This window comes from Streptomyces sp. NPDC021019, assembly GCF_044333295.1.
Classification (GTDB): Bacteria; Actinomycetota; Actinomycetes; order Streptomycetales; family Streptomycetaceae; genus Streptomyces.
In genome coordinates this window covers 340,154-396,904 of record NZ_JBIRQR010000007.1, presented here as the reverse complement: position 1 = coordinate 396,904, position 56,751 = coordinate 340,154, and the positions used below count along the sequence as shown (strand labels likewise).

The 56,751-nt window shown below is 72.4% G+C and carries 48 protein-coding genes and 1 pseudogene (1 of these 49 running past the window's edge); 31 read left to right on the top strand and 18 right to left on the bottom strand.

Annotated elements, in window-relative coordinates:
* The 4 genes from ACH4RG_RS31000 to ACH4RG_RS30985 form a co-directional block, all read left to right on the top strand.
* A protein-coding gene (locus ACH4RG_RS31000) for a glycosyltransferase family 4 protein (protein ID WP_398540557.1) crosses the window boundary here: on the top strand, window positions 1–1,254 show its 3' portion. It extends 30 nt beyond the left edge of the window; 1,254 of the gene's 1,284 nt are visible here — the last part of the coding sequence; its start codon lies beyond the left edge, outside the window; its stop codon occupies window positions 1,252–1,254.
* Complete coding sequence (locus tag ACH4RG_RS30995; protein WP_397922566.1) at window positions 1,251–2,087, top strand: transferase; 837 nt, start codon at window positions 1,251–1,253, stop codon at window positions 2,085–2,087. Before ACH4RG_RS31000 ends, ACH4RG_RS30995 begins: the two co-directional genes overlap by 4 nt.
* Before the next feature lie 98 nt (window positions 2,088–2,185).
* Window positions 2,186–3,217, top strand: a complete 1,032-nt coding sequence (locus tag ACH4RG_RS30990) for a helix-turn-helix transcriptional regulator (RefSeq protein WP_397922567.1) — start codon at window positions 2,186–2,188, stop codon at window positions 3,215–3,217.
* Window positions 3,218–3,527: 310 nt separating this feature from the next.
* The gene (locus ACH4RG_RS30985) at window positions 3,528–3,743 is read left to right on the top strand and encodes an I78 family peptidase inhibitor (RefSeq protein ID WP_097869981.1); all 216 of its coding nucleotides are present in this window, start codon (window positions 3,528–3,530) and stop codon (window positions 3,741–3,743) included.
* A 111-nt stretch (window positions 3,744–3,854) separates the two neighbouring features.
* Here the strand turns inward: ACH4RG_RS30985 and ACH4RG_RS30980 are convergent, their stop codons facing one another.
* Window positions 3,855–4,883 (bottom strand): phosphatase PAP2 family protein, encoded by a 1,029-nt coding sequence (locus ACH4RG_RS30980; RefSeq protein WP_397922569.1) that lies wholly within the window; start codon window positions 4,881–4,883, stop codon window positions 3,855–3,857.
* Window positions 4,884–5,381: 498 nt separating this feature from the next.
* On the opposite strand from ACH4RG_RS30980, the gene ACH4RG_RS30975 reads away from it, so the two are divergent.
* Window positions 5,382–7,139 (top strand): MFS transporter, encoded by a 1,758-nt coding sequence (locus ACH4RG_RS30975; protein ID WP_398540556.1) that lies wholly within the window; start codon window positions 5,382–5,384, stop codon window positions 7,137–7,139.
* A gap of 102 nt (window positions 7,140–7,241) precedes the next feature.
* Window positions 7,242–8,462, top strand: coding sequence for an acyl-CoA dehydrogenase family protein (locus ACH4RG_RS30970; protein ID WP_398163541.1), 1,221 nt, complete (start codon window positions 7,242–7,244; stop codon window positions 8,460–8,462).
* 67 nt (window positions 8,463–8,529) lie between these two features.
* On the opposite strand, the gene ACH4RG_RS30965 is transcribed toward ACH4RG_RS30970, so the two are convergent.
* On the bottom strand, window positions 8,530–8,973 hold the full coding sequence (locus ACH4RG_RS30965) for a cell division protein SepF (RefSeq protein WP_018959635.1): 444 nt from the start codon (window positions 8,971–8,973) through the stop codon (window positions 8,530–8,532).
* Between the two features lie 308 nt (window positions 8,974–9,281).
* On the opposite strand from ACH4RG_RS30965, the gene ACH4RG_RS30960 reads away from it, so the two are divergent.
* From ACH4RG_RS30960 to ACH4RG_RS30940, 5 genes and pseudogenes are all read left to right on the top strand, one after another.
* Window positions 9,282–10,523, top strand: a complete 1,242-nt coding sequence (locus tag ACH4RG_RS30960) for a DUF5685 family protein (protein ID WP_398163542.1) — start codon at window positions 9,282–9,284, stop codon at window positions 10,521–10,523.
* Between the two features lie 76 nt (window positions 10,524–10,599).
* Window positions 10,600–10,772: pseudogene (locus tag ACH4RG_RS30955) on the top strand (F420-dependent methylene-tetrahydromethanopterin reductase); the annotation flags it as partial.
* 4 nt (window positions 10,773–10,776) lie between these two features.
* Window positions 10,777–11,598: a DUF1684 domain-containing protein gene (locus ACH4RG_RS30950; protein WP_398540555.1), complete on the top strand. Its 822-nt coding sequence runs from the start codon at window positions 10,777–10,779 to the stop codon at window positions 11,596–11,598.
* A 230-nt stretch (window positions 11,599–11,828) separates the two neighbouring features.
* The gene (locus ACH4RG_RS30945; protein ID WP_397922581.1) at window positions 11,829–12,728 is read left to right on the top strand and encodes a S1 family peptidase; all 900 of its coding nucleotides are present in this window, start codon (window positions 11,829–11,831) and stop codon (window positions 12,726–12,728) included.
* 200 nt (window positions 12,729–12,928) lie between these two features.
* Entirely contained in the window at window positions 12,929–13,408 is a 480-nt protein-coding gene (locus ACH4RG_RS30940) for a hypothetical protein (protein ID WP_397922583.1), read from the top strand.
* A 36-nt stretch (window positions 13,409–13,444) separates the two neighbouring features.
* Here ACH4RG_RS30940 and ACH4RG_RS30935 read toward each other — a convergent pair whose 3' ends face one another.
* On the bottom strand, window positions 13,445–14,371 hold the full coding sequence (locus ACH4RG_RS30935; protein WP_398163543.1) for a DUF4231 domain-containing protein: 927 nt from the start codon (window positions 14,369–14,371) through the stop codon (window positions 13,445–13,447).
* 791 nt (window positions 14,372–15,162) lie between these two features.
* Here ACH4RG_RS30935 and fxsA point away from each other — a divergent pair.
* The 4 genes from fxsA to fxsT all read left to right on the top strand — a co-directional run bounded on the left by fxsA (window position 15,163) and on the right by fxsT (window position 23,047).
* The gene (gene fxsA, locus ACH4RG_RS30930; RefSeq protein WP_073805814.1) at window positions 15,163–15,327 is read left to right on the top strand and encodes an FxSxx-COOH cyclophane-containing RiPP peptide; all 165 of its coding nucleotides are present in this window, start codon (window positions 15,163–15,165) and stop codon (window positions 15,325–15,327) included.
* Between the two features lie 30 nt (window positions 15,328–15,357).
* The gene (fxsBH, locus tag ACH4RG_RS30925) at window positions 15,358–17,700 is read left to right on the top strand and encodes a radical SAM/SPASM protein FxsBH, inactivated beta-hydroxylase extension form (protein WP_398540554.1); all 2,343 of its coding nucleotides are present in this window, start codon (window positions 15,358–15,360) and stop codon (window positions 17,698–17,700) included.
* Between the two features lie 74 nt (window positions 17,701–17,774).
* Window positions 17,775–19,115 carry an FxsC protein gene (fsxC, locus tag ACH4RG_RS30920; RefSeq protein ID WP_397922589.1) on the top strand — a complete coding sequence of 447 codons (1,341 nt, stop codon included), beginning with the start codon at window positions 17,775–17,777 and terminating at the stop codon, window positions 19,113–19,115.
* A complete protein-coding gene (gene fxsT / locus ACH4RG_RS30915) occupies window positions 19,112–23,047 on the top strand; it encodes an FxSxx-COOH system tetratricopeptide repeat protein (protein ID WP_398540553.1) in 3,936 nt (1,311 codons plus the stop codon). Before fsxC ends, fxsT begins: the two co-directional genes overlap by 4 nt.
* A 19-nt stretch (window positions 23,048–23,066) precedes the next feature.
* On the opposite strand, the gene ACH4RG_RS30910 is transcribed toward fxsT, so the two are convergent.
* Complete coding sequence (locus ACH4RG_RS30910; RefSeq protein ID WP_398163545.1) at window positions 23,067–23,978, bottom strand: alpha/beta fold hydrolase; 912 nt, start codon at window positions 23,976–23,978, stop codon at window positions 23,067–23,069.
* 345 nt (window positions 23,979–24,323) lie between these two features.
* Here ACH4RG_RS30910 and ACH4RG_RS30905 point away from each other — a divergent pair, with 345 nt between their 5' ends.
* Entirely contained in the window at window positions 24,324–25,502 is a 1,179-nt protein-coding gene (locus ACH4RG_RS30905) for an alpha-lytic protease prodomain-containing protein (protein ID WP_398540552.1), read from the top strand.
* Between the two features lie 103 nt (window positions 25,503–25,605).
* On the opposite strand, the gene ACH4RG_RS30900 is transcribed toward ACH4RG_RS30905, so the two are convergent.
* Both ACH4RG_RS30900 and ACH4RG_RS30895 read right to left on the bottom strand, forming a co-directional pair.
* On the bottom strand, window positions 25,606–26,103 hold the full coding sequence (locus ACH4RG_RS30900) for a phospholipase (protein WP_397922597.1): 498 nt from the start codon (window positions 26,101–26,103) through the stop codon (window positions 25,606–25,608).
* A gap of 195 nt (window positions 26,104–26,298) precedes the next feature.
* Complete coding sequence (locus ACH4RG_RS30895) at window positions 26,299–27,348, bottom strand: DUF3533 domain-containing protein (protein WP_397922599.1); 1,050 nt, start codon at window positions 27,346–27,348, stop codon at window positions 26,299–26,301.
* Between the two features lie 123 nt (window positions 27,349–27,471).
* Between ACH4RG_RS30895 and ACH4RG_RS30890 the strand changes: the two genes are divergently transcribed.
* The 3 genes from ACH4RG_RS30890 (at window position 27,472) to ACH4RG_RS30880 (ending at window position 30,803) form a co-directional block, all read left to right on the top strand.
* Window positions 27,472–27,867 (top strand): winged helix-turn-helix transcriptional regulator, encoded by a 396-nt coding sequence (locus ACH4RG_RS30890; RefSeq protein ID WP_397922601.1) that lies wholly within the window; start codon window positions 27,472–27,474, stop codon window positions 27,865–27,867.
* A 207-nt stretch (window positions 27,868–28,074) separates the two neighbouring features.
* Window positions 28,075–29,673 carry an MFS transporter gene (locus tag ACH4RG_RS30885; RefSeq protein ID WP_398163547.1) on the top strand — a complete coding sequence of 533 codons (1,599 nt, stop codon included), beginning with the start codon at window positions 28,075–28,077 and terminating at the stop codon, window positions 29,671–29,673.
* 236 nt (window positions 29,674–29,909) lie between these two features.
* Window positions 29,910–30,803 (top strand): esterase/lipase family protein, encoded by an 894-nt coding sequence (locus ACH4RG_RS30880; RefSeq protein ID WP_397922605.1) that lies wholly within the window; start codon window positions 29,910–29,912, stop codon window positions 30,801–30,803.
* A gap of 131 nt (window positions 30,804–30,934) precedes the next feature.
* Here the strand turns inward: ACH4RG_RS30880 and ACH4RG_RS30875 are convergent, their stop codons facing one another.
* Both ACH4RG_RS30875 and ACH4RG_RS30870 read right to left on the bottom strand, forming a co-directional pair.
* Complete coding sequence (locus tag ACH4RG_RS30875) at window positions 30,935–31,972, bottom strand: lytic polysaccharide monooxygenase (RefSeq protein WP_397932028.1); 1,038 nt, start codon at window positions 31,970–31,972, stop codon at window positions 30,935–30,937.
* A 160-nt stretch (window positions 31,973–32,132) separates the two neighbouring features.
* Complete coding sequence (locus ACH4RG_RS30870) at window positions 32,133–32,819, bottom strand: response regulator (RefSeq protein WP_397922609.1); 687 nt, start codon at window positions 32,817–32,819, stop codon at window positions 32,133–32,135.
* Window positions 32,820–32,935: 116 nt separating this feature from the next.
* Here ACH4RG_RS30870 and ACH4RG_RS30865 point away from each other — a divergent pair, with 116 nt between their 5' ends.
* From ACH4RG_RS30865 to ACH4RG_RS30850, 4 genes are all read left to right on the top strand, one after another.
* Complete coding sequence (locus tag ACH4RG_RS30865; protein ID WP_397922611.1) at window positions 32,936–33,919, top strand: Bug family tripartite tricarboxylate transporter substrate binding protein; 984 nt, start codon at window positions 32,936–32,938, stop codon at window positions 33,917–33,919.
* A gap of 155 nt (window positions 33,920–34,074) precedes the next feature.
* Window positions 34,075–34,629, top strand: coding sequence for a tripartite tricarboxylate transporter TctB family protein (locus tag ACH4RG_RS30860; protein WP_398540565.1), 555 nt, complete (start codon window positions 34,075–34,077; stop codon window positions 34,627–34,629).
* Between the two features lie 3 nt (window positions 34,630–34,632).
* A complete protein-coding gene (locus ACH4RG_RS30855) occupies window positions 34,633–36,162 on the top strand; it encodes a tripartite tricarboxylate transporter permease (protein WP_397932031.1) in 1,530 nt (509 codons plus the stop codon).
* A 13-nt stretch (window positions 36,163–36,175) separates the two neighbouring features.
* Complete coding sequence (locus ACH4RG_RS30850; RefSeq protein ID WP_397922616.1) at window positions 36,176–37,669, top strand: trifunctional class I SAM-dependent methyltransferase/NUDIX hydrolase/VOC family protein; 1,494 nt, start codon at window positions 36,176–36,178, stop codon at window positions 37,667–37,669.
* A gap of 77 nt (window positions 37,670–37,746) precedes the next feature.
* Here ACH4RG_RS30850 and ACH4RG_RS30845 read toward each other — a convergent pair whose 3' ends face one another.
* Both ACH4RG_RS30845 and ACH4RG_RS30840 read right to left on the bottom strand, forming a co-directional pair.
* Window positions 37,747–38,256, bottom strand: a complete 510-nt coding sequence (locus ACH4RG_RS30845; RefSeq protein ID WP_398540551.1) for a DUF402 domain-containing protein — start codon at window positions 38,254–38,256, stop codon at window positions 37,747–37,749.
* On the bottom strand, window positions 38,240–39,157 hold the full coding sequence (locus ACH4RG_RS30840) for a GNAT family N-acetyltransferase (RefSeq protein WP_397922620.1): 918 nt from the start codon (window positions 39,155–39,157) through the stop codon (window positions 38,240–38,242). The genes ACH4RG_RS30845 and ACH4RG_RS30840 overlap by 17 nt, the downstream gene beginning before the upstream one ends.
* 70 nt (window positions 39,158–39,227) lie before the next feature.
* On the opposite strand from ACH4RG_RS30840, the gene ACH4RG_RS30835 reads away from it, so the two are divergent.
* On the top strand, window positions 39,228–39,602 hold the full coding sequence (locus ACH4RG_RS30835) for a GntR family transcriptional regulator (RefSeq protein WP_397922622.1): 375 nt from the start codon (window positions 39,228–39,230) through the stop codon (window positions 39,600–39,602).
* 41 nt (window positions 39,603–39,643) lie between these two features.
* On the opposite strand, the gene ACH4RG_RS30830 is transcribed toward ACH4RG_RS30835, so the two are convergent.
* Complete coding sequence (locus ACH4RG_RS30830; RefSeq protein WP_397932039.1) at window positions 39,644–40,738, bottom strand: DUF5925 domain-containing protein; 1,095 nt, start codon at window positions 40,736–40,738, stop codon at window positions 39,644–39,646.
* 399 nt (window positions 40,739–41,137) lie between these two features.
* On the opposite strand from ACH4RG_RS30830, the gene ACH4RG_RS30825 reads away from it, so the two are divergent.
* Together ACH4RG_RS30825 and ACH4RG_RS30820 are read left to right on the top strand one after the other, a co-directional pair.
* Entirely contained in the window at window positions 41,138–41,941 is an 804-nt protein-coding gene (locus tag ACH4RG_RS30825; protein WP_397932042.1) for an SGNH/GDSL hydrolase family protein, read from the top strand.
* A gap of 265 nt (window positions 41,942–42,206) precedes the next feature.
* Complete coding sequence (locus ACH4RG_RS30820; protein ID WP_003970092.1) at window positions 42,207–42,470, top strand: hypothetical protein; 264 nt, start codon at window positions 42,207–42,209, stop codon at window positions 42,468–42,470.
* A gap of 44 nt (window positions 42,471–42,514) precedes the next feature.
* Here the strand turns inward: ACH4RG_RS30820 and ACH4RG_RS30815 are convergent, their stop codons facing one another.
* From ACH4RG_RS30815 to hmgA, 4 genes are all read right to left on the bottom strand, one after another.
* The gene (locus ACH4RG_RS30815; RefSeq protein WP_397922628.1) at window positions 42,515–43,711 is read right to left on the bottom strand and encodes a CaiB/BaiF CoA transferase family protein; all 1,197 of its coding nucleotides are present in this window, start codon (window positions 43,709–43,711) and stop codon (window positions 42,515–42,517) included.
* Window positions 43,712–43,802: 91 nt separating this feature from the next.
* The gene (locus ACH4RG_RS30810; RefSeq protein WP_398540550.1) at window positions 43,803–45,158 is read right to left on the bottom strand and encodes a type ISP restriction/modification enzyme; all 1,356 of its coding nucleotides are present in this window, start codon (window positions 45,156–45,158) and stop codon (window positions 43,803–43,805) included.
* A 70-nt stretch (window positions 45,159–45,228) separates the two neighbouring features.
* A complete protein-coding gene (locus ACH4RG_RS30805) occupies window positions 45,229–46,155 on the bottom strand; it encodes a GntR family transcriptional regulator (protein WP_397932049.1) in 927 nt (308 codons plus the stop codon).
* A 35-nt stretch (window positions 46,156–46,190) separates the two neighbouring features.
* Window positions 46,191–47,510 carry a homogentisate 1,2-dioxygenase gene (gene hmgA, locus ACH4RG_RS30800; protein ID WP_397922634.1) on the bottom strand — a complete coding sequence of 440 codons (1,320 nt, stop codon included), beginning with the start codon at window positions 47,508–47,510 and terminating at the stop codon, window positions 46,191–46,193.
* A gap of 221 nt (window positions 47,511–47,731) precedes the next feature.
* Between hmgA and ACH4RG_RS30795 the strand changes: the two genes are divergently transcribed.
* From ACH4RG_RS30795 to ACH4RG_RS30785, 3 genes are all read left to right on the top strand, one after another.
* Window positions 47,732–48,352: a TetR/AcrR family transcriptional regulator gene (locus ACH4RG_RS30795; RefSeq protein WP_397932051.1), complete on the top strand. Its 621-nt coding sequence runs from the start codon at window positions 47,732–47,734 to the stop codon at window positions 48,350–48,352.
* 292 nt (window positions 48,353–48,644) lie between these two features.
* On the top strand, window positions 48,645–50,084 hold the full coding sequence (locus tag ACH4RG_RS30790) for a CitMHS family transporter (RefSeq protein ID WP_397932054.1): 1,440 nt from the start codon (window positions 48,645–48,647) through the stop codon (window positions 50,082–50,084).
* Window positions 50,084–51,415, top strand: a complete 1,332-nt coding sequence (locus tag ACH4RG_RS30785; RefSeq protein ID WP_398540549.1) for an MFS transporter — start codon at window positions 50,084–50,086, stop codon at window positions 51,413–51,415. Before ACH4RG_RS30790 ends, ACH4RG_RS30785 begins: the two co-directional genes overlap by 1 nt.
* A gap of 54 nt (window positions 51,416–51,469) precedes the next feature.
* Here ACH4RG_RS30785 and ACH4RG_RS30780 read toward each other — a convergent pair whose 3' ends face one another.
* Window positions 51,470–51,970, bottom strand: coding sequence for a DinB family protein (locus ACH4RG_RS30780; protein ID WP_397922640.1), 501 nt, complete (start codon window positions 51,968–51,970; stop codon window positions 51,470–51,472).
* 278 nt (window positions 51,971–52,248) lie between these two features.
* On the opposite strand from ACH4RG_RS30780, the gene ACH4RG_RS30775 reads away from it, so the two are divergent.
* Both ACH4RG_RS30775 and ACH4RG_RS30770 read left to right on the top strand, forming a co-directional pair.
* The gene (locus ACH4RG_RS30775) at window positions 52,249–53,643 is read left to right on the top strand and encodes an aldehyde dehydrogenase family protein (protein WP_398540548.1); all 1,395 of its coding nucleotides are present in this window, start codon (window positions 52,249–52,251) and stop codon (window positions 53,641–53,643) included.
* Window positions 53,644–53,677: 34 nt separating this feature from the next.
* Window positions 53,678–54,760, top strand: coding sequence for a zinc-binding dehydrogenase (locus ACH4RG_RS30770; protein WP_397922644.1), 1,083 nt, complete (start codon window positions 53,678–53,680; stop codon window positions 54,758–54,760).
* Between the two features lie 111 nt (window positions 54,761–54,871).
* Here the strand turns inward: ACH4RG_RS30770 and ACH4RG_RS30765 are convergent, their stop codons facing one another.
* Complete coding sequence (locus ACH4RG_RS30765; RefSeq protein ID WP_397932063.1) at window positions 54,872–55,852, bottom strand: DMT family transporter; 981 nt, start codon at window positions 55,850–55,852, stop codon at window positions 54,872–54,874.
* A 145-nt stretch (window positions 55,853–55,997) separates the two neighbouring features.
* A complete protein-coding gene (locus ACH4RG_RS30760; RefSeq protein ID WP_397922648.1) occupies window positions 55,998–56,675 on the bottom strand; it encodes a TetR/AcrR family transcriptional regulator in 678 nt (225 codons plus the stop codon).
* Window positions 56,676–56,751: the final 76 nt, after the last annotated feature.

The window sequence follows — 56,751 nt, the reverse complement described above, 5'->3', positions numbered from 1 at the left end:
TTCGGAATCGGAGGGACCATCAGGACGACGTTCACGCTCGCCCGTACGCTCGCCGAGCAGCACGACGTCGAGATCGTGTCCGTCTTCCGGCACCGTGACGCCCCCGTCCTCGGCGCACCCGAGGGCGTGACGCTGCGGCACCTCGTGGACCTGCGGAAGAAGAGCGCGACGTACGACGGCGACGACGCCGAACACGCCCGGCCCGCAGCGGTGTTCCCGCGCGGGGACAGCAGGCACAAGCAGTACAGCAGGCTCACCGACGCGCGCATCGGCGCCCATCTCCGGGCGACCGAGGCGGACGTCGTCGTCGGCACCCGCCCCGGGCTCAACGTGCACCTCAGCCGGGAGACCCGCCGAGGACCGGTGCGCGTCGGGCAGGAGCATCTGACACTCGACAGCCACAACTACCGGCTGCGCCGCGAGATCGCGCACCGCTACACCCTGCTCGACGCGCTCACCACCGTCACCCGTGCCGACGCGGACGACTACCGAAGGCGGCTGAAGCTGCCGGGCGTGCGGATCGAGGCCATCCCCAACGCCGTTCCCGCCGCTGCCTGTCCGCCCGCGAGCGGGGACCTGAAGTGGGTCGTCGCGGCGGGCCGGCTGCACCGGGTCAAGCGCTACGACCTCTTGGTGCGGGCCTTCGCCCGGGTGTCCGCGGCCCGTCCGGACTGGCGGCTGCGCATCTACGGCGGCGGGGACGCCACCGGCGACGAACAGGCGTCGCTGCGCGCCCTCGTCGACGAACTCGGCCTGCACAACCACGTGTTCCTGATGGGCTCGGCCAACCCGATGGAGGCCGAGTGGCCCAAGGGATCGATCGCCGCCGTCACTTCGGACCGCGAGTCCTTCGGCATGACGATCGTCGAGGCGATGCGCGGCGGTCTGCCGGTCGTCGCCACCGACTGCCCGCACGGGCCGGCCGAGATCGTCGAGGACGGCGTCGACGGGCGACTGGTCCCGGTCGGCGACCCGGACGCGGTCGCCGCCGCCCTGCTCCAGCTGATCGAGGACGACGAACTGCGCCACCGGATGGGCGGGGCCGCGCTCACCGCCTCGGCCCGCTTCGACCCGGCGCGGATCGCCGAACGCCACGAGAGCCTGTTCGCCGAACTGGTCGCCCGCGGTGCCCAGGGGCACGGGCACGGTGCCCTGCGCACCGCGCTGCACCGCACCCGGGGCAGCCTCCTCGACGGGGCCTACGCCGTGCGCTACAAAGCCGCCGACGTGCTTCGCAAGGGAAGGGCCGCATGACCCCCGCCATAACCACCGTACGAGCCGACTGCGCCGCCGATCCGGCCGGGACGCTCACCTTCGAGCTGGCCGTCCCGGCCCCCGCCCCCGCGTCCGTGCTGCTCCTGCGGCGCCGGGGCGCCGCAGGCGGCAGGCCCGGCGGCACGGTGCGGATCCCGCTCAGCGGATCAGGCCGCCCGGGGCGCCTGCGGGCGGTGCTCCCGGCCTCCACCGAGTTGTCCGAGGGGCGCTGGGACGCCTATGTCGAGGAGCCGGGATCCGAGACCGCCCGGACCGTGGAGCCGGGGCTGCGGGACCTGCGGGCCCTCGTCGACCGCAGCCCGGACGCCGGGGCCGCGAGCGTCAGCGCCCGGATTCCCTACCCGACCGCCGACGGCCGGCTCGCCCTGCGCTGCTGGCTCCGCGCCCCGCACGCCGAGGCGGGAGCCGTCGTCGTCGGCCCGGCAGGCATGACGGTGGAGGGCGTGCTGTACGGCGTCGCCACGGGGGAGGGGGCCGCCGTGGAGGCCCGACTGCCGGCGGACCCGGGCCGGGCGCACCGCTTCCCGCTCACCTTCGCCGACGGGCCGTCAGGCGCCTTCGCTTTCACCCTGCCCTACGGCCCCCCGGCCGAGGGGCCGGTGGACGGGGCGCAGCTCTGGCAGCTGTGGCTGGTCCCGGCGGCGGGCGCCCCCGGGGTCCGGATCTCCCGCATCCTCGACGACGTCTGGTCCCGCAACAAGTCCTTCGTCTACCCGACCCGGGCGCCGGCCCCCGGAGTGCTCGCCACCCCCTGCTACACCGCCGACAACGACCTCTGCCTCCGGCTGGAACCCGGACCGGCGCCTCGCTGAGGCCGGCGCTCGCGGATGGAGGCATCGCGGGCGGAGCGGATCGAGGGCCGGGGGATTGCGGACCGGGGCTGTCCGCAATCCCTGGCAGACTCACCCGCATGTTGGAGACCTCGGCACGACTGCTGCGCCTGCTCTCACTGCTCCAGGCCCACCGGGACTGGTCCGGCGCCGATCTGGCCGACCGGCTCGGCGTCACCCCGCGCACCGTACGCCGGGACGTCGACAAGCTGCGCGACCTGGGCTATCCGGTGAACGCCAGCAGGGGCACGGGCGGCGGCTACCAACTCGGGGCCGGCGCCGAGCTGCCGCCGCTGCTGCTGGACGACGAGGAGGCCGTCGCGGTCGCCGTCGGCCTGGGTACGGCCGCCGGGCACGGCATCGAGGGCATCGGCGAGACCTCCGTACGCGCGCTGGCCAAGCTGGAACAGGTGCTGCCGAACCGGTTGCGCCGCCGGGTGAGCGCGCTCGGCGCGTTCACGGTGCCGATGCTTCGCGGGGCGGGCGACTCCGCCGTGGACCCCGCTGTGCTCACCGAGCTGGCGGCCGCCTGCCGGGACGCGGAGCGGCTCCGGTTCGCGTACCGGGCCCACGGCGGTGAGGTCTCGCGCCGGACCGTGGAGCCGCACCGACTCGTCTGCACCGAGCACCGCTGGTATCTGGTGGCCTGGGATCCGGACCGGGCGGACTGGCGCACCTTCCGGGTGGACCGGATCACCCCGACCCCGCCGCACGGCCCCCGTTTCGTCCCCCGCCCTCCGCCGGCGGACGATCTCGCGGCCTACGTCTCCCGGGGTGTCGCGGTCTCGGCGTACGCGGCGCGGGCCGTGGTCCTGCTGAAGGCACCGGCGGCGGAGGCCGCGCGGCGGGTGTCGCCGTCCGCCGGGGTGCTGGAGGCCGTGGACGCGGACACCTGCCGGCTGATCGCGGGCGCGCCGGACCTCACCGTGCTGGTGATCCACGTGCTGATGATGGGGATCGATTTCGAGGTGATCGAGCCGCCCGAGCTGATCGAGGTCATGCGGGAGGCGAGGGACCGGCTCACGCGCGCGCTCGACGGATCTGCGACTCCGGGTGTGGTAAGCGCCCGCCGTTCCGCGCCCGGCGGGCAGGTGGGAGAAGCGTGCGGTTAAGGGAATGCCGGTTTACGGGGACGGGAATTCGCGGTGTCCCGGCCATTCGGGCGACGCTCCCCGCCGAGCGGAAAAGAACCAGGTCATCCCATGATTCCGGAAGGCCTCCGGTACCCCCTCGCACCGTGGACGGAGTTTCCCGGTAATGCGCGCGGATGCTTCCGTTCGGACCGTTCGAGTGAATAGGTCCGCGTATACACGTGTGGGGATCCTGTGACACAAGCGTGACCGCCACGGCATGTGGAGATGCTGGGGAACGCCCTTCCTGCCCGGACTTCCGCCACGGTCCGGGGCCGCCTACGGTGAAGGCATGGCATCTCTACCGACCCCCCCAGCCCAGCCGGACGACGCCGCCGAGTCGTACGTCGGTCTTGCCGCCGACGCCGCCGAGCGACAGGCCAGGAGCCGCGGCTGGGACACGGTCCGGGCCGTCCCCCCGGGCGCGTTCCTCACCATGGAGTTCCGTCACGGCCGCATCAACTTCCAGGTCGAGGACGACACGGTGACGCGCTGCTGGGTGGGCTGACCCGCCGCCCGCGCCGGGCCCCCGACGGCCGAAGGCCCCGACCGCGGTCGGGGCCTTCGGTGTGTGCGGGTGAGGCGGTGCGCGCCCGTCCCCGCGTGCGCGGGAGCGGGGTCAGCCGCCGGTCATCGGACGCGCCGGGTTGCCGGTGCCGCGTGCGCCCCGTTCCGTGTGCGGCGGCGGACGGCGGACGCCCGCCGGGGCGACCGGCATGGAGCCCGGACGCACGTGCCCGCCGTGGGCCCGCGCCCTGGCGCCCGGGGCCGGATGCCCGGCGGGGAGTACCGGCTCGGCCGCGACGGCCACGGCCTCGGCGGCGAGGCCGTCGGCGGCCATCGACTGCGGGAGCAGCACCGGCCGCGGTTCCGACCCTGATCCGGTCCCGGCCACGGGCGCCGGGTGGGCGCCGTCGCGACGCTCGCGCCACTGCTCGCGCATCGCGAAGATCCAGGCCTCGGTCCGGGCGATCAGCGGCTCGAACCAGGGCAGCGCCAGAAGGATGAGCAGCCCGGCCGCCCAGCCCAGCACGACGTCGCTGAGCCAGTGCGTACCGATGTACACGGTGGTGAGGCCGACGCCCAGCGAGACCGTCGCGGACACGGCCGACAGATAGCGCCTGGCGCGTGGTGTGGTGGCCAGATACGCGAGGATTCCCCAGGTCACGACGGCGTTCGCGGTGTGCCCGGAGGGAAATATATCGCCGCCGGCGAACATCTCGGCCGAGCCGATCTGCGTCGCGTAGTGCGGGCCGAGCCGCCCGAGCCCCAGCTTGACCGCGCCCACCGTCACATTGAGCAGCAGCAGGGACGTGCCGAGGACCAGCAGCGGCCGGAGTGTGTGCTGACGCCAGGAGCGCCAGCCCAGCCAGCAGGCGACCATCACCGCTGTGGGGCCGCGCTGGCCGAGCACCACGTAGTAGTCCAGGAAGGCGTGCAGTTCGGGCCACTGCTGGTAGGGCCGGAACAGCATGACCTTCCAGTCCAGGGCCACCAGCCAGGACGTGATCAGCACCGCCCAGACGATGGCGAGATAGAACGCCAACGTCCCGCCGAAGAGGGCGATGCGGTGACGGCTCATCCGCGGTGCCACTATCTTCGGCGGTTCCGGCTCCCGGTCCAGCCGGGCAAAGATGTCGGTACGCACCCAATCGACGTTACAGCGAGTGAGTGTGCGAGCAGGCCAATCCGGGCTCTTTGTGATGACGATGTGATGTGGACTTTGTCTCGGAACGGCGTCTTTTCCGGGCAGGGAGAAGGGCCTCCGTGATCTTGTGGCCAATTGCCCGTCGGTTCCGTTCGTAAGCGTGTTTGATCTCTCGGAAAAAGAGGCGCACCGGAATCCGCGGCAATTGACCCGGCCATTCGGGGGAGGCGTGCGCCGTCGCGCCGCACCCCTCGACGCCCACCGGGGCCCCCGTCACGGCGGGGCGTCACGGCTCCTCGGACGGGAGCCCCCGGCCGGTTCCGGAAGGGCGTGCGCCAGACTGTGCGGCGGAACGCGGTATGACGTGGACCACAGGTGACCTCGCCGTACTCGCGTACGCTGACGGCTCGCTCGCCCGTCGATGCCGGGCCCGAGGGACACGCACCCCACGTCACCGTCGGTCCGCCGAGCGCGAGGGACTCATCGGGAGGTACGCAGATGTCCGGGACGACCACGGCCGGGGTCCGGCTGCGCGAGGCCGCCGACGACGCCAACCGCTGGGTCGTCCTCGTGGTCCTCTGTCTCAGTCTCCTGGTCGTCGCTCTCGACGCGACCGTGCTCCACGTCGCCGTTCCGGCGCTCACCGAGGACCTGCGTCCCAGCGGCACGGCCCTCCTGTGGATCGTCGACGCCTATCCCCTCGTCTGCGCCTCGCTGCTCATCCTCTTCGGCACGCTGGGTGACCGGATCGGCAGACGTCGCGTGCTGCTCCTCGGCTACGCGCTGTTCGGCGTCGCCTCGGCGCTCGCCACGACGGCCGACACCTCGGCCGTCCTGATAGCGGCCCGCGCCCTCCTCGGCGTCGGCGGCGCGATGATCATGCCCGCCACGCTGTCGATCCTGCGCCAGGTCTTCCCCGACCGCCGGGAGCGGGCGCTCGCCATCGGCGTGTGGACCGCGGTCGCCGCGGTCGGCGCCGCCACCGGACCGGTCGTCGGCGGCTTCCTGGTCGAGCACTTCTGGTGGGGCTCGGTCTTTCTGATCAACATCCCGCTGATGGCCGTGATCCTGCCGCTGGGCCGTTGGCTGCTGCCCGAGTCGCGCGGCGGCGACGACGGCCCGTGGGACGTGCTGGGCGCGTTGACCGCCGCGGTGGGTGTGCTCGGCGTCGTCCTCGGCGTGAAGCGTCTGGGCAGCGGCGGGGGGCTCCTGGATCCTCTCTCGCTGGGCCCGCTGGCCCTCGGGCTCGCGCTCCTGTTCCTCTTCGTACGCCGTCAGAAGCGCCGCAGGCATCCGCTGATCGACGTCTCGATGTTCGCCCGCCCGGCCTTCTCCACCGCCGTCGGCTGCATCGTGCTCGCCATGCTGGCGCTGGTCGGCCTTCAGCTGATCGCCGTCCAGTACCTCCAGTTGGTGCTCGGCCTCAGCCCGCTGGAGACCGGGCTGCGGCTGCTGCCGCTGACCTTCGCGGCGATGGCCGCGGGCGCCACCGGCTCGCACACCCTGCGCCGCGTCGGGCCGCGCCGGATGGTCGGCTGGGGCTTCGTCCTCACCGCGACCTCGGTGCTGCTGCTCACGTCGATGGGCCAGCACGACCGCCCCGCCCTGCTGACCTGCGCTTTCGTCCTGCTCGGCTTCGGCCTCCAGACCACGCTCTTCGGGGCGTACGAGTCGATGCTCAGCGACGCCCCGCCGGAGCGGGCGGGTGGCGCGGCGGCCATAGGGGAGACCTCCTACCAACTGGGCGCGGGCCTCGGCATCGCCCTGCTCGGCAGTGTCATGAACGCCGCCTACGCCCCCGGCCTCGCCGGTCTGCGCGAGAAGGGCGTCCCCGCCCGCGCCGGGGCGGAGGCCTCCCATTCGCTGGGCGAGGCCTATCAGGTGGCCGCGCAGCTGGGCGGCCCGATGGGCGACCTGCTGCGCTCCACGGCCCGGCACGCCTTCATCGGCGGACTCCACGTCACGCTGTTCGTCAGCGCGGGGCTGCTGCTGCTCGGGGCGCTGGCCGCCCTGCGGCTGCCGAAGGCCATGGAGTGTCCGCCGAAGGAGGCGTGCCACCGGCGCGAGGTGGACGACGCCGCGTTCACGGCCGCGTCCCCTGCTTCCGCGTCGACGGGTTCCGCGTACGGAGCGGACGAACACCGGGTCCCCGGCGCCGCCCGGCCGGCCGGGCCGGACCGCCCGGCCCCGCGCCCGATGGTGCCCGCGCGGCGCGAACCGGCGGAGGCGACCGGCTCTGGACGAGCGGCACGCTGAGCCGTAACGTCAGCACGACGCCCTGACTACCACTGCTAGTTTTCGGAGGGCGGGCGTCCCCCGGCCCCTCCGAGCACCGTGCGAGCCGCCGGAGGCGCCCTCATGTCCAGCACCCAGTCCCCGAAGCGGTCGAAGCTCCCGCCGTTCGACGCGTCGGATCCCCTCGGCATCGACGACCTGCTCGGTGCGGACGACCTCGCGATCCGCGACACCGTCCGCACCTGGGCCACCGACCGCGTCCTGCCGCACATCGCCGAGTGGTACGAGAAGGGCGAGCTGCCCGGAATCCGGGAGCTGGCCCGGGAGCTCGGCGCGCTGGGCGCGCTCGGCATGTCGCTGGACGGGTACGGCTGCGCCGGGGCGAGCGCCGTCCAGTACGGGCTCGCCTGCCTGGAACTGGAGGCCGCCGACTCCGGGATCCGCTCACTCGTCTCCGTACAGGGCTCGCTCGCCATGTACGCGATCCACCGTTTCGGATCCGAGGAGCAGAAGCAGCGGTGGCTGCCCGCCATGGCGTCCGGCGAGATCATCGGCTGCTTCGGACTGACGGAGCCCGACCACGGCTCCGACCCGGCCGGGATGCGGACGTACGCCAAACGCGACGGCGAGGACTGGATCCTGACCGGCCGCAAGATGTGGATCACCAACGGTTCGGTCGCCGGGGTCGCCGTCGTCTGGGCGCAGACCGGCGAGGGCGAGGACGGGCAGGGCATCCGGGGCTTCGTCGTGCCGACCGACGCCCCCGGCTTCTCGGCCCCGGAGATCCACCACAAGTGGTCGCTGCGCGCCTCGGTCACCAGCGAGCTGGTCATGGACGAGGTACGGCTGCCCGCCGACGCGGTGCTGCCGGACGCGAGCGGGCTGCGCGGTCCGCTCAGCTGTCTGAGCCACGCGCGCTACGGCATCGTCTGGGGCGCCATGGGGGCGGCGCGGGCCAGCTTCGAGTCGGCCCTCGACTACGCGAGGAGCCGGGAGCAGTTCGGCCGGCCGATCGGCGGCTTCCAGCTCACCCAGGCCAAGCTGGCGGACATGGCCCTGGAGCTGCACAAGGGCATCCTGCTCGCCCACCACCTGGGCCGCCGCATGGACGCGGGCCGGCTCCGGCCGGAGCAGGTCAGTTTCGGCAAGCTCAACAACGTGCGGGAGGCGATCGAGATCTGCCGCACCTCGCGCACGATCCTCGGGGCCAACGGGATCTCGCTGGAGTACCCGGTGATGCGGCACGCCACGAACCTGGAGTCGGTGCTCACCTACGAGGGAACGGTGGAGATGCACCAGCTGGTGCTGGGCAAGGCGCTCACCGGTCTCGACGCCTTCCGGTGAGCGGGACGCGCCGGTACGCGCGCGCCGACCGGTTGCGTTGACCGGATCCTTCCGGCGAGCGCCCTGCTCAGCTCTGGTTGAAGAAGCCGCCGGCCTTGCGGCCGGCGGCTTCGCCCGCCACCACCTGGGTGTCGGCGGGGGACAGCAGGAAGACGCGGGTGGCCACCCGGTCGATCGAACCGCGCAGGCCGAAGATCAGCCCGGCGGCGAAGTCCACCACGCGCTTGGCGTCGGCGGGGTCCATGGCCGTGAGGTTGACGATCACCGGCACGCCGTCCCGGAACAGCTCGCCGATGGCGCGTGCGTCCCGGAAGCTGTCCGGGGTCACCGTCGCGATCCGGCGGTCCCGCTCCTCGGCCGTCTCCGCGGCCACCTGCACCCGCGGGTCGGTGACCCAGGCCTGGTTGCCCGTACCGGTCTCCGCACCCTCGGCGTACTCGTCGTCGTAGTACCGCTCGTCGTTGTCCTCTACGAGGCCAAGCCAGGCACTCGCCTTGCGCACCGATCCCATGGACGCCTCCTCTCACCGCGGTTCCTTGGTGTTCCGCTTCTCTTTCGTATCCCTATGGTCGTCCATGATGCGGATACCGCGCCAAGTGGATAGTCGGCCCGCAGGCGATTCGTGACGTTACTGGTGCAGAAGATGTGGCGATTCGTCAGGGTTCCTCCTACGTAAGGGGGCTTGTAGAAGGAAAATATGATGCTCCGGCCGTACGGGTGATCCGGGGGACGTACGGGTGAACGGGGCGCTCGATACGATGCACGACGCTCCGGTGCGCGAGCGTCGCGCACCGGCTGAGCAGCTCACGGGGGATCGTCGTGTTCGGAATCGTCAGGCCCTGTACCCATCGGCTCTCCGAAGGTCTCAGAGTCGAGTGGATGGCCCATCTCTGCGGTCTCTGCCTGGCTCTGAGGGCGGATCACGGACAGTTCGCCCGTATCGTCACGAACTATGACGGGCTGATCGTCTCCGTCCTGACGGAGGCTCAGGCGGGCCGGGCGCCCGACGGCCGGCGCACTGCCGGTCCCTGCCCGCTGCGGGCCATGCGCACCGCGCCGGTCGCGACGGGAGAAGGGGCGCGGCTCGCCGCGGCCGTCTCCCTCGTGCTCGCCTCGGCCAAGGTCCGCGACCACGTCGCCGACGGGGACGGGTTGTTGGCCCGCCGCCCGGTCGCCGCCGCCGCGCGCCGGGTGGCCGCCGGGTGGGACCGGGCGGGCGCGCGGACCGGGGCGGCCCTCGGCTTCGACACCGCCCTCCTGGTCGACGCGGTCGACCGGCAGACCGGTATCGAGACGCTCGCCGGGCCCGGCACCCCGCTGCTGAGGGTCACCGAACCGACCGAGACCGCCACCGCGGCCGCTTTCGCGCACACCGCCCATCTCGCCGGGAGGCCGCGGAACGCCGCGCCGCTCGCGGAGGCCGGCCGGCTCTTCGGGCGGCTCGCCCATCTCCTGGACGCCGTCGAGGACCAGGAGGCCGACGCCGCGTCGGGCGCCTGGAACCCGCTCACCGCCACCGGCACCCCGCTGTCCGAGGCGCGTCGGCTCTGCGACGACGCGCTGCACGGCGTGCGGCTCGCGCTGCGGGAGGCGGAGTTCACCGACGGCAAGCTCGTCCACGTCCTCCTCGCCCATGAGCTGCGGCGCTCGGTCGACCGGGCGTTCGGCACCTCCTCCTGCTCCCACCAGGGGCAGCAGGGGCTTCAGCTGCCCGAGGGCGCCTTCGGGCCGCCGCCGGGGAACCCCTACGGCGCGCCGCCCGGTCAGCCGTACGGACCGACGCCGGGACATCCGTACGGTCCGCCGCCCGGCGGCCCGGGCTCGCCGCCTCCGCCGCGCCCGCCCCGAGACCGGCGGGGGCTGGTCGCCGGGTGCCTGGTCTGGGCCGGGCTCGCCTGCACCTGCCAGATGTGCTGCGGGAGCTTCGAGGACCCCTGGAGTCGGGAGCGGCGGCAGTCGCCGTGCCAGAGCTGCGGCGACTGCTGCGAGGCCTGCAGTTGCTGCGGCGACTGCGGTGAGGGCTGCTGCTGTTGCGGGGAGTCCTGCGGCTGCGACTGCTGAACGGGCTCCGCCCGCCGGTGCGGCGGGCGGAACCGGCGTCAGGTCACCTCCGGGGCGCCGACCTCCCCACTGGGGCGCCGACCCCGGTTTCGTCCTCGCCCCCTCTCTCTCCCCGAGGGGCCTGGACGACTTCGTCGACCGGGTCGTCCCGCTCCTCTCCTCCAGGAGGGCGGAGCGTTCCGCTCCGAACACACCGGCTCCACGCTGCGGTCGCGCCTCGGCCTCCCGGAGCCGGTATGGAAAGGTTGACCGCATGAGCACGGACGCACAGCAGCAGGAGCAGGGTGGCGGGCCGGACGCCGCACAGGACTGGCAGCGGTGGCACGAAGGGCGCGTCGTCGCCGTCGCCGCCCCGTACGGCCCGCTCTCCCTGACCGGAACCCACTGGCTCTCCGACTACCCGGAAGGGCGAATTCCGGCCGTCCCGGGGCAGTGGCGCGAGGACGGCGACGCGGTGATCCTCACGGCCGCCGCCCAGGAGGGCGTCGTCGTCGACGGCAAGCCGCTGACCGGCGAGGTCAGGCTGGGGGCGGACCGTGGGCCGATCGACGACTCACGGGTGGCGCGGGGGGAGCACCGGCTGGTGGTGCTCCGCCGCGAAGGGCTGTGGGCGGTACGGGACTTCGATCCGGGGGCACCGGCCCGGCACGCCTTCTCGACCATCGGGGCCACCCCGTACGACCCCCGCTGGGCGCTGCCGGGGACCTTCCGTCCCTACGGCGACGACCGGACCGTGCGGGTCGTCAACGCGGACGGGGTCGAGCGCGGCCTCGGGCTCGGCGGCGAGATCGCCTTCACGGTGGACGGCGACGAGCACACGCTCCAGGTCGCGGTCGAACCCGACGGGTCGCTGTGGGCCGTCTTCGCCGACACGACCAGCGGGAACGGCAGCTACCGCTTCCGTTTCCTGCGGCCCGCGGCGCCCGCCGCCGACGGCCGCGTGGAGGTCGACTTCAACCGCGCGCTGCTGCCGCCGTGCGCCTTCGCCGATCACTTCATCTGCCCGTTCCCGCCCCCGGGCAACACGCTCTCCGTCGCGGTCCCGGCGGGGGAGCGGAACCGGATCGACGCCTGACCCGCGAGAGGTCGCTCCGGCCCCGGGAGCCCCACGGCTCCCGCGGCCGGAGGCGTGTGTGACCCACGTGGCCGAAAGGCATTCTTGCGCCCCCTGTCCGAGCGCCTCGATACTCCGGTCAGCGATTGTCAGGGGCACGGCAACTCCGGAATCCGGACAGGCCCCCGACTGCGCCTCACGGGCCCGCCACCCCACAGGAGGGCCCCCGATTCCCCTCGGAGGAACCCGAAGTGAGGATCAAGCGCACCAGCAACCGCTCGAACGCGGCGAGACGCGTCCGTACCACGGCCGTACTCGCGGGGCTCGCCGCCGTCGCGGCGATGGCCATCCCCACCGCGAACGCCGAAACCCCCCGGACGTTCAGTGCCAACCAGCTGACCGCGGCGAGCGACGCCGTGCTCGGCGCCGACATCGCGGGCACCGCCTGGAACATCGACCCGCAGTCCAAGCGTCTCGTCGTCACCGTCGACAGCACGGTCTCGAAGGCGGAGATCAACCAGATCAAGAAGTCGGCGGGCGCCAACGCCGACGCCCTGCGCATCGAGCGCACCCCCGGGAAGTTCACCAAGTTGATATCCGGCGGCGACGCGATCTACTCCAGCACCGGACGCTGCTCCCTCGGCTTCAACGTCCGCAGCGGCAGCACCTACTACTTCCTGACGGCCGGCCACTGCACCGACGGCGCGAGCACCTGGTGGGCGAACTCGGCCCGCACCACCGTGCTCGGCACGACCTCCGGGTCGAGCTTCCCGAACAACGACTACGGCATCGTGCGGTACACCAACACCACCATCCCCAAGGACGGCACGGTCGGTGGCCAGGACATCACCAGCGCCGCCAACGCCACCAACGGCATGGCCGTCACCCGCCGCGGCTCCACCACCGGCACCCACAGCGGTTCGGTCACCGGACTCAACGCCACCGTCAACTACGGGGGCGGCGACGTCGTCTACGGCATGATCCGCACCAACGTGTGCGCCGAGCCGGGCGACTCCGGCGGCCCGCTCTACTCCGGCACCCGGGCGATCGGTCTCACCTCCGGCGGCAGCGGCAACTGCTCCTCCGGCGGAACGACCTTCTTCCAGCCGGTCACCGAGGCGCTGAGCGCGTACGGCGTCAGCGTGTACTGACCGGCCCCACCCCGGCCGGGTACGGAGCAGTCCGTACAAACGTGCCCCCGTCCGGAATTCCGGACGGGGGCTCCCGCTCGCCGGGCAGCTCTTGAGAGGATGTCGCCACGACGGGTCGCCGCTACGGGGCGACGGGGGGTGGGGCGACGGGGGCGGGCGCCCCCGGCCACGCTCCGCTGGCATCAGGGGGTAGCAGGTCCGTGAATCGCATCGGAGTGACCGGTCACCGCTCCATCCCCGCCGAGGCCGAGCCCCATGTGCTCGCGGGTCTGCGGGCCGCGCTGTGCGGCCTCGACGGCGCGACGCACGCGCTCTCCAGCCTGGCGGTCGGCGCCGACCAGCTCTTCGCCGATCTCGCCCTCGCCTGCGGCGCCGAACTGACCGCCGTGATCCCGAGCGGCGACTACGAGGCCTGTTTCGAGAACGCCGTCGACCTCGCTCGCTACCGGACGCTCAAGGCGCGCGCGGCGCAGGAGGTCCGGCTCGACTTCGCGCACTCCACCGACGAGGCGTACTACGCGGCGGGCGCCTACATCGCCGACCACTGCGACCGGCTGCTCGCCGTCTGGGACGGCCTCCCGGCCCGGGGCCTCGGCGGCACGGGCGACATCGTGACGTACGCCCGCACCCTGGGCCGCCCGGTCACCGTGATCTGGCGTGACGGAGTACTGCGCGGTTGACCGGAGGGCGCCCCTGACCGGCGGGCGTCCACCGGCTCACACGCGATGTCTGACCAGCCAGTCGGTGTGCTCGGGCGACACGATCCGCTCGGTCTCGAAGACCGCCGTCGGCCAGTGCCGCTCGGTGAGGGTGGTCTCCATGGCGGCCTGCATCGACTCCAGGTCCTTCTCCACCAGCGAGTGCGCCGAGATCAGCGGATGGTGCCGGCGCATCTCGTTCCAGGCGAGACAGGCCGCCGCCGCCGCGGAGAACGCCCCCGTCAGGCCGAACGAGCGGGCTACCCCGAAGGCCTGGAAGACGCTCAGCGCCAGCGCCGGGAGCGTCAGCGCGACAATGGCGCCGGACCACAGGAGCGCCCCGCGCCGGGAGGCCTGCTGGCGCCTGCGGTACCACCGCCGCTGTTCGATGAGCCGGTCCCGTACATAGGTTTCCTTGCGCACCGTGTAGGCCTTGTTCCGCAACGCGCGCATGGATTCCGTGATGAGGCCCCCGGAATCCGGCAGTTCCTCGCGCGGGTCGGCCCAGCCCACTTTCCGTAACTCCTGGAGGCCGTCCTCCAGGCGATTGGCGAACAGCGCCTCCGGGTGCTCGGACGCGCTGTCGAACGGTGCGCCGTGGACCGCGTAGCGCCAGCAGTTGGACTTGATGAACTCGGCCGCCGAGCGGTTCAGTTGCCAGTGCGACTTTGCTTTGCGGTGGGAGGCGAGGAAGGTCGCGAAGAGCACGCCCAGATAGGCCAGCACCGCGGCGCCGTACAGGGCGCGGGCCGCCGGACCGTCCTCGGTGTGCCAGGGCAGCGCTGCGGGCACCGTGCCCGCCACGAGCAGCGCGAGCTGCGCCCGGGTGGTGTTCACGGCCTCACGCTGGCGGGCCACGGCGACCGCGTCCGTGTGGTGGAACAGCGCCGGCAGGTCGTCGTTCCTGAAGACCATGGATCTCAGCGGCTCGGGCAACGCCGTCATGGACGCCTCCGTCTGCAGTTGTCGTATGACCCGGCCGGTCGTGGCGCCTGCCCCGCCCGGGCCACGAGAGTAGGGGGGAGGACCGGACGCGGCAAGAGCGTCCCGGCTCCTCGGACGGTCACCACGACAGGGTTCGGCCACTTCCGCGCGGGTGACCTTCCTCACATCGCGACACTGTGGCAGGGTTGTCCAACTGGGTTGGAAAAGACGTGAGTTGCTGCCCCGCTGCGGGGGCGCGACCACCTCCGTGCGGGGAGGGGCCATCGAGAGCGACCGGGACGGCGGGCGTGCTCCCGCCGCGGTGCGCCGGGCGGGCCGACGCGCCGCGCGCCCGGTCGCGGGTGCCGCGGGCGGGGGCCGCGAACCCGTCCTGGACCGCGTGCGCGTCGCCCGGGCGGGACACGACCTCCCTGGCGAGGAGCTGGTGAACGGGTGAACCGCCGTCCCGCCGGAGCCTCCCGGCGCCCGCCGTCCGGGACCCGCGCGGTGCGCGCGCCCGGCACCCGTGTGAGCGGTCCCGCCGGTTGCGGAAAGCCTCTCACCTGCGCGGGCCGGCGGCGGCGAGGAAGGCCCCCGGCCCCGCCGGTCGCGCCGCTCGTCCCGCGCTCACCCGAGCGGTCGAGCGGAAGGTGGGTATCGAGTTTCGATTCCAGGTGTGAAGGCCGCTCCGCCGGCATGTGGAAGAGCCTCCGCGGTAGTAAAGTGCGCGTGCCGGGACGTGTGATGACACGCAATCCGGCAGCGTTTCAATGTCCGGAAACAGACCCCTTCAGGATCCCCCTAGGACGGCCGTGAAGACCTACGGAACCACCCCCGCCTTCGCCTCTGCGAAGACCCGCGCGACCCTCTCGGCGACCGACGTCCGCAGCGCCGAGGCCGCCAGGAAGATCAACCGCGTATGCGGTGCGACAACGGCCAGGTCCACCCGGATCTCCACGTTCAATTCGGCTCTCTGAGGCGACGTCAGAAGCGGCTAGAATGACGGGATGACAGGACCCCTGGTCCCCTTCCGTGAATTCGTGCTGAAAGTGCACAGCAGGTGCGATCTGGCCTGTGATCATTGTTATGTCTACGAACACGCCGACCAGAGCTGGCTGACACGCCCCAAGACCATCTCTGACGAGGCGATTTCCTGGACTGCCCGGCGCCTGGCCGAGCATGCGACGACTCATGCGCTCCCCTCCGTAACAGTGATCCTGCACGGTGGGGAACCGCTCCTGGCGGGGCCCGCGCGACTGCGACGGGTCTGCGAGGAGCTCGGCGCGGCCCTGAACGGCATCGCTGAGCTGGACCTCAGGATCCACACCAACGGCGTCCAGCTCAGCCCCCGTTACCTCGATCTCTTCGACGAGTTCCACGTCCGGGTCGGGATCTCGCTCGACGGCGACCGCGCGGCCAACGACCGCCACCGCCGGTTCGCCGATGGACGCAGCAGCCACCCGATGGTGCTGCGCGCCGTCGAGCTGCTCCGCGAGGAGCGCTACCGCCACCTGGACCTCGGCCTGCTGTGCACGGTCGACATCCACAACGACCCGGTGGCCGTGCAGGACGCTCTCGCCGGACTCCGACCCCCGCTCGTCGACTTCCTGCTGCCGCACGCCACCTGGGACGACCCGCCCCCACGACCGGACGGATCGCCCACCGCGTACGCCGACTGGCTCCTGGCGGTCTTCGACCGCTGGACGGAGCAGGGCCGCCCCATGCCCGTCCGCATGTTCGCCTCGGTGCTCTCCAGCCTGAACGGCGGCCCCAGCCTCACCGAGTCCCTCGGCCTGGCCCCCACCGACCTCGTCGTCATCGAGACCGACGGGCAGCTGGAACAGGTCGACTCGCTCAAGAGCGCCTACGAGGGCGCCGCCGCCACCGGGTTCGACGTCTTCCGCAACACCTTCGACGAGGTCGCGGCCCACCCCGGCGTCCGGGCGCGGCAGCTCGGTCTGGACGGGGTCAGCGAGACCTGTCGCCGCTGCCCCGTCGTGCGCTCGTGCGGCGGCGGGCTCTACACCCACCGGTACCGCTCCGGCAGCGGCTCCGAAGGCCGCGACAGCGGCTTCGACAACCCGTCGGTCTACTGCGCCGACCTGGCCGCCCTGATCCGGGGCATCGAGGAACGCACGGCCGCGTCCACCGAGTCGCCCGCCGTCCGGGCGCCGGACGAACTGCTCGCCGCCCATCAGGACCTGACCCGGACCCTGCTCGCCGCTCTCCACGACACCCTCGACGGGCGGGGCGGGGCCCTCTGGGACGACGCCTGGCGGCTCGCGGCGACGCTGGAGGCGGCCACCCCGGGCGCCGAGGCTCTCGACACGGTGCTCGCCCACCCCTACACCCGCACCTGGCTCGTCGGCGCCCTCGAGGACGTCGACGCGGGCCGAGGCCTGACGGGGCCCGCCGCCGAACGGCTCGGCGCCACCGTGGCCGCCGCCGCCGTCCGCGCCGGACACGACCTGTCCGTGCCGGTGGCGTACCGGGACGGAGGCCTGTATCTGCCCACCCTCGGCACCGTGCTCCTCGGCGGCCCGGGGGAGCGGGGAACGGCCGTGGTGCGCGCCACGGGCGACGGATTCCGCGTCCGCCGGCCGGAGGACGCGCCCGGCACGGAGCTGCGCATCGCCCCCGATGAGCCCGAGGGCCCGCACTGGCTGCCCGTACGCGTCCTGCGCCGGGCGCCCGCCCCCGTACTCCTGCTGGACGACCTCGACCCCCTCCGCGACTGCTTCGACGCCCCCGCGACCGACCGCCTGGAAGCGGAGGAGGCCGAGGCCTGGGCGCACCGGGTCGGCGAAGCCTGGTCGCTGCTGGCCGACGCCGTGCCCGGCCAGGCGGCCGAGGCGGCCCTCACGTTGACCACACTGACGCCGCTGTTCACCGGTGACGTCGAGCCGGGGCGCCACGGGCCCGGCGCGCTCGGCGTCGGACCGTCGGTCGAGCCGAACGCGTTGGCACTCGGCCTGCTGAGCGGATTGCGCCGGGCGAAACTGCGGGCGCTCGGTGAAGTGACGGATCTTTACGCCTTGGACGGTACCTGGGAACATCGGACGCCTTGGGGGAACGAACACGTGACGTTCTCCCGACTACTGGCCGAGACATTCGAACGTGCGGGGCTCGGGCTTTACGACCCGCGCTTCCTCACGGGTGTTCCGGAAGCTCTCGACAAGATCGAAAAAGCGGCGGAGGTGACGGTCGACGGAAAACAGCTGATCTCCGCTGTCCGCAAGGAGATCAGCGGAACACGGAGTGCGACCGAGAAGAATCGCGGCAAGAGCTTCCCGCCGTCCGGTCATGCGGCGAACGTCCTGGGATCTGACCAGAAAGTGACGTTCGAATGACCGAACGGCAGGGGGGTGGAAAGCGGTCCGCTCCGGAATGATGAGTTCGCTTCCACTCCCTTCCTCCTTCCGGGATGCGAGTGCTCACACAGGACGGGGGTCGTGTGCACGCATCGACGCAACAGCGAGCGGTGGGCCATCGGCCGTATTTCTTTCTGAGTTACGCCCACACGCCGGGGTACGGCGGCGGAGCGGACCCCGATATGTGGGTCGAACGGCTTTTCCGGGACCTCTGCGGCCACGTGATGGCCATGACCGACTTACCCGCGGGCGCGCCGGCGGGCTTCATGGACCGGGAGATACGTTCCGGAGAGGGCTGGTCGGAACGGCTCGGCGACGTCCTCGCCACCTGCCGGGTCTTCGTTCCGCTGTTCTCGCCGCGCTACTTCGCCAGCGAGATGTGCGGCAAGGAGTGGTACGCCTTCGAACAGCGAGCCATCCACCACCGCGCCCGCTCCAACCAGCCCGCCGAGGCCATCGTCCCGGCACTCTGGGTACCGGTGCCGCCGAGCCAATTGCCCGGCTCCGCCGAGCGGTTGCAGTTCAACCACCGTGATTTCGGGGAACGGTACGTCAGCGACGGCCTGTACGGTCTGATCAAGCTCAGACTCTTCGCCGAGGAGTACGAACGGGCCGTCTACGAACTGGCCAAACGCATCGTGAGCGTCGCCGACTCGGTCCGCATCGACACCGGCCGGCCCGTCGACTACCGCCTCGCGCCCAGCGCCTTCGGCTCACCCAGCAGCGGAGTCGGCGCCCCCCGGCCGATGCAGATCACCATCGCGGCGCCGACGCGCCACGATCTGCCCGAGGGCCGCAACAGCGACCACTACGGCGACCACCCCCAGGACTGGAACCCCTACTACCCGGCCGCCGCGCGCCCGCTGGCCTATGTGGCGGAGGAGCTGGTCCGCTCCCTCAACTACCAGGCCGTCATCACCTCGTTCGACGAGGACCGGCACGACGGCAAGACCCCGCCCACCACCCCCGAGATCCTGCTCGTCGACCGCTGGGCCCTCCGGGACGAGGACCACCGCCGCAGGCTCGCCGCCTTCGACGCCGAGAACCGGCCCTGGGTGACCATGGTCGTGCCGTGGAGCCGCGACGACCACCAGAGCAGAGCGGCGGAGAGCGAACTCACCCAGACGCTCGAAGCGACCATGCCGATCAAGATGGGCCAGGGCCGGGCCCTGTGCCGGGCCGCGGCGAAAGGAGTGCCCACCATGGAGGCGTTCGGTCAACTCCTGCCCCAGGTGGTCGAGGTGGCCGCCCAGCAGTACCTCAAGCACGCCAAGGCCTACCCTCCCGGATCCGGCGGCGGCTCCGGTGAGCGGACCCGGCTCACCGGCCCCATGGGCAGTACGAGCTACATCCCCGACCCGCACGACCCTGCGACGGAAGCGGAGGACCTATGAGTGCCGGTCGTGACGGGCGCATCGTCACCTTCTACTCGTACAAGGGCGGTACCGGGCGCACCATGGCGCTCGCCAACACCGCCTGGATCCTCGCGGCCAACGGCAAGCGGGTACTGGCCGTCGACTGGGACCTGGAGGCCCCCGGGCTGCACCGGTTCTTCCACCCCTTCCTCGACCCGGCCACCCTCGGCGCCACCACCGGCGTGATCGACCTGATCACCGAGTACGCCTGGGCCGCGACCAGCCCCGCCCAGCGCCCCGAGGACTGGCACCGCGACTACGCCCGTATCCAGCCGCACGCCGTGTCGCTGACCCCGGAGTCGCTCGGCTGGGAGTTCCCGCAGGGCGGGACGCTCGACTTCGTCTCCGCCGGACGGCAGAACCGCGAGTACTCCGCGACAGTCTCCACCTTCGACTGGGACAACTTCTACGACCGGTTCGGCGGCGGCCACTTCTTCGACGCGCTGCGCGACGACATGAAGGCCAACTACGACTACGTCCTCATCGACAGCCGGACCGGCCTCAGCGACATCGCCGACATCTGCACCGTCCACCTCCCGGACGTGCTCGTCGACTGCTTCACCCTCAGCGACCAGTCCATCGACGGCGCGGCCTCCGTCGCCCGCCAGATCGCCGAGCGCAACACCGGCCGCCCCATCGCCCTCTACCCCGTCCCGATGCGCATCGACGAGGGCGAGAAGGAGAAGGCGGACGCCGGGCGGGCGCTGGCCCGGCTCAAGTTCGACCGGCTGCCGCGCAACCTGTCCGGCGACGAGCTCACCGCCTACTGGGGCGCGGTGGAGATCCCCTACCGGCCCTACTACGCCTACGAGGAGACGCTCGCCACCTTCGGCGACGAGGCCGGGCTCTCCAACTCGCTGCTCTCCGCCTTCGAACGGCTCGTCGCGGTCATCACCGACCGGGAGATCACCTCGATGCCCCCGATCGGCGAGGAGGTCCGCCTGCGGATCCGCGACGCCTTCACCCGGCGCAGGCCCGCCCTGCCCGCCGATCTCTTCCTCAGCTATGTGGCGGAGAACCGGATGTGGGCCGACTGGCTCGAATCGATCCTCACCCGGGCCGGCTTCCGGGTGGTTCCGCGCGACGTCTCCGCCGAACGCTCCCCCGACGAGCCCGCCGACACCACCGAGGAGAGCGCTGCCCGCACCGTCGTGCTGCTCTCCAGCGCCTACCTGAAGTCGCAGCGCGCGGTCGAGCTGTGGGAGCGGACCGCCGCGGAGGCCGTCGGCAGCGGCCGCCGCCGGCTCGTCCCCCTGCGGGTCGGGGACGTACGCCTGAGCGCCCCCTACATCGACCGCAACCCCGTCGACCTCTTCCGGCTGGACGAGGTGCACGCCACCACCGCCGTGATGCGGGCCCTGGACCGCCCGGTGCAGGTGGCGGACGGGGTCTCGCCCGGGCCCCGCTTCCCCGGCACCGTGCCGAGGATCTGGAACGCGCCGCCCCGCAACCCCGGCTTCACCGGCCGCTCCCTCGTCCTGGAGCGGATGCGCGACCAGCTCGGCGGCGGCCTGGCCGTCGTCCTGCCGCAGCCGCAGACCCTGTACGGACTGGGCGGCGTCGGCAAGACCCAGGTGGCCCTGGAGTACGTGCACCGCTTCATGGCCGACTACGACCTGGTGTGGTGGATATCGTCCGAGCAGACCGACGACGTGGTCGCCTCGCTCGCCGAGCTCGCCGTCCGGCTCGGCGCCCAGGGCGGCGACGACATGGCCGCCGCCTCCCAGGAGGCCGTCGACCTGCTGCGGCGCGGCGTGCCCTCGGACCGCTGGCTGCTGGTCTTCGACAACGCGGACGACCCCGAGCAGCTGCGCCGCTACTTCCCGCAGGGCGGCTCCGGCCACATCCTGGTGACCTCCCGCAACCAGAGCTGGTCCCAGCACGGGGACGCGCTGCCCGTGGACGTCTTCCTGCGCGAGGAGTCGATCGAGCACCTCCAGCGCCGGGCGCCGGGGCTGAGCGACGAGGACGCCGACCAGGTGGCGACCGCCGTGGGCGACCTGCCGCTCGCCGTGGAGCAGGCGGCCGCCTGGATCGCGGAGACCGCCACTCCCATCGACGCCTATCTCGAACAACTCGCCCAGCAGGCTCCCCAGGTCCTCGGACTGAACCAGCCGGCCGGCTACCCGGAACCGGTCGCCGCGACCTGGAACATCTCCATCGTCCGGCTCAAGGAGCGCTCGCCCGCCGCCGTGCGGCTGCTCCAGCTCTGCGCCTTCTTCGCCCCGGAACCGATCTCCGCGAACCTCCTCTACAGCAAGGAGATGATCGACGCGCTGAAGCCGTACGACTCCTCGCTCCAGGAGAAGCTGGTGCTGGGCCGGGTCATCCGGGAGATCGGCCGGTTCGCCCTCGCCAAGGTCGACCAGGTCTCCAACTCCATCCAGGTCCACCGCCTCGTCCAGGCCGTGATCAAGGCGCAGCTCAGCGAGGAGGAGCAGCGCGAGGCCCGGCACGTCGTCCACCGCATCCTGGCCGGCGCCCGGCCCGACGACGACGAGCCGATCGACAACCCGGAGACCTGGCCGCGCTTCGCGACGATCTGGCCGCACCTCGGCCCCTCCGACGCCCGCAACTGCAAGGAGCCGGAGACCCGCAGGCTCCTGATCGACCGGGTCCGCTACCTCTGGAAGCGCGGCGACATCAGGACCGCGGGCGCGCTCGGCGACGAGCTGCGGGAGATCTGGCGGGAGAAACTGGGGGAGCGGGACCTGCAGTACCTCTACCTCTGCTTCCACCTCTCCAACATCCTGCGCACCCGCGGTCGTTACGTGGAGGCGAAGGAGCTGGACGAGTTCACCCTGGAGCGGCAGCGGGCGGTGCTGGGACCCGAGCACCCGCACACGTACATGACCACCAGCAGCCTGGCCATCGACCTCGGTCTGCTGGGGGACTACGGGCGGGCGATCGAGATGGCGACCGAGGCCCACGAGGGGTTCGGGCAGATCTTCCACGACTCCCACCCCCGGACCCTGGCCGCCGCCAACAACCTGGCCCTGAACCTGCGCAGCGTCGGCCAGTACGCCCGCGCCCGGGAGATCGACCAGGACGTCTACGACCTGCGCTCCCAGGTGCTCGGACCGGAGCACCCCTACAGCCTGTCCTCCGCCATGAACCTCGCCCGGGACCTGCGGGAGGTCGGACGGTACGAGGACTCGGTGGGGCTGCTCAGCACCACGTACAACAGCTTCAAGGAGACGATGGGCCGCAGCTTCCCCACCACGCTGAGCGCCGCGAAGAGCCTCGCGGTGTCGTTGCGCAGGGCGGGCCGGCTGGAGGACGCCCGCCGTCTCACGGTGGCGACCCGCGCCCGCTACCGGGCGAAGTACACCATCGCCAACCCCGATTCGCTGGCCTGCGACCTCAACCTCGCCGCGGACCTGTTCGCGGCGGGCGAGAGCGCCGAGGCGAGGGACACGGCGCAGGAGGTCGTCGACCAGTTCATGAAGGTGCCGGGCGAGAGGCACCCGTACACGCTGGCGGCGCAGAACAACCTCGGCGTCTATCTGACGGGGGCCGGGGAGACGGAAGCGGCTGAGCGGGTGCTGAAGCTGGTCGTCGCCACCATGAGGGAGACGTTCGGCCGCGAGCACCCGAACACTCTGTTCTGCGTGATGAACCTGGCCAGCGCCACGGCGGACCGGGGGGAGCTGGACATCGTGCTGAAGACCGAGCAGCGGCTGGCCGGGCAGCTGCGCGAGGCGCTCGGGGCGCACCATCCGGAGACCCTGGCCATGAGCTCGAACATGGCGGTCACGCTCGCTGCCGTGGGGCGGGAGGACGAGGCGGTGCAGTTGCGGGCGGAGATCGTCCCCGAGCTGTCGCGCCAGCTCGGCGACGACCATCCGCTGGTCCGGATGGCCCGGACCGAGGAGCGGTTCCGGCGGGAACTGGAACCGATGTCGGTGTGACCGCCCGTGCCGGGAGGGCTCATCCTCCCGGCACGGCGGTCGGCCGCATCCCGTCCGGGTGCTCCCGCTCGTCCAGCAGCCAGTCGAGGACGCGGGGAAGCATGGGGAAGGCGTCGAAGTGCGCCGCCGCCGGCTCCAGTACGGCGGTGGCGCCCGGTATCTGCCCGGCCAGCCAGCGGGAGTGGCCGACCGGGGAGAAGACGTCCTTCACCCCGTGCCAGAGGAGCACCCTGCCGGTGATCCCGCCGGGATCGAACCCCCAGGGGCTGCAGAACGCGATCGCGTCGTCGATCCAGCCGTAGGCCGAGGTGCGCAGCCCCTCGCTGTAGTTGCGCAGCAGCATGGAGCGGATCCCCGCGTCGTTGACCACCATCCGGTCGGATTCGGTCAGCTCCCGGCGCAGGTCGTCCAGGAGTCTGACCGGGTCCCGGCGGATCTGCGCCGAGCGCGTGATGAAGGACTCCGCCAGGCTCTCCGGGTCGTCGGCCGCGGTGGAGTACGCGAGCACATTGGACGCGGTCATCCCGTCGAACCAGTCGAGACCGGCCGCGTCCGGGGGCGCGAGACTGACCAGCGCCGCGGTCCGGGTGATCCGTTCCGGCATCAGCGCCGCGCAGGCCAGGGCGTGCGGGGCCCCGCCGGAGCGGCCCACCACGGCGAATCGCCTCAGGCCCAAGGCGTCGGCGATGGCCCGGACGTCCTCGGCGACGTCCGCGATCCGACGGCCCTCGTGCCGGTCGCTGCCGCCGTATCCCGGGCGGTCGTAGGTGATCAGCTGCGTATGGCGCTGGTACAGCACCATGCCGCGGGGAGCGGGCCCGAGCCTGCTCCCCGGAGTGCCGTGGAGGAGGAAGACCGGTCTCCCCCGCGGATCGCCCATCCGCTCCACCATCAGATGCCGCCCGTCCGCCGCGAGCACCCGATTGCGCACCCGTTCCTCCTCCGCTCGGTCACCCGGCCGGCCCGGGCACGGTGTGCCCGGCGTGTGCTGCCTTTTCGATGATGACCCATCAGGGGCGTTACCGGGACTGTTGGGCGACAGGAACTGTGAAGGTACGGGGAGGCTCCCGGCGGACGATTTCCGTCGGCATCCGGACGGGTCGGCACACCATCCGGACCGGCGACGGCGAATACCGGACAGGACTAGTCCTCACCCAGGGGCCGTCAACGGTTGCACCGGGTGTTCGCGATCGGGACCGACGTGGTACGACCCGAGGGTGCTGAACGCCTCGCGGGCGAAGCGTCGCTGTCGTGTGCACGTCTGGAAGCCGACCTTGTGTGCGCTTCGCCGCGTCGGAATAGTGGGCGCCCCATCCTCCGTGTACGGGCACCCCACTTGCTCCGTGCACGGCCCCACAGGAGGTCGAAGTTGAAGCATCGACGCATATCCAGGAAGCGCGCGACGCTGGCCGGCTCGGCCGTCGTCGCCCTGCTCGCAGCGGGATTCACGTTCCAGACTGCGAACGCCAGTGACGACGTGCCGACGTTCGCGGCCAAGACCCTCAACGCGGAAGCGGCCGGAGAGCTGGCCACCGCCCTGGACCGTGACCTGGGCGCGGACGCCGCAGGCTCGTACTACGACACCACGGCGAAGACACTCGTCGTGAACGTCGTCGACGAGGCCGCCGCGGAGCAGGTCCGCCAGGCGGGCGGCAAGGCCAGAATCGTGGAGAACTCCCTCGCCGAGCTGAAGTCGGCCCGGGGGACCCTCACCGACAAGGCGACGATCCCGGGCACCTCCTGGGCGATCGACCCGGTGAGCAACAAGGTGCTCGTCACCGCCGACAGCACGGTCGACGGCGCGGCCTGGAAGAAGCTCTCGGCCGTGGTCGAGGGTCTCGGCGGCACGGCCGAACTCAACAGGACGGCAGGTGAGTTCACGCCGCTGATCGCGGGCGGCGACGCGATCTGGGGTTCCGGCTCCCGCTGCTCCCTCGGCTTCAACGTGGTCAAGGGCGGGGAGCCGTATTTCCTGACCGCCGGCCACTGCACCGAGTCGGTCACCAGCTGGTCGGACACCCAGGGCGGCTCGGAGATCGGGGCGAACGAGGGCTCCAGCTTCCCGGAGAACGACTACGGCCTGGTCAAGTACACCTCGGACACCGCGCACCCGAGCGAGGTGAACCTCTACGACGGCTCGACCCAGGCGATCACGCAGGCGGGCGACGCGACGGTCGGCCAGGCGGTCACCCGCAGCGGCTCCACCACCCAGGTGCACGACGGTGAGGTCACCGCGCTGGACGCCACGGTCAACTACGGCAACGGCGACATCGTCAACGGCCTCATCCAGACGACGGTCTGCGCCGAGCCCGGCGACAGCGGCGGCGCCCTCTTCGCGGGCGACACCGCGCTCGGTCTGACCTCGGGCGGCAGCGGCGACTGCTCCTCGGGCGGCACGACCTTCTTCCAGCCGGTACCGGAGGCGCTGGCCGCCTACGGCGCCGAGATCGGCTGACGTTCCACCGCGTCACGGCGAAAGGGAGAGGCCCCCGGGTACCCGGGGGCCTCTCCCCATGTGCGGTGCGAGGCGGAGCTGGGTGGCGTGGCCGGCCGGGAGGTCAGGCGGCCTCGGGCAGATGGTCGGAGTCCGCCTTGGCCGGGGAGACGCCGAAGGCTTTCACGGCCTGGTAGTAGGTCCAGGCCGTGCCGTTGCACGAGGTCTTCGTCGCGCCCGAGTAGCGGGCGCACACGCGCTTGAGGTCCTCGTAGAAGGCGGAGTCGACGCGGGCCTTGTTGGCGGAGAACGTACCGGCGGCCTTGTAGTTCCGGTAGCCGAAGTCATGGCGGGCGCAGGAGGTCTGGAAGGGGAAGCCGAACGGGTTGTCGGGGGAGCTGCTGCAGTAGTCCGTCGACCAGTCGAAGCCGTACGCCGACCAGGCGCCCTGGTTGTTGCGGGCGGCGCTCCAGGCGTTGTGGCTGGAGGCGCTGGTCTGGGTCCAGGAGCTGAGCACCTGGGGTTTGTCGGCGGGGGCGGCCGCGGCGGAGGCGGCGGTGATCAGGCTGAGCGGGAGCGACAGGGCGACCGCGGCGAGCGGAACCGTGAATCGACGACGCATGAGCGACCTCCGTGGGGGTGAAAGGGGTGGTCCTGGCCGTGCTCCTCGTCGGGTGGTACGAGGCCGCTCCAGCATGTCGTCATGTCCCTGTCATGACTAGGCGTCGCGCTGACCGGACGTCAAGAATGGGTGCGCACGTCAGATGGGGCCGCCTTGCGGCGGCCCCATGAACGTTCTACCGAGCGGGAGCGGGCGTCAGACAGCCGTCGATCCGCCTGCCGCACGTGCCGTCTCCGCACCGTCGTCGTCCCGCCCCGCGCGGTGCCGCATCGACAGGAGCAGGGTCAGCGCCGTGCCGACGACCGCCCAGGCCGAGAGCACCAGCAGGGGCCCGGTGACCGCGTTGCCCCGGAAGTAGGCGATCGAGCGGGCCACCCAGGTGCCCGCGCCCGGAGGGAGGGCCGGGCCGATCGCCCGCCAGAAGTCCGGGAGCATCGGGAGCGGGAAGGCTCCCCCCGCGCTCGGGTTGCCGGCGATGACGATGATCAGGACGGCCAGGCCGATGCCGACGATGCCGGTCAGCGCCTCCAGGGCGAGCGTGATCATGCCGACCGAGAAGACGACCAGGGCGCCGAGGCCGGCCAGGCCCCAGGAACTGCCCGGCAGCGCTCCGAGGATCGGGCCGATGATGACCGCGCCGCCGATGCCGCCCGCGATCGCGTACAGCGCCATGACCAAGGTCCGGATCGTGGCCCGCTGCCGGTTGGCGGGTTTCGTGCCCGCGCTGATCGCCAGGATCGAGGCGCAGAGATAGCCGCCGACGCACCAGCCGACCACCAGGTAGAAGGACGAGAGTCCGTCGAAGTCGTCGGCGGAGGCCGGCGCCACGTCCACGGTCCGCACGGCCCGTTGCTGGGAGCCCTCGACCCGGGCGATGATCTTCTCCAGGGCGCCGGAGAGCACGGTCCCGCCCCCGGAGGCGACCAGCAGGGTATCGGTGCGGCCCTCCGGCGAGACGATCAGGGCACCCTCGATGTCGCGGTTCATGATTTGCTCGCGGGCCTCGGCGGCGGTGCTCACCGTACGGGGGTCGAGCGGTCCGCCGGGGAGCCCGTCCAGCCGGTCGACGAGCTGCTGGGACATCTGCCGCGGGGCCACCACTCCGAAGGCCACATCCGTCGGCGTGGGCTTGTGCAGCGCTCCGACGTAGGAGGCGATGAACAGCAGTTGCAGTCCGAGCACACCGATGACGAGCAGGGCGGCGCGTGGGGTGACGGCGTTCTTCACCTCGTCGACGAAAGTCATGCCCCCACGGTCCCGGCGTGACGGCGTCCGCGCAGGCGGGGCGGGGCCGAACGGCGTAGCGCGGCGGCGGGCCGGCCTCAGGCTTTCCTTTCGTAAGGGCATGCTCTGCGGTAAGTTCCAGCCGTGGACGTGAGCTCTGAGGTCAAGGACGAGAAAGCCGTCGCGATGAGCGACGCATTCACGGCGGACTGCCCCGCCCGCACGGTGCTGAATCACGTCAGCAGCCGATGGGGCGTGCTGATTCTGGCCGCGCTGCAGGAGGGGCCGATGCGCTTCTACGTGCTGCGGGACAGGATCGGCGGCATCAGCGAGAAGATGCTGTCCCAGAATCTGCGGGTGTTCGTGCGGGACGGACTGATCGCCCGTGAGGTCGAAGCCACGGTGCCGCCCCAGGTGACCTACTCGCTCACCCCTCTGGGGCGGGAGCTGGCGGTGACGCTGGGCGGCCTGGTCGAGTGGATCACGCATCGGATCGGAGATGTCATCGCCGCGCGCGAGCGCCATGACGACGTGAAGTGAACGCGCTGTCCGCCCGGCGCCCCGCTCCCTGTGGAGCGGGGCGCTTTTCCCTGTCGGGCGACTTCTCGAATGTTTCCCCGGGCCGGCCGTCCGGCCTGCGCGCCATCGGCCCGGTTGGGGGCTGACCGACAGGTAAGCCCTTACTAATCGAAAGCTCACAACCTAGGGTGAGCCCGACGGGCCGAGTGGCCCGGAAGGGAGCTTTCGGTGGATACGGAAACCGCGCCGCGCGCCGGGGTGCGCGAGTGGATCGGACTGGCGGCCCTGGCGCTGCCCGCGATGCTCGTGATCATGGATATGAGCGTGCTCCATCTGGCGCTGCCGACCCTGAGCCGGGATCTGGAGCCTTCAGGGGCGCAACTGCTCTGGATCACCGATGTCTACGGGTTCGTCATCGCCGGCGCGATGATCACCATGGGTACGCTCGGCGACCGCATCGGCCGTCGCCGGATGCTCATGATCGGGGCCGTGGCCTTCGGCTGCGCCTCGGTGCTCGCCGCCTACGCGCCCACCGCGGAGACGCTGATCGTGGCCCGCGCCCTCCTCGGCCTCGCCGGCGCGGTGCTGGGCCCGTCGACGCTGTCGCTGATCAGCGCCATGTTCCACGACGCCAAGCAGCGCGGTTTCGCCATCACGGTGTGGATGACGAGCTTCATGCTGGGCGGCGCGGTCGGCCCGTTGGTCGGCGGCCTGCTGCTGGAGGCGTTCTGGTGGGGTTCGGTCTTTCTCGTGGCCGTGCCTGTCATGGTGTTCCTGCTGGTGGCGGGCCCGTTGGTGCTCCCGGAGGTCCGTCATCCGGACGCCGGCCGACTTGATCTGACCAGCGCCGCGATGTCGCTGGCCGCCATCCTGCTGGTCGTCCTCGGCGTGAAGGAGTTCGCCGGGGAGGGCGTCACCCGGCCGGCGCTGTTCGCCCTGGTGGCCGGCCTCGCGATCGGCGCCCTCTTCGTCGTACGGCAGCGTCGGCTCACCGACCCGCTGCTCGACATGAAGCTCTTCGCTGACCGCGGCTTCAGTGTCTCCCTCGGAACGCTGACCCTGACCGTGGTGTTCATGCTGGGCAGCCAGTTCCTCATCGCCCAGTACATCCAGCTGGTGGTGGGCATGGCACCGCTGGAGTCGGCGGTGTGGAGCCTGCCGATGGTCGTCAGTGGAACCCTCGCGATGTTCATCGCCCAGGGCGTGGCGGCCCAGGTGGGCAAGGCGTACGTTTTTGGCGCCGGTCTCACGACCGCCGCCGTCGGCTTCGCCGTGCTCTCCCAGGTGGACGGAGGCTCCGGCATCGGAACCGTCGTCACGGCGGCATCGCTGCTGTTCGCCGGTCTGATGCCGGTCTCGTCCCTCGGGATCGGGATGATCGTCGACGCCGCGCCGCCGGAGCGGGCGGGCTCGGCCGCCGCGGTGGGGGAGACGACCCAGGAGCTGGGCGGCGCCCTCGGCATCGCGGTCCTCGGCAGCGTGCTGAACGTCGCTTACCACAGCGGGGTGGCCGGCTCGGTCCCGGACGGCGTACCCGCCCCCGCCCGGGAGACGGTCATCGACAACCTCCCCGCGGCCCTGGAGGTCGCCGGTCGGATGCCGGCGGAGGCAGGGGCCCAACTCGTCTCCGTGGCAAGGGGCTCCTTCGCCCAGGGCCTCTCCTGGATCGCGATGGGAGCCGTCCCGGTCATGCTCGCACTGGCCATCACGGCCACGGTGCTGCTCCGGAACGTGGGGCGCGCCGACGGGGGCGCGGGCCAGGAGGGCGAGGCGGAGGAAGCGGGAGAGGTCGGCAAGCCGACGTCCACGGCGGGGACGTCGACGTGAAGTGACCCGACCCCGCGTCATGCGGCCGGCCATGGGTCGCCCTCGTCGGGGGAGGCGGGTGGCCGGCCGGGTCGGTGGCCGGGAACGAGCACTCCGCCCCCGCCAGTTTTTACCGACGCGTAACTTCCCTCGCCACCTTACTCGTGCGTAATTTGGCATGAGCACATAAAGCTTGTGGTCCGGGCCACAGGGCGCACCGCCATCGCACCTCCCTTGAGCCGCAAGGAGACCCCACGATGCTGCCCTGGATCCGTGCTGCGCGCGTTCCCCGCACGCGCAGTCTGTTCGCCGTCCTGCTCCTCGCCCTCACCGTCCTCGTCGCCCCCACGGCGACCGCGACCGCGGCGACCCCGGCCGCCGCCGAGGCCACTTCGCGTGGCTGGAACGACTACTCCTGCAAGCCCTCCGCCGCCCATCCCCGTCCCGTCGTCCTGGTCCACGGAACCTTCGGGAACTCGATCGACAACTGGCTGGTCCTCGCCCCCTACCTGGTCAACCGGGGCTACTGCGTCTTCTCCCTCGACTACGGACAGCTCCCCGGCGTGCCGTTCTTCCACGGTCTCGGCCCCATCGACCAGTCCGCCGAACAGCTCGACGTGTTCGTCGACGAGGTCCTCGACGCCACCGGAGCCCCGAAGGCCGACCTCGTCGGCCACTCGCAGGGCGGCATGATGCCGAACCACTACCTGAAGTTCCTCGGCGGCGCCGACAAGGTCAACGCCCTCGTCGGCATCGCCCCGGACAACCACGGCACCACGCTGCTCGGCCTCACGAAGCTGCTGCCGTTCTTCCCCGGCGTCGAGAGGTTCATCAGCGACAAGACCCCCGGACTCGCCGACCAGGTCGCGGGGTCGCCCTTCATCACCAAGCTCACGGCGGGCGGCGACACCGTACCCGGCGTCCGCTACACCGTCATCGCGACCAAGTACGACCAGGTCGTGACCCCGTACCGCACGCAGTACCTGGACGGGCCGAACGTACGCAACGTGCTGCTCCAGGACCTGTGCCCGCTCGACCTGTCCGAGCACGTGGCGATCGGCACCATCGACCGCATCGCCTTCCACGAAGTGGCCAACGCCCTCGACCCGGCACGCGCCACCCCGACCACCTGCGCCTCGGTCATCGGCTGACCCCTCGCGCGACGACGGGCCGGGGCCCGGCGTCCGACGGTGCGGACGGCGGACCCCGGCCCGTCATGTCCTGCCGCGCCCGACGTCCCGGAGGGACGCGGCAGGGGTAGGGGGGAGGGGCGCTGCGGCGGTCAGCGGCTGTGGCGGCCCGCCGCGGCGGCGGCCCGTCGGCGCTGCGAGGCGAACAGTACGGCCGCGCCGGCGGCGAGGACACCCGCGCCCCCGATCGCCAGATACGTGCTGCTGGTGGAACCGCCCGTCTCGGCCAGCACCTCGTCGGAGCCCGCCGCGTTGACCTCCGGGGCGTTGCCCTCGGCCTTCTCGGCCGGAGCGGCCGGAGCGGCGGCGGTGGCCTTCGCCCCGGTGTTCGCGTCGTCGTCCCCGTGGCCGTTGTGCTCGACCGAGGACTTCTCGGAACCCTCGGCGATGGCGTCCTCGGACGGCGCGGAGGGCTCCGCCGCCGGGGCCTCGGCGCCGGAGTCACCGCCGGAACCCTGCCGGCCCTCCTCGTTCTCCACTCCACCGCCGGCCGAAGCGCCGCCGAACGTCACGTCGGAGCAAGCGTAGAACGCCTCGGGGGAGTCGGAGCGCTGCCAGACCGTATAGACCAGCTGCCGCCCCGAGCGCTCGGGGACCGTCCCGTCGAAGACGTACGAACCGTTCTCCAGCGCCGGGTCGGTGGCCTCGGCGAAGGGCTTCGCCTCCAGATCCGACCAGGCCAGCGGCTTCGTGGGGTCGTAACCGGGCTTCGTGAGGTACAGCTCGAACGATCCCCGGTGCGGAGCCGTCGCGCGGAACCGGAAGGTGTGCTTGCCCGCCGACATCGCGGTGGCCGGCCAGTCGGCGCGCGGGAGGTCGAGTCCCTTGAACTTGTCGTTGGCCGCGCTGCACAGCTTGCCGTCCGGGATCAACTCACGGTGCTTGCCCGCCGCGTTGGCGATGTTCACCCCGTTCCAGTCGTACAGCGCCTGCGTCCCGCCGGCCGCGACCGCTGCCCGGCACGCCGCCGACGCCGGGCTCTCGGGCCCCTCGGCGAAGCACGCGGACACCCGGCTCACCGGGTCGGTGAGCGAACCGTGCGCGACGGCCGGGGCGGAGGCCAGCCCGGCCAGTGCGAGCGGTGCGAAACCGAGGGCGAGGATACCGGCGGCCTTGCGACGAGCGGTCATGGATGGATCTCCTTCGAGATGGCACAGCTGTGAGGGTTGCGCTCAGCAAGCTAGCCGCTCCGAAGGCCCAAAAAGCCTGGTGGGACGGGGTGGTGACCATCCTTATGATGGCGTTAAGGAAGGATTAGGCAGGGGCTCAGGTAGCCCCGGCCCCGCCGCCTCACCCCGTCCACCGGTACCGCCGCTCCGGCCGCCCCGTGCCTCCGTAGCGCAGGGTCACCTCGGCCCGGCCCGTTCCGGCGAAGTACTCCAGGTAGCGGCGCGCGCTCACCCGGGACAGTGCTCCCACCTCGGCGCACTCCGAAGCGGACAGGCCCTCGGGGTGGTCGCGCAAGGTGCGTTCCACCAGGTCGGCCGTGGGGGCGGCCAGGCCCTTCGGCAGCTCGCGCGAGCCGGGTGGGCGGGGGCCGAAGATCTGGTCGACGTCCTCCTGGCGGGCCTCTCCCAGCCTGTCCAGGCGGGTGCGCAGCGAGGCGACGTGGCGCATCTGCTCCTGGAGGGCGGACCGGCTGAACGGCTTGATCAGATAGTGCAGGGCCCCCGCCCGCAGCGCCGCCCGGATCACCCCCGCGTCCCGGGCCGCCGTGATGAACAGGGCGTCCGCGCTGGGGCGCGAGGTGTCCAGCTCCTCCGCCGCACGCAAGGCGCGCAGCACCCCGATCCCGTCCATATCGGGCAGATAGATGTCCAGCAGCACCAGATCGGGGCGCAGTCGCTCGGCCGCCCGCAAGGCGTCGGCACCGTTGTGTGCCACCCCGACGACCGCGAAGCCGTCCATAGCGGACACATAGCGGCTGTGCAGCTTCGCGACCATGAAGTCGTCGTCCACCACCAGCACAGTTGTCACGCCGCCACGCTAGGCGGCGACCGCAATGACCACAACGTCCGTTGATACCGGAAGGGAGACAGCTTCTTAACGCGCGGGCAACATGTGGGCCACTTCACAGTGGAAAGGCGGAACCCGTGCGACTGCGCACTCTCCTCGCCCTCTTCGGGGCCGCGTTGCTGGTGGTGGTGGGGCCACCCCTGTTGTCCACCGGTGACGGCTCCGACACCGGCACCCAGATTCCCGGGCTCCGCTTCATGGTCCCCAACACTCCCGGCGGCGGTTACGACATCACCGCCCGGACCCTGGCCAAGAACGCCGAGGACGCCGGACTCACCCACAACATCGAGGTGTTCAACCTGCCGGGCGCCGGCGGAACGGTCGGCCTGACCCGGCTCGTCGGCGAACACGGCAACGGCAAGCTCGCGCTCTCCATGGGACTCGGCGTCGTCGGAGCCGTCCACACCAACAAGTCCCCGAGCACGCTGGCCGACACCACCCCGATCGCCCGGCTCACCGAGGAGCCGGACATCGTCGTCGTCTCCAAGGACTCCCGGTACCGGACCATCGCCGACCTGCTCGCCGCCTGGAAGAAGGACCCGGCCGGCGTCCCGGTCGGCGGCGGATCCTCGCCCGGCGGCCCGGACCACCTCGCCCCGATGCTCATGGCGCAGGCGGCCGGCATCGCCCCGAGGACGGTCAACTACGTCCCGTTCGACGGTGGCGGCGAACTGCTCGCCTCCATCCTCGGCAACAAGGTCGGCTTCGGGGTCTCCGGTCTCGGCGAGTACCGCGACCAGATCGAGGCGGGCGAACTGCGCCTGCTCGCCGTGACCGGTCCGAAGCGGGTGCCGGGCCTCGACGCCCCCACCCTGCGCGAAGCCGGCCTCGACACCGAGTTCACCAACTGGCGCGGCGTCGTCGCCCCGCCCGGCCTCTCGTCGGCCGAACGCGACAAGCTCACCGGTCTGATCCGCGAACTCCACGGCACGAAGCAGTGGCAGGAGTCGATGAAGAAGAACGGCTGGGACGACGCCCTCCTCATCGGCGAACCCTTCGGCGACTTCCTCGACGAGCAGAACCAGCGCGTCGCCACCGTTCTCAAGGAGCTGGGGCTGTGACCACCGGACCCACCGAACCGACCGAACCGACCGAACCGACCAGACCCACTGGACCGACCGAACCGACCGAACCGACCGGCCGCACCGGACCGACCGGACCGACCGAACCGACCGGACCGACCGGCCGCACCGGACCGACCGCATCGACCGGATCGATCCCAACCCCTGGCTCCGCGGCGCGGGCGAGCGCCGAAGCCGCACAGGAGGGGAACGCCCAGCTCGGCTGGCTGCGCGAGCACTCCGAACTCGGCGTCTGTGTGCTGCTGTTCGCGCTCGGCGTGCTCGTTCTCACCGACGCCTTCACCATGAGCGTCGACATCGCCCAGCGCGGTCCCGTCGGCCCCCGGACGGTCCCCTTCGTCATCGGCGGTCTGTTCCTCCTCATCTCCGTCCTGCTCGCCGGCGACGTCCTGCGCGGTGGCCGGGGCGAGGCGGAGGGCGGCGAGGACGTCGACCTCGACGAACCGGCCGACTGGCGCACCGTCCTCCTGCTCACCGGGGTCTTCCTCGGAGCCGCGGTCCTGATCGTCCCCCTGGGCTTCCCCATCGCCGGGGCGCTGCTCTTCTGGGGCTCCGCCTACGCGCTCGGCAGCCGGCACCACGGCCGGGACCCGCTCATCGCGGCCGGCATCTCCCTCGCCACCTATTTCGTCTTCGACAACCTGCTCGGTGTCCCCCTTCCTGGCGGCCCGCTGATGGGGGTGCTCTGACCGATGGATTCCCTCAACTCCCTCATCGACGGCTTCGGTACCGCGCTCACCCCGATGAACCTGCTCTGGGCCGCGATCGGCGTCCTGCTCGGCACCGCGATCGGTGTGCTCCCCGGCATCGGCCCGGCGATGGCCGTGGCGCTGCTGCTCCCGGTGACGTACGGACTCGACCCGACCGGCGCGTTCATCATGTTCGCCGGGATCTACTACGGCGCGATGTTCGGCGGCTCCACCACCTCGATCCTCCTCAACACCCCCGGGGAGAGCGCGGCCGTGGTCGCCGCGATCGAGGGCAACCCGATGGCGAAGGGCGGACGCGGCGCCCAAGCGCTCGCCGCCGCCGCGATCGGTCACTTCGCGGGCGGCATGATCGGCACGATCCTGCTGGTCGTCCTCGCCCCGACCGTCGCCTCCCTCGCCATCGGCATCGGCGCCCCGGACTACTTCGCCATCATGGTGCTGGCCTTCATCGCCGTCACCTCCGTCCTCGGCGCCTCCCGCATCCGCGGCATCGCCTCGCTCCTCATCGGTCTCACCATCGGACTGGTCGGCCTCGACCAGATGACCGGCCAGCAGCGCCTGACCTTCGGCTCGCTCCAACTGGCCGACGGCGTCGACGTGGTCATCGTCGCGGTCGGACTCTTCGCGATCGGCGAAGCGCTCTGGGTCGCCGCCCACCTGCGCCGTTCCACCGGAAAGCCGATCCCCGTCGGCAGACCGTGGCTCGGCCGCGCCGACCTGAAGCGCACCTGGAAGCCCTGGCTGCGCGGTCCCGTCATCGGCTTCCCCTTCGGGGCGATCCCGGCGGGCGGCGCGGAGATCCCCACCTTCCTCAGTTACGTCACCGAGAAGCGGCTCTCCAAGCACCGTGACCAGTTCGGCAAGGGGGCCATCGAAGGCGTCGCGGGACCGGAGGCCGCCGCCTCCGCCTCCGCCGCCGGAACCCTCGTCTCGATGCTCACGCTCGGACTGCCCACCACCGCTGTCGCCGCCGTGATGCTGGCCGCCTTCCAGCAGTACGGGATCCAGCCCGGCCCCCTGCTGTTCGAACGCGAACCGGAGCTGGTCTGGGGCCTCATCGCCTCGCTCTTCGTCGGCATGGTGCTGCTGCTCGCTCTCAACCTGCCGCTCGCCCCCGTCTGGGCGAAGCTGCTGCGGATCCCGCGCCCCTACCTGTACGCGGGCATCCTGTTCTTCGCCGCCGTCGGCGCGTACGCGGTCGGCGGCGAGTCCCTCGATCTGGTGATCCTCCTGATCATCGGGCTGATCGGGTTCGGGATGCGGCGCTACGGACTGCCGGTGCTGCCCGCCGTCATCGGGGTGATTCTCGGCCCGGCCGCCGAACAGCAGCTGCGGCGCGCGCTCCAGATCAGCGACGGGAGTGTGTCCGGCCTGGTCAACACCCCGTTCTCCGTCACGGTCTACGCGATCGTGGTGCTGATCGTGGCCTGGCCGCTGATCGGCCGGCTGATCGTCCGGCTGCGCGGTGGACGGAAAACGGTGGAGGGGTCCCGCACGGTCGGTGACGGCTGAGAACATCGGCTCCATGACCACGATCGACTGGGACGCGGCTGCCGGATCCTTCGACGAGGAGCCCGACCACGGGCTCCTCGACCCCGCGGTGCGCGACGCCTGGGCCGGGCGGCTGGAGAGCTGGCTGCCCGGCACCCGCGCCGACGTGCTGGACCTGGGGTGCGGCACCGGCAGTCTCTCCCTGCTCGCCGCGGGCCAGGGTCACCGCGTCACCGCCGTCGACCGCTCGCCCCGCATGGCCGACCGGGCCCGTGCCAAGCTGGCCGGGACCGGTGCGGAGGTCCTCGTCGGGGACGCCGCCCGGCCCCCGGTCGGGGAGCGGGTGTTCGACGTCGTCGTGGCCCGGCACGTCGTCCGGCTGCTGCCCGATCCGGCGGCGGCCCTGGAGCACTGGTTCGGCCTGTTGAAGCCGGGCGGGCGGCTCGTTCTCGTCGAAGGGGTGCGGGGTGGCGCCGGCCTGTCCGCCACCGCGCTCACCGCCCTGGTCTCCGCGCACACCGAGCGCATCCACCACGAGGACCTGGCCCCCGACTCCCGGCTCTGGGGCAGAAAGGTCGACGACGAGCGCTATGCGCTGGTCGCCCGCGCGATGCCGCCGCACCGGCACACCGAAGTCGTCGACGTCCACCTGATCCTGCGTCGTGGCCCGGACGTCCTGCTGGCCCGCCGCTCCGACACCGGGTACGCGGACGGACTGCTCCACATGCCCTCCGGCCACGCGGAGGACGGCGAGGACGTCCGCGAGGCGATGATCCGGGAGGCCGCCGAGGAGATCGGCCTCGATCTGGAGCCCGAGGAGCTGAAGGTGGCCCTCGTGATGCAGCACCGGGGCCCCGGAGGCGGGGCGCGCATGGGCTGGTTCTTCGTCGCGGAGCACGACCCGGCCCGCCCGCCGCGCAACGCGGAGCCGGAGAAGTGCTCCGAGCTGGGCTGGTTCCCGCTGGCCGCCCTGCCGGACGACATGGTCGCGTACTGCCGTGCCGGTCTGGACGGTTACCGGGCGGGCGAGCACTTCATGATCCACTGGCACCGGGACGGGGAGCCGATCGCGTACGTTCCCGGCGGCGCCGGCCGCGCCGTCCCGCTGCCCGCCGCCGGGGAGGTCACCGGGCGGGTGCACCACATCGAGCTGTGGGTGGCGGACCTGGCGGAGGCGGAGCGCGGCTGGGGATGGCTGCTGGGCCGGCTCGGCCACGTCCCGTACCAGCGCTGGGCCCACGGCCGCAGCTGGCGGCGCGGTGACACGTACGTCGTGGTGGAGCGGTCGCCCGACCTGGCCGCCGGCGGCCACGACCGCCGCCGCCCCGGCCTCAACCACCTGGCGTTCCACGTCGCGGACCGGGCCGCCCTCGACGCCCTGGTCGCCGAGGCCCCGGCGCACGGCTGGCGGCTGCTGTTCCCCGACCGCCATCCGTACGCGGGCGGCGAGGGGCACCACGCCGCCTACCTGGAGGACCCGGCGGGGTACGAGGTGGAGCTGGTCGCCGACTCCCGGCCCCGCCCCTGAGCGGCCCGGAGTTCCGTACGGAAGCCGCGCCCGGCGGTCCGTACGAGCCCCCCGCCCGCCATCGCCGCCGGGGCCGTTCAGCCGAGCAGGGCGGTCAGCCCCTCCGTCCGGGCCAGGCGTTCCAGGTCGTCCAGGGCTCGGACCGCCGCCCCGGCCGCCGCCGGATCGCGGCCGGCCAGACCGCTCTCCTCGAACTCGTCCTCGTCCAGCCGCAGGACCGAAGCGCCGTCGGCCGAGACCCACAGGTCCAGGTCCAGGTCCTCGACCGCCAGCACCCCGTCCGCCAGCACGGCGGGCCGGGTGATGTCGCAGTACCAGCCCTTGAGCCGGCCGTCGCCCGTGCGGACCTCCTTCACCGCGAACCACCGGTCCCGCCAGTAGTGCTCGGTGAGGACGTCGCCCGGCTCGAACCGGACGAAGCCGAAGTCCCGCACCCCCGGGGCGGCCCAGGGCGCCCGGACGGTGACGCGGACGCCGTCGTCCCGGACCAGCTCCGCCGAATACCTGATCTTGGTACGGCCCGCCTTGGACAGGGCGACGACGAGGCCCTTCGTGCGGCCCGCGCGGGGCTCAGAGGGTGCGGACATGGCGGACCTCCGTCGCGCAGACCTGGTAGCCGAACCACTGGTTGACGGCCAGCATCGGGCCGTTGCCGGTGTCGTTGGAGGTGTAGGCGTCGGTGTATCCGGCCGCCCGGGCCCGGTGCAGCGAGTCGTTCTTCGCGAGCTTCGCCAGGCCCCGCCCCCGGAAGTCCCGCAGGGTGCCGGTCATGGAGCTCAGATAGGTGCGCGCGCCGTCGGTGGTGGCCGCGCTGAACGCCGCCACCCTCCCGTCCACCAGCACCACCGAGGAGAGCCCCTGGTCGAAGGCCGGGTGCCGCCAGACGTTCGTCAGCCAGTCCTCGTAGTCGTCCAGCTCGGTGTTGATGTCGCCCGGCTCGTCGGCCGTCACCTCGGCGTCCGCCTCGAACAGCGGCCGGGGATCCTCGGCGAAGTCGGAGCCGGGACGCAGCTCGACGCCGACCGGGAGCTCCTGGCGCGGCGGCAGGGAGCCGCCCGCGAGGTCGAGGCGCTGGAAGTGCGCGGAGCGGCTGGGCCGGTAGCCCCGCTTGCGGGCGAACTCCAGGCTCTCCGGGTCGTCCAGGACCCACGCGTACAGGACCGTGGCCCCGACCTCGGCCAGGTGCTCCTCAGCCGTGCGCAGCAGCAGCGATCCCGCACCGCGGTTCGTCCGGCCGGGAAGCGTCTGCGGGGTGAAGTATCCCTGGCCCGGCTCCGAGCTCTCGTGGGCGACCCCCGCCTGCGCCGTGGCGATGATCTCGCCGTCCTCCTCGGCGACCAGCAGCCGGTAGTGCCGGTCCGGATGGGCGTGGGCCAGGTCGTGGACGACCTGTTCGGGGGTGGCCACCATCCAGGGGACCGAGGCCCGGCGGGCCTCGGTCCACGCCTCCGCGTCGGACGGCCGGAAATCGCGCACGATCACAGTCATGCGGTGGACCGTATGCGCAGCCGCGCCCCGAACGCCTCCCCTTTTTTCGCCGGTGGGGGAGAATCGGCCCGTGACTGACAAGATCGTCCTCGACCCGGACTCCGGCATCGCGCCGTACGAGCAACTCCGCACCCAGCTCTCCGAACTGGCTCGTTCCGGGGCGCTGCCCGTCGGCCACCGGCTCCCGACCGTACGCGGCTTCGCCGAGGAGCTGGGCCTCGCCGCCAACACCGTCGCCAAGGCCTACCGTGCCCTGGAGGCGGACGGGGTGATCGAGACCCGGGGCCGCAACGGAACCTTCGTCGCGGCCGCCGGGGGAGCGGCCGAGCAGCGGGCGGCCACCGCCGCGCGGCTGTACGCCGAGACCGCCGAGCGGCTCGGCCTCACCCGGCAGCAGGCCCTGGCGCTGGCCAAGGACGCGCTGCGCGCGGCGTACGGGGACTGAAGCGGATCACCGCGGGCGCACCCGTAGCGGTCGGCCGGCTGCTACAGATACAGCCCCGCGTCCGACCCCGCGTCCTGCTTCGGTACCGCCGCGGGCCCGATGCCCCGGCGCAGCGCGTACAGCTCGGCGAGGGAGTTGCCCTCCCGGCTCACCCCTTCGTCCGTGCCCAGCCAGGCCACCGACTCCTGACGGGTCAGCGGTCCGACCTCGATCCTGGCCAGACAGCGGCCGGGCCGTACGACCGCCGGGTGCAGCCGCTCCAGGTCCTCATTGGTGGTGACCCCCACCAGCACGTTGCGGCCCTGGCCCAGCAGGCCGTCCGTCAGGTTCAGCAGCCGGGACAGGGCCTGGCCCGCCGTGTGCTTGGCCTCGCCGCGGATCAGCTCGTCGCAGTCCTCCAGGAGCAGCAGCCGCCACCGCCCCTTCGCCGTGCCGTCGTCCTCGCCGATCGCGATGTCCATGAGGTAGCCGACGTCGTTGAAGAGCCGCTCGGGGTCCAGCACGCAGTCGACCTGGCACCAGTCGCGCCAGGAACGGGCCAGGGTGCGCAGCGCGGACGTCTTGCCGGTCCCGGGCGGGCCGTGCAGCAGGAGGAGCCGGCCCGCGATGTCGTCCGGCGTCACCTTCATCAGCCGGCCCATCGCCTCGGCCACCGGCGCGGTGTAGTTGGGGCGGACCTCGTCCCAGCTTCCGGCGGTGATCCGGCGGGTGGTGCGGTACGGGCCGCGGCGCGGGGAGACGTACCAGAAGCCCATGGTCACGTTGTCGGGCTGGGGCTCCGGCTCGTCCTTCGCCCCCTCGGTGGCCTGGCCGAGGACCTTCATCGCCAGTTCGTCGCTGGTCGCGGTGACGGTGACGTCCGCGCCCCGGTTCCACCGGGACGCCAGCAGGGTCCAGCCCTCGCCCTCCGCGAGCGTCGCGCTGCGGTCGTCGTCGCGGGCGGACCGCAGCACGGTGGCGTCCGGCGGCAACAGCGTCGCCCCGGCCCTGACCCGGTCGAGGGAGGAGCTGTGCGCGTACGGCTGCTCGCCCGTCACGAAGCGGCCGAGGAAGAGCGCGTCGACGACGTCGGACGGTGAATCGCTGTCGTCGACGGTGAGCCGGATCGGCAGAGCGGATGCGGGGGAGTCAGGCATGGCGCCCATGATCCGGCACCGGATGCCCCCGTGCACCCGGGTTTAGGGCGTGTCCGGCGCGGACCCTGACCGGGGCCGCGCCGCCTGGCACGGCACCTCGCCGCGTTGCCGAAACGCCCCCATCGCTCCGTGACGAGGACGTGCCGGCGCCTTGCGTTGCACCGCACCGGACGCCGCGGCCTGCCCGGTCCTGATCCGCCGCCCCCCAGCGGGCTCGTGTGCCGGGACGGCGGCGCGTCCCGAAACCGACGGGGCGCCAGCGGGACGTCAAGGAGCGCCCGTTGAACGAACGGGGGCGGACGGAAGCACTCCACCCCTAATTTTGGCATGGACACTTCCAGTGCGATGCGGGTGCTGCTACTACGGAGTAGGCAGATATCCCCTGCTCAAGGAGGTCCCATGAAAATGTCCAGACTCGTGGCGTTCTCGTCCTCGCTCCTGCTCGGCGCCGCCCTCGCCCTCACCGGTGCCGGGGTCGCGAGCGCCGACTCGTCCGCCGCGGCCGTCGACTACGTCGCCCTCGGTGACTCGTACTCCTCCGGCGTCGGAGCCGGCGGCTACGACGGCTCCAGCTGCAAGCGGAGCAGTCGCGCCTATCCCGCCCTCTGGGCGACCGCCAACTCCCCTTCCTCGTTCGACTTCGCCGCCTGTTCCGGCGCCCGGACCGGAGACGTCACGGGTGGTCAGCTCGGCCGGCTGAACGCCTCGACCGACCTCGTCTCGATCTCCATCGGCGGCAATGACGCGGGGTTCGCCGACGTCATGACGACCTGTGTCCTTCAGTCCGAGGCCACCTGCCTCAACCGCGTCGCCACCGCCCGCGCCTACGTCGACTCCACCCTGCCCGGCAGGCTCGACTCCGTGTACACGGCCATCCGCTCCAAGGCCCCCTCCGCGCAGGTCGTCGTCCTCGGCTACCCCCGCTTCTACCAGCTCGGCGGCGGCTGCGTCGCCGGTCTCAGCGAGAAGGAGCGCTCCGCCATCAACGGGGCGTCCGACCACCTCAACACCGCCACCGCCAAGCGTGCGGCGGACCACGGCTTCACCTTCGGCGACGTCAGGACGACCTTCGCCGGCCACGAGATCTGCTCGGGCAACTCCTGGCTGCACAGCGTGAACTGGCTCAATATCGGCGAGTCCTACCACCCCACCGCCGCCGGACAGTCGGGCGGCTACCTTCCCGTCCTCAACTCCGCTCTCTGACCGGCGGCCCGGCGCTTTCGACCCGGGTGCTCCGCCCCGCCGTCCCCCACGCGGCCTGCGCGCGGGGGACGGCCCGACGACCGCTCCGAACCGTGCGAACCGCTCGAACTGTCCGAAGTCGCCCTGGAATCGCGCGGATTCGGTAACGAGGCGTCAACCTCCGTATGTGTGTGCGTAATCCTGTGGCCGGGATACACGGGTGTCACCGCGGGACGATAGGGTTAACCTGCCCGGACCGGGTGCCCTCGTACGGGTGGGGAGTGACATGGAACAGATAACGGTGCGAAGCAGGCCGCGTGTGCCTGCCATCACATGCGGGAGCGGTGCGACCAGTACGCGCCTCGACCGCCATCTCGCGGTGCTCGGCGGCCCCGTCGTCCCGCAGCGCGAGTCGGCGGAAGCGACGCTGCTCATGCGTGAACTGACCTCGCGTGATGCCGCGCACACCCGCAGGAGCAGGAGCGCACGCGTGTCGCTCTTCGCGCCGCTGCGGCGACTGCGGCGCTCGCTCTTCGGCAGCCGCCGCTGACCCACGGCATCGCCCGTCGGGACCGGCCCCCCGCTCGGGGCGGTTCAGACGATCACTCCGTCCCGGCGCAGCACCGATGTCTGCTCGTCCGTCATCCCCAGGGCTCGCAGCAGCGCATCGGTGTGCTCACCCAGCGCCGGTACGGCACCCATCCGTGCCTCCTCGCTCCCCGGCAGCGTGATCGGCGGCAGCAGCGCCCGCAACGGCCCCACCGGTGTCCCCACCTCCCGCCACCGGCCCCGTGCCGCGAGCTGCGGATGCGCCGCCACGTCGGCCACCGTGTTCAGCCGGGCACAGGCGACGCCCGCCGCCTCGAGAGCGGCCAGCGCCTCCCGCCCCGTCAGGCCCGCCAGCGCCCGGCCCACCGCCTCGTCGGTCCGCTCCCGGTTCGCGGTGCGCGCCGCGTTCGTCGCGAAGTCCGGGTCGTCGGCCAACTCGGGCCGCCCGAGCACCTGTTCCGTCAGCCGCCGCCACTCCCGGTCGTTCTGCACGGAGAGCAGCACCCGCTCCCCGTCGGCCGTCGCGTAGGCGTCGTACGGGGAGATCACCGAGTGCGCGAGACCGGTGCGCGCCGGGGGCGCGGAGCCGTGCGTCCCCTGGTGCAGCGGATGGCCCATCCACTCGGCCAGCGCGTCCAGCATGGATACCTCCACCGGACCGCCCCGCCCGGTGGTCGACCGCCGCAGCAGCGCCGCGAGAACCCCGGAGAATGCGTACATCGCCGCCGCGATGTCCGCCGCCGGAACGCCCGCCTTCACCGGCTGCTCGGCCGTTCCCGTCACCGAGACCAGGCCGGCCTCGCACTGCACGAGCATGTCGTAGGCCCGCTTGTGCGCGTACGGCCCCTCCGCGCCGTAACCGGAGATGTCGACCGCCACCAGGCGCGGGTGCGCCGCGCAGAGCGAGGCGGCGTCGAGCCCCAGCCGGGCCGCCGCCCCCTGGGCCAGGTTCTGGACGAACACATCGGCCCCGGCGACGAGTTCATGGACCACCGCGAGGCCGCGCGGGTCCTTCAGGTCGACGGCGAGGGACTCCTTGCCGCGGTTGCACCAGACGAAGTGCGAGGCGAGACCGCGCGCCGCCGTGTCGTAGCCGCGCGCGAAGTCGCCGCCGTCCGGGCGCTCCACCTTGACGACCCTGGCTCCGAGATCGGCGAGCTGCCGGGTGGCGAAGGGGGCGGCGACCGCTTGCTCGACGGCCACCACGGTGATGCCGTCGAGGGGGAGTGGCAAGGTGTTCATGACCCCGTGCTTACCCTCTGAGCGCCGCTCGTGCCACCTCCGGCCGCCCTGCGGACTCCCCGGCCCGCCGCTCCGGGGCCCCGGCCCGCCGCTACAGCAGCGCGAACTGCCCCTCCGGGCCCTCCTCCTGGTGTCCGAGCACCGATGCGGGACGCCGTGCCGAGGGCGGCACCGGCAGCACTCCGGCCGCCCGCAGCTCGGCGGGTCCGATCAGCGGCCCCGCCTCCAGCGCCGCCCACAGCTTCTTCCGTGGCCCGGTCGTGCCGTCCAGCAGGGCGAGCACGGTGATGAGTTCGAGCAGCTCCGAGGTCCACTCCCGGGGCCAGCCGCGCGCACCGACCGCGTCCAGTCCGTCCGGGGCGGCCCCGTCCGGTCCCCGGCCCCTCGCCGCCGCGGCCCGGCGCCCGAACCAGAGCTCCAGCAGGCGTACTCCGCCCACCGTGAACTCCCAGGCTGCCGCGGGCACCGGCGAGATCCGGCCATCGCCGACGACCAGTGCCTCGCCCTCGGCCTCATGGACCAACTCGGTGGGGCGGGCCGGGAGAGCCGCCCGCACATAGGGTCTGCGCCCGCCCGGCAGCCGGGGCCGCTCCCCGCCCCGGGCCCCGCGCAACTGGAGCCGCATCAGCTCCCGGCCGAGCGCCACCCCCGACGACCACACCTCCGCGTCGGTCGGCAACGGGACCCGGGGGCCGGTGGCGGAGGGCCGGGCGGCGGCCAGGACCCAGGCCAGCACCGCTTCCGGGGCGAACGGGTCCGGCTCCGCCGCACCGCCGAGCCGCCCGCGCAGCAGGTCCGTGAGGCCGGGGGCCAGGTTGGGTTCCGTGCCGCCTGGCCTGCGGTAGAGCGGCCTGATCCGGCCGGGCCGTCCGGCGGGGGAGTGCCCGTCGGGCAGCAGCGCGGTCACGGACAGGGCGGGCCCGGAATCCGCGGGGGCGGAGCTGTGCTCGACCGCGAAGAGCTGCCGCCCGTCGGCGACCCGCCACAGCTCCGGACGGGCCGCGTCGATCAGCCGGTGGTCGGGGAGCAGCCACTGTTCGTCGTAGGGGCCGTGGAGGATCCGTACGGGGTCGGGGCAGGGACCCGGGGTCCGGGCGAAGCGGCCCGTTCCGGCGGACCGGCCGGGCAGGGCGGCGACCGAGGTGTGCGGCGTACGGGAACGGCTGGGCGCGAACAGCCGCTCCTGGTCGGCGGGGCCGGCGGCGGCCAGCCGTTCCCAGCGGGCCCGGAGCGCCACGGGGTCGGGGCCGATCACCCAGGCACGGCCGGTCCGCAGCGGCCGTACGGACCACGGCATCAGCTCGTCCAACGACAGCAGTCCGTCCGGTGACAGCAGCCTGTCCGGCGACGGGGACCCGTCCGAGGGCCGGGGTGCCCCCGGTGTCCCCGGAGGCGAGGACCGGGCGTTCCCGTCGCCGCCGACCGCGGCTGTCCCGTGCGCTGTCACCTGCCCGTCCTTCCGTGTCCGCCGTGACCCTTCCGCATCGTAACGGCGGGCGGTGCGCGCGTGGGCGGGGTCAGTGGGCCTCCACCGTCACGGAGAAGGAGAACCGGTCGCCCCGGTAGCGGATCCTGGCCACGTCCACCACGCGCCCCTCCTCGTCGTACGTCACGCCCGTGTAGTGCAGGATCGGGCTGAGCAGCGGGACCTGGAGCAGCTCGGCGGTGACGGGGTCGGCGAGCCGCGCCTCGACCGTGTCGGTGATCCGGGAGATCCTCACCCCCACGACGTCGCGCAGGACCTTGGTCATCGGCCAGCGTTCGAGGTCGGCCACGTCGATCCGGGCGGCGATGTCGGGACGGACCGCGTTCTCCGCCCAGTTGGTGGGCTCGTCGCTCTGCCCGTCGCGGCGCAGCCGCCGGTAGCAGGTCACCTCGGCGCAGTCCGGGAAGAACTCGGCGAGATCACCGGGCACCGCCGTCGGGCCGTGGCCGAGAACGGTCGTCGCCTCCCCGGACTGCTGGGCCACGATCGCGTCGACCGAACCCAACAGCCGGACCGGGGAGACCCGCCGGGCGCGCGGCTCGATGAACGTGCCGCGCCGCCGGTGCCGGCTGATCAGCCCCTCCGCCTCCAGCTCCTTGAGCGCCTGGCGCATCGTGAGCACGCTGACCCCGTAGTGCGCGGCGAGCTGTTCCTCGGTGGGCAGCCGAGCGGAGGCGTCCCGGGGGCGGCCCAGTATGGAGGCCCGCAGGGACTGGGACACCTGGTACCAGAGAGGCAGCTTCCGGTTCAGGACGAGGGAGTCGGGGGCGAAGGCGGGCGAGGGCGGCGCGGGGACGGCGCGGGCGTGCCCGCCGGCCCGGGCCGTGCCCGTGGTGTCGCCCTCGGTCCCGGTCCCGGCGGTAGCGTGCCCGTCAGGCCCGGTCCGGGCGGCCGTGCCCGTGGTGTCGCCGTCGGGCCTCCGGGTGTCCGCCCCGGTTCTCCCCTGGCTCTCCGTCATGTCGCCCCGTCCCGTCGCCTCCGGCCTTCCGCCGCCTACGGCCGGAAGTTGCGGCTCAGACCCTGCCACACGTCGTCGTAGCCGCGCTGGAGGTGTTCGGCGGCGGCCGCCTGCGCGGTCGCCGTGACCGGCCAGCGGGTCTCGAACATGAAGGCCAGTCCGTCGTCGATCTTCTGCGGCTTCAGCTCCGCCGCGCTCGCCCGGTCGAAGGTCTCCCGATCCGGTCCGTGCGCCGACATCATGTTGTGCAGGGAGCCGCCGCCCGGGACGAAGCCGTCCGCCTTGGCGTCGTACGCACCGTCGATCAGGCCCATGTACTCGCTCATGACGTTGCGGTGGAAGTACGGCGGGCGGAAGGTGTCCTCGCCGACCAGCCAGCGCGGGGCGAAGACGACGAAGTCCACCCCGGCCAGCCCCGGGGTGTCGGACGGCGAGGTCAGCACCGTGAAGATCGACGGGTCGGGGTGGTCGTAGCTGATCGTGCCGATCACGTTGAACCGGCGCAGGTCGTAGACGTACGGGGTGTGGTTGCCGTGCCAGGCCACCACGTCGAGCGGCGAGTGGTCGTACGTCGCCGACCAGAGGTTCCCGCAGAACTTGTTGACCACCTCCACCGGACCCTCGTGGTCCTCGTACGCGGCGACGGGGGCGAGGAAGTCCCGGGCGTTCGCCAGGCCGTTGGCGCCGATCGGGCCGAGGTCGGGCAGCGCGAAGGGGCGGCCGTAGTTCTCGCAGACGTATCCCCGCGCGGTCTCCCCCAGCAGCTCCACCCGGAAGCGGATTCCGCGCGGGATCAGCGCGACCTGGCCCGGCTCGGCGCGCAGCAGGCCCAGTTCGGTGCGCAGCAGCAGCCCGCCGCGCTCGGGGACGATCAGCAACTCGCCGTCGGAGTCGCTGAACACCCGGTCCGTCATCGAGGAGTCGGCGTTGTACAGGTGGATCGCCATACCCGCGCGCTGCGCGGCGTCGCCGTTGCCGCCGAGCGTCCACAGGCCGCTCAGGAAGTCCGTGCCGGGCGCGGGGTCGGGCAGCGGGTTCCAGCGCAGCCGGTTCGGGTCCGGCACGGTCTCGGTGAAGGGCGCCGAGCGCAGGCCCCCGTTGTCGACGCGGGTGAACGCCGGGTGGGCGGCCGAGGGACGGATCCGGTAGAGCCAGGAGCGGCGGTTGTCCGCGCGCGGCTCGGTGAAGGCGGAGCCGCTCAACTGCTCCGCGTACAGCCCGAGCGGGGCGCGCTGGGGGGAGTTACGGCCGTGCGGCAGTGCCCCGGGAACCGCCTCCGAGGCGTGCTCGTTGCCGAAGCCCGAGGAATACGTCAGCCCTTCGGCCGTCTTCCTCGCCTGGTCGATCGCGCTCATCCCGCACTCCCGGTGCCCAAAAAGCCCTCGGATCCGCCGGACGACGAATCCTATGCACTACCGTAGGAATAGGGGCGGTGCACGTCAACGGCATACATCGCGCCATTCGTGGCCTGTGCCGCGCCGATCGTGGCGGGTGCGGGCAGTGGCCTGTGGGCGGGCGTCGCCGCCGTCCGCCGGTGGCGGGTGCGGTCCGCCGGGTCGGCCGGGGGCACGGCATCATGGGGCCCGTGCCCCCAGTCAACCCGAACCTCCGCCGCGCCCCCGTGCAGCAGCGCAGCGCCGACCGGCTGGCCCGGATACTCGACTCCTGTGCGGGCCTCCTCGACGAGACCGGCTACGAGCAGCTCACCACGCGGGCCGTCGCCGAGCGCGCCGACGTGCCCATCGGCTCCGTCTACCGGTTCTTCTCCAACAAGCGGGCGCTCGTCGACGCCCTCGCGCTCCGCAACCTGGACACCTACGCCGACCGCATCGCCGCCCGGCTCGCCGGCCTTCCGGCCGGCGACTGGCGCGCCGCCATCGACGCGGTGCTCGACGAGTACCTGGCGATGAAGCGGAGCGTCCCCGGCTTCGCGCTCGTCGACTTCGGGCCGCCGTTCCCCGCCGACGGCGCGGCGGACGACGCCAACCGGCGGCTGGCGGACCGGCTCGCCGCGCTGCTCGCCGGCCACCTCGGCCGACGGCCCGACGAGGCGCTGTCCCGGGCGATCCTGGTGAGCGTCGAGGCGGCCGACGCGCTCCTTCAACTGGCCTTCCGCACGGAACCGTCGGGGGACGCGGCCATCGTCGCCGAGACGCGAACCCTGGTCAGGTCCTACCTCGCCCAGACGCTCGACTGAGCGAGGGGCTTCGGGCGGCGGAGCCCGCGCGTGTGACGGCCGCCGCCGCCCACCCGGGCGCGCAGGGGACCACCTGCTCGACGGCGCGCTCCCGGGCCCGCTGTCCGGCACCGCCGTACGGAACGCCGTCCCGGGCCCCGCGCCCCCCGCTCTCTGACATCACCGTGTTGACCTGGGGTTTTGCTCGTATTGCTCACACGTCAACATCTTGTTAACGCCGAGAGAACGCCCCTAACGTCATCCGGACCGCCGACACCGGTGGGAGTTCAAGGATGAACGTTAGGTATCCCCCATGCTGACAATCCTCGGCTTCGCCATGATCGCGACCTTCCTGGTCCTGATCATGACGAAGAAGATGTCGCCGATCGCGGCGCTGGTACTGATCCCCGCACTGTTCTGTGTCGCCGTCGGACAGGGAGCGCAGCTCGGCGACTACGTCATCGAAGGCGTCGGCAACCTCGCGCCCACCGCCGCCATGCTGATGTTCGCCATCGTCTACTTCGGCGTGATGATCGACGTCGGCCTGTTCGACCCGATCGTCCGGGGCATCCTGAAGTTCTGCCAGGCCGACCCGATGCGCATCGTCGTCGGTACGGCGCTGCTCGCCGCGATCGTCTCGCTGGACGGCGACGGCTCCACCACCTTCATGATCACCGTCTCGGCGATGTATCCCCTCTACAAACGCCTGAAGATGAGCCTGGTCGTCATGACCGGCGTCGCGGCCACCGCCAACGGCGTCATGAACACCCTCCCCTGGGGCGGCCCCACCGCCCGCGCCGCCACCGCCCTCAAGCTCGACGCGTCCGAGATCTTCGTGCCGATGATCCCGGCGCTGGCCATGGGACTGCTCGCCGTCTTCATTCTGGCGTACGTGCTCGGCCTCCGGGAGCGCAAGCGCCTGGGGATGCTCACGCTCGACGAGGCGCTCGCCCGGGAGCCGGAGCCGGAGACGGTGACGGTGACCAGCAGCACGGGCGGCACCGGCACGGCCGGCGGCGGCGACCGCCTCCACAAGGGCGCCCCCTCCGCAGGCGGTACGGGTACGGGGGCCGGCCCCGACGCCGGCCCTGCGGACGGGGACGACGACGGGTTCCAGGGCCTCGACCCGAACCGGTCCACGCTCCGCCCGAAGCTCTACTGGTTCAACGCCGGACTCACCGCCGCCCTGCTGACGGCGATGATCATGGAACTGATGCCGATCCCGGTGCTCTTCCTGCTCGGCGCGGCCCTCGCGCTCACCGTCAACTTCCCCCACATGCCCGACCAGCGGGCCCGGATCGCCGCGCACGCCGACAACGTCCTCAACGTCTCCGGCATGGTCTTCGCCGCCGCCGTCTTCACCGGAGTCCTCACGGGCACCGGCATGGTCGAGAACATGGCCGACTGGGTCGTCGGCGCGGTCCCCGACGCGATGGGCCCGCACATGGCCCTCGTCACCGGCCTGCTCAGCCTGCCGCTCACCTACTTCATGTCCAACGACGGCTTCTACTTCGGTGTGCTCCCCGTCCTCGCCGAGGCCGGCGCGGCCCACGGGGTCTCGCCGCTGGAGATCGCGCGCGCCTCCCTGGCGGGTCAGGCCCTGCACATGTCCTCGCCGCTCGTGCCCGCCGTCTACGTCCTCGTCGGCATGGCGAAGGTCGAGTTCGGCGACCACACCCGCTTCACCGTCAAGTGGGCCGCCCTCACCTCGCTCGTGGTGCTCGGGGCGGGCATCCTCTTCGGCATCATGTAATGACACCCGAACCGCGAACCGGGCCCGGCAGGGGTTGGCTGCTGCGTCTCGTCATCGCCTTCGCCTTCGCGCAGGGGGCGGTGTCGATGGCGCGGCCCGCCGTCTCCTACCGGGCCCTCGCGCTCGGCGCCGACGAGGCGGCCGTCGGCGTCATCGCCGGGGTCTACGCCCTGCTCCCGCTGTTCGTCGCCGTTCCGCTCGGCCGCCGTACCGACCACGGACGCTGCGCGCCCCTGCTGCCGCTCGGCGTGCTCCTGATCTCCGGCGGCTGCGCGCTCAGCGGCATCGTCTCCTCGCTGCCCGCCATGGCCGCCTGGAGCGGGGTGATGGGCCTCGGCCACCTGTGCTTCGTGATCGGCGCGCAGTCGATCGTGGCCCGGCAGTCCGCGCCCGACGAGCAGGACCGCAACTTCGGGCACTTCACGATCGGGGCCTCGCTCGGCCAGCTCATCGGCCCGGTCGCCGCGGGCGCGCTCATCTCCGGGCAGGGCGGAACCCTGGGGCGTACGAGCGCGCTCGCCCTCCTCGTGTCGGCTGCGGTAGCCGCCGTCGCCCTCGCCTCGCTCTGGCGCATCGAGCACCGCCGGGCGACCGGCCCCGGGGGCAGGTCCGGCGACAAGGTCCCGGTCCGCGCGATCCTGGGCGCGCGCGGCGTCCCCGCGGGCATCCTCATCAGCATGGCGGTGCTGTCCGCCACCGACATCCTCACCGCCTACCTGCCGGTCGTCGGCGAACACCGCTCCATCGCCCCGGCCACCGTCGGGCTGCTGCTGAGCCTGCGGGCCGCCGCCACGATCGCCTGCCGACTGGTCATGTCGCCGCTGTTGGGGCTGCTGGGCCGCAGGGCCCTGCTGACCACCAGCTGCCTGCTCGCCGGGCTCCTCTGCGCGGGTGTCGCCCTCCCCGTGTCCGTCCCGGTCCTCGCCGTCATGCTCGCCGTGCTCGGCTTCTGCCTCGGCGTCGGCCAGCCGCTGTCCATGACCACCGTGGTCCGGGCCGCCCCCGACCGGGCCCGGTCCACCGCGCTCGCCCTCCGGCTGACCGGCAACCGGCTCGGCCAGGTCGCCGCCCCCGCCGCGGCGGGGCTGATCGCGGGCGCGGTGGGAGTGGCCGCCCCGTTCGTGCTGCTCGGCGTGGGCCTGATCGGTGCGGCGGGACTCGGCCTGCGCGGCGACGGGCGCCCGGAGCCCTCACCGCCGGCACCCCCGGGCACGGGGTCCCCCCTCGCCCCGCCGGACACGGTGCCCGCGGCCGTACCGCGGGACACACCGGCCGGCAGCGGGCCCCCCGTTCCGCCGTCCGCACGGAACGGGGCCGAGAACCCCGGCTGACCGGCTCCACCGGGACCGCACGCCCCGACCTTCGCGCGTCATTCCCAGGTCGGCTCAGCGCCCCGTCGAGCCGTCGGCCAGCTCACGGAGGATGTCCGCGTGACCGGCATGACGACCGGTCTCCTCGATCATGTGCGTGAGGGCCCAACGGACGCTGGGGGCGGGGTCGTCCGGGCGGGGGCGGGGCACCGGCGCGCCGAGGTCGGTGCACGTGTCGAGTGCGCCGTTCGCCTCCGCGACCGCCTCCCGGTAGCGGGCGACGACCTCGGCCACGCCGTCCGCGGGGGCGGCGTGGAAGGTCGCCGGCCAGTCGGCGACCCGCTTCCCGAGGAACAGGGACCGCTCGACGGACGTCAGGTGGTTGAGCAGGCCGAGCAGATTCGTGCCCGAGGGCACCGCGGCGGCGCGGGCCTCCGGTTCCGGGGCTCCCTCGACCTTCGCGGCGATCGAGTCGCGCAGATAGTCGAGGAAGCCGCGCAGCACCTCGGCCTCGCTGCCCCCGGTCCGGGGCGGCGGGGTGTCCCGGCGGCGTCGCGGGCGGTGTTCGGCGGTCATGGGTACCTCCTGGGGATGCGGGGTCACGTGCTCGTTCCAGTCTTCGCCGGTCCACTGCCGCCAGGGCAAGGGATCATGCCGTAACGGCAAGGCGGCGCGAGGCGGGGGTGCTGGTGCCGGGGCGTGCGCGCCGGGCGTGACCGGCGTCTCCCAAGGCTCCCTGGCGTCAGAAAACTAACGGCGCTAGTTTGGGCGGGTGCGTCGTGCTGCCTCGCGCCGCACGGCTTCGGCGCTCCGCACAGCACGGCTCCGCACCGCACGTCCGGGAGGAAACAGCCATGAAGGCCCATGACCAGATGTACATCGACGGTGCGTGGCGCCCCGCCGTCGGCCAGGACACGATCGCGGTGGTGAACCCGGCCGACGAGCAGGTCATCGCCCACGTGCCGGCGGGGACGGCCGAGGACGTCGACGCGGCGGTACGGGCGGCGCGGGCTGCCTTCCCCGCCTGGGCCGCGACCCCGCCCGCCGAGCGCGCCGCCCGGCTCACCGCGCTGGCCGACGCGCTGGCGGCCCGCAAGGACACGCTGGCCGAGACCATCACCGCCGAGCTGGGCTCGCCGCTGCCGCTGTCCCAGATGGTCCATGCGAGCGTGCCCGTGCTGGTGGCCGCCTCGTACGCCGAACTGGCCGCCCGCCACGCCTTCGAGGAGCGGATCGGCAACTCCACCGTGCTGCTGGAGCCGGTGGGCGTGGTCGGCGCGATCACCCCCTGGAACTACCCGCTCCACCAGATCGTCGCCAAGGTCGCTCCCGCCCTCGCCGCGGGCTGCACCGTCGTCCTCAAGCCCGCCGAGGACACCCCGCTCACCGCGCAGCTCTTCGCGGAGGCCACCGAGGCGGCCGGTCTGCCGCCGGGCGTCTTCAACCTCGTCACCGGCCTCGGACCGGTCGCCGGCCAGGCGCTCGCCGCCCACGAGGACGTCGACCTGGTCTCGTTCACCGGTTCCACCGCCGTGGGCCGGCGGATCGGCGCCACCGCCGGGGCCGCCGTCAAGCGGGTCGCCCTGGAGCTGGGCGGCAAGTCCGCCAACGTGATCCTGCCCGGCGCGGACCTGGCCAGGGCGGTCAACGTCGGCATCGCCAACGTGATGACCAACTCCGGCCAGACGTGCAGCGCCTGGACCCGGATGCTGGTGGACGCCGAGCGGTACGAGGAGGCCGTGGAGCTCGCGGCGAACGCCGTCACCAAGTACGCGGTCGGCGAGCGGGTCGGTCCGCTCGTCAACGCCAGGCAGCGGGCCCGGGTGCGCGGTTACATCACCAAGGGGGTCGAGGAGGGCGCCCGGCTGGTCGCGGGCGGCCCGGACGCGCCCCTGGAGACCGGCTACTACGTCAGCCCGACCGTCTTCGCCGACGTCACCCCGGACATGACGATCGCCCGCGAGGAGATCTTCGGCCCGGTGATCTCGATCCTGCGGTACGAGAACGTGGACGACGCCCTCCGTATCGCCAACGACACCGTGTACGGGCTCGCCGGCGCCGTGTGGGCCGCCGACGACGAGGAGGCGGTGGCGTTCGCCCGCCGGATGGACACCGGACAGGTCGACATCAACGGCGGACGGTTCAACCCGCTGGCCCCGTTCGGCGGTTACAAGCAGTCGGGGGTGGGACGCGAGCTGGGGCCGCACGGTCTGGCGGAGTACCTCCAGACCAAGTCGCTCCAGTTCTGATCCCCGTAACCCATTCCGCACAAGGAGCCTGCTCGTGGTCCGCGCCGCCGTACTGCCCGCCGTCGGAGCTCCGCTGGAGATCACCGACATCGTCCTGCCGGAGCCCGGCCCCGGCCAGGTGCGCGTCTCCCTCGCCGCCGCCGGCGTCTGTCACTCCGACCTGTCCCTGTCCAACGGCACCATGCGGGTCCCGGTCCCCGCCGTCCTCGGCCACGAGGGCGCCGGTACGGTCCTGGCGGTCGGCGATGGCGTCACGCATGTGGCCCCCGGCGACGGCGTGGTCCTCAACTGGGCCCCCTCCTGCGGGGCCTGCTTCCACTGCGGGATCGGCGAGGTCTGGCTCTGCGCCGACGCCCTGAAGGGGACCGCCAACCTCCACGCCCGTACGGCCGACGGCACCGACCTCCACCCCGGCCTGAACGTCGCGGCCTTCGCGGAGGAGACCGTCGTCGCCGCGAACTGCGTCCTCCGCGCCCCCGACGGCATCCCGCTCACCGACGCCGCCCTCCTCGGCTGCGCGGTCCTGACCGGCTACGGGGCGGTCCACCACAGCGCCCGGGTCCGCGAGGGCGAGAGCGTCGTCGTCCTGGGGATCGGCGGCGTCGGCCTCGCCGTGCTCCAGGCCGCCCGGATCGCGGGCGCCTCCCGGATCATCGCGGTCGACGTCTCCCCGGCCAAGGAGAAGCTGGCCCGGCAGGCGGGAGCCACCGACTACGTCATCGCCTCCGCCACCACCCCGCGCGAGATCCGGGGACTGACCGGCGGCCGGGGCACGGACGTCGCCGTCGAGTGCGTCGGCCGGCCCGCGTCCATCCGGGCCGCCTGGGAGTCCACCCGGCGAGGCGGGCGCACCACGGTCGTCGGGATCGGCGGCAAGGACCAGGAGGTCACCTTCAACGCCCTGGAGATCTTCCACTGGGGCAGGTCCCTGACGGGCTGCGTCTACGGCAACAGCGACCCGGCCCGCGATCTGCCCGTCCTCGCCGGCCACATCCGCGCCGGCCGCTTCGACCTGTCGATGATGGTCACCGAGCACATCGCCCTCGGCGGCATCCCCGCCGCCTTCGACAACATGATCGCGGGCAAGGGGGGCCGCGCCCTGGTCGTCTTCCCGTGATCCGCCGGAACTCCGTGACCCGCTGGAAGTCCGTGGCCCGGCACGTCGACGTCACCGGGCTCCAGCGGCCGGGCGTCCATCCCGCCCTCCCCGAACAGCCGGGAGGCCCCGCTACGTCCGTTCCGCTCGGCGCTCCTCGTCATGACGGGGCCCCTCCACCGGCCGGGCCGGCTCTCCGTGTGCGCCCCCGGCCTGCTGACGGCTCCGGGAGACCGCCACCCCGACCAGGCAGAGCAGCCCGCCGAGGACCCCGAGCAGCGTCGGCACCTCGTCCAGCAGCAGCCACGCCATGAGCACCACCAGCGCCGGGACGGCGTACGTGGTGGCGCCCATCCGGCCCGCGGTGGTCCGGGCCAGGGCATAGCCCCAGGTGGTGAAGGCCAGCGCGGTCGGGAAGACGCCCAGATAGATCATGTTCAGCGTGGCGGACATGGGGGCGTCGGACGCCTCGGAGACCAGCACCCCGGTGAACGGCAGACAGGCGACGGCGCCGATCACGCAGCCGAAGGTGTTGATCTGCAGCGAGGAGCCGTGCGCGAGCGCCGGCTTCTGGCTGACCACGCCCAGCGCGTAGACCACCGCGGCCAGCAGGCAGAGTGCCACGCCCAGTACGGAGGAGCTGCCGTGCCCGGACATCGCCAGGCCGACGACGACAGCGCCCGAGAACGAGATGCCCATTCCCAGCAGCAGGCGGCGCGGCAGTCCCTCGCCGAGCATGCGGGAGCCCATCAGGGCCATCAGGATGGGGCCGATGTTCACCAGCATCGCCGCCGTCCCGGCGTCGACCTCCTGCTCGCCCCAGTTGAGCGCCACCATGTACAGCCCGAACCACAGCACGCCGGACGTGATGATTCCGCGCCAGGCGCCGCGCCCGGGCAGCCCCTCCCGCCGTACGAGGAGGATCGCCCCGAGTACCAGCGCGCCCGTCACCAGCCGCCCGAGGGCGAGAGCGCCGGGGGAGTAGGACTCGCCCGCACTCCGGATGGACACGAAGGCGGAGGCCCACAGCACGACGGTGGTGCAGGCGGCGGCGGTGGCGCGCCAGCGGTGGGCCGGCGGGGAGACCGGCAGGGGTGTCGAGGTCGTCGTCATGGCCACGACCGTAGAGCCGGAACGCTGCGGCCCCCACCGAATTGTCGAGGACCGTCAATCGACGGCCGGGCCGGCCCACCCCGGCCCCGTCCCGTGTTCGGGGAGGGCCCCGGGGCGCTGCCTTTCCGCGGTACCGGTTCCGTTCTCAAACGCCGGACGGGCCGGAGGGGCGCTCGTCCGTGGGCCGCGCGTACTGCTCGTACTGGATCGCCAGCCCGTCCAGCAGGGCCCGCAGCCCGGTCCCGAAGGCCCCTTCGTCGACCTGGCGGCGGTGGTCGGCGAGCAGGTGGGCCTGGCCGAGGTGCGGATAGTCGGCGGGGTCGTAGGCGGTCTCGTCGTCGACGAAGCCCCCGGCGAAGGAGCCCAGCGCCGAGCCGGTGATGAAGTAGCGCATGAGCGCCCCGATCCGGGTCGCCTGCGCGGGCGGCCACCCCGCCCCCACCATCGCCCCGAACACCGCGTCGGCGACCCGCAGCCCCGCCGGGCGCCGCCCGGGGCCCCGGGCGAGGACCGGGACGATGTGCGGGTGCGCGGCGAGGGCGGCCCGGTAGGAGAGCGCCCAGTCGTGCAGGGCCTCGCGCCAGTCGCGCGGGTCCGACTCCTCGAACATCGACAGATCGACCTGTACGGAGACCGCGTCGGCGACGGCGTCGAGGATCTCCTCCTTGTTGCGGAAGTGGTTGTAGAGCGAAGGGCCGCTGACGCCCAGGACCGCCGCCAGCCGACGCGTGGAGACGGCGTCCAGCCCTTCGGAGTCCACGAGCGCGCTCGCCGCCCCGACGATGCGGTCTCTGCTCAGGAGGGGCTTGCGCGGTCGGGCCATGCGGCTCATAGTAGGGCCTGCGAACCAAAAACTAGCAGTGCTAATCAAAGCGCCCGGAGCGGCGCTCGTCAGAGGC

Bases quoted from the DNA above. Each gene is read 5' to 3' on its own strand.
- ACH4RG_RS30995 (WP_397922566.1), top strand. From the start codon at position 1,251: ATGACCCCCGCCATAACCACCGTACGAGCCGACTGCGCCGCCGATCCG.
- ACH4RG_RS30990 (WP_397922567.1), top strand. From the start codon at position 2,186: ATGTTGGAGACCTCGGCACGACTGCTGCGCCTGCTCTCACTGCTCCAG.
- ACH4RG_RS30985 (WP_097869981.1), top strand. From the start codon at position 3,528: ATGGCATCTCTACCGACCCCCCCAGCCCAGCCGGACGACGCCGCCGAG.
- ACH4RG_RS30975 (WP_398540556.1), top strand. From the start codon at position 5,382: ATGTCCGGGACGACCACGGCCGGGGTCCGGCTGCGCGAGGCCGCCGAC.
- ACH4RG_RS30970 (WP_398163541.1), top strand. From the start codon at position 7,242: ATGTCCAGCACCCAGTCCCCGAAGCGGTCGAAGCTCCCGCCGTTCGAC.
- ACH4RG_RS30965 (WP_018959635.1), bottom strand. From the start codon at position 8,973: ATGGGATCGGTGCGCAAGGCGAGTGCCTGGCTTGGCCTCGTAGAGGAC.
- ACH4RG_RS30950 (WP_398540555.1), top strand. From the start codon at position 10,777: ATGAGCACGGACGCACAGCAGCAGGAGCAGGGTGGCGGGCCGGACGCC.
- ACH4RG_RS30935 (WP_398163543.1), bottom strand. From the start codon at position 14,371: ATGACGGCGTTGCCCGAGCCGCTGAGATCCATGGTCTTCAGGAACGAC.
- fxsBH (WP_398540554.1), top strand. From the start codon at position 15,358: ATGACAGGACCCCTGGTCCCCTTCCGTGAATTCGTGCTGAAAGTGCAC.
- fsxC (WP_397922589.1), top strand. From the start codon at position 17,775: ATGCGAGTGCTCACACAGGACGGGGGTCGTGTGCACGCATCGACGCAA.
- fxsT (WP_398540553.1), top strand. From the start codon at position 19,112: ATGAGTGCCGGTCGTGACGGGCGCATCGTCACCTTCTACTCGTACAAG.
- ACH4RG_RS30900 (WP_397922597.1), bottom strand. From the start codon at position 26,103: ATGCGTCGTCGATTCACGGTTCCGCTCGCCGCGGTCGCCCTGTCGCTC.
- ACH4RG_RS30895 (WP_397922599.1), bottom strand. From the start codon at position 27,348: ATGACTTTCGTCGACGAGGTGAAGAACGCCGTCACCCCACGCGCCGCC.
- ACH4RG_RS30880 (WP_397922605.1), top strand. From the start codon at position 29,910: ATGCTGCCCTGGATCCGTGCTGCGCGCGTTCCCCGCACGCGCAGTCTG.
- ACH4RG_RS30875 (WP_397932028.1), bottom strand. From the start codon at position 31,972: ATGACCGCTCGTCGCAAGGCCGCCGGTATCCTCGCCCTCGGTTTCGCA.
- ACH4RG_RS30855 (WP_397932031.1), top strand. From the start codon at position 34,633: ATGGATTCCCTCAACTCCCTCATCGACGGCTTCGGTACCGCGCTCACC.
- ACH4RG_RS30850 (WP_397922616.1), top strand. From the start codon at position 36,176: ATGACCACGATCGACTGGGACGCGGCTGCCGGATCCTTCGACGAGGAG.
- ACH4RG_RS30845 (WP_398540551.1), bottom strand. From the start codon at position 38,256: ATGTCCGCACCCTCTGAGCCCCGCGCGGGCCGCACGAAGGGCCTCGTC.
- ACH4RG_RS30840 (WP_397922620.1), bottom strand. From the start codon at position 39,157: ATGACTGTGATCGTGCGCGATTTCCGGCCGTCCGACGCGGAGGCGTGG.
- ACH4RG_RS30830 (WP_397932039.1), bottom strand. From the start codon at position 40,738: ATGCCTGACTCCCCCGCATCCGCTCTGCCGATCCGGCTCACCGTCGAC.
- ACH4RG_RS30825 (WP_397932042.1), top strand. From the start codon at position 41,138: ATGAAAATGTCCAGACTCGTGGCGTTCTCGTCCTCGCTCCTGCTCGGC.
- ACH4RG_RS30820 (WP_003970092.1), top strand. From the start codon at position 42,207: ATGGAACAGATAACGGTGCGAAGCAGGCCGCGTGTGCCTGCCATCACA.
- ACH4RG_RS30815 (WP_397922628.1), bottom strand. From the start codon at position 43,711: ATGAACACCTTGCCACTCCCCCTCGACGGCATCACCGTGGTGGCCGTC.
- ACH4RG_RS30805 (WP_397932049.1), bottom strand. From the start codon at position 46,155: ATGACGGAGAGCCAGGGGAGAACCGGGGCGGACACCCGGAGGCCCGAC.
- hmgA (WP_397922634.1), bottom strand. From the start codon at position 47,510: ATGAGCGCGATCGACCAGGCGAGGAAGACGGCCGAAGGGCTGACGTAT.
- ACH4RG_RS30795 (WP_397932051.1), top strand. From the start codon at position 47,732: ATGGGGCCCGTGCCCCCAGTCAACCCGAACCTCCGCCGCGCCCCCGTG.
- ACH4RG_RS30790 (WP_397932054.1), top strand. From the start codon at position 48,645: ATGCTGACAATCCTCGGCTTCGCCATGATCGCGACCTTCCTGGTCCTG.
- ACH4RG_RS30785 (WP_398540549.1), top strand. From the start codon at position 50,084: ATGACACCCGAACCGCGAACCGGGCCCGGCAGGGGTTGGCTGCTGCGT.
- ACH4RG_RS30780 (WP_397922640.1), bottom strand. From the start codon at position 51,970: ATGACCGCCGAACACCGCCCGCGACGCCGCCGGGACACCCCGCCGCCC.
- ACH4RG_RS30775 (WP_398540548.1), top strand. From the start codon at position 52,249: ATGAAGGCCCATGACCAGATGTACATCGACGGTGCGTGGCGCCCCGCC.
- ACH4RG_RS30765 (WP_397932063.1), bottom strand. From the start codon at position 55,852: ATGACGACGACCTCGACACCCCTGCCGGTCTCCCCGCCGGCCCACCGC.
- ACH4RG_RS30760 (WP_397922648.1), bottom strand. From the start codon at position 56,675: ATGGCCCGACCGCGCAAGCCCCTCCTGAGCAGAGACCGCATCGTCGGG.